This is a genomic window from Chryseobacterium arachidis, assembly GCF_900129245.1.
In the GTDB taxonomy this organism is placed as follows: domain Bacteria; phylum Bacteroidota; class Bacteroidia; order Flavobacteriales; family Weeksellaceae; genus Chryseobacterium; species Chryseobacterium arachidis.
The window spans coordinates 1-57,671 of sequence record NZ_FQUT01000004.1; the positions used below are offsets into that span (position 1 = coordinate 1).

52 protein-coding genes, 1 other RNA gene and 1 pseudogene (1 of these 54 running past the window's edge) are annotated in these 57,671 nt (G+C 34.4%); 17 read left to right on the top strand and 37 right to left on the bottom strand.

The window, feature by feature from the left end; translation table 11 throughout:
• A pseudogene (locus BUA89_RS22895) lies at nt 1-140 on the top strand (IS1 family transposase); the annotation flags it as partial.
• A 50-nt stretch (nt 141-190) separates the two neighbouring features.
• Here the strand turns inward: BUA89_RS22895 and BUA89_RS08590 are convergent.
• Nucleotides 191-1,222, bottom strand: a complete 1,032-nt coding sequence (locus tag BUA89_RS08590) for a threonine aldolase family protein (RefSeq protein ID WP_072955822.1) — start codon at nt 1,220-1,222, stop codon at nt 191-193.
• A gap of 85 nt (nt 1,223-1,307) precedes the next feature.
• On the opposite strand from BUA89_RS08590, the gene BUA89_RS08595 reads away from it, so the two are divergent.
• Nucleotides 1,308-1,961, top strand: a complete 654-nt coding sequence (locus tag BUA89_RS08595) for a metal-dependent transcriptional regulator (protein WP_072955825.1) — start codon at nt 1,308-1,310, stop codon at nt 1,959-1,961.
• 34 nt (nt 1,962-1,995) lie between these two features.
• Here the strand turns inward: BUA89_RS08595 and BUA89_RS08600 are convergent, their stop codons facing one another.
• The 4 genes from BUA89_RS08600 to BUA89_RS08615 form a co-directional block, all read right to left on the bottom strand.
• On the bottom strand, nt 1,996-3,171 hold the full coding sequence (locus BUA89_RS08600; RefSeq protein WP_072955828.1) for an aminotransferase class V-fold PLP-dependent enzyme: 1,176 nt from the start codon (nt 3,169-3,171) through the stop codon (nt 1,996-1,998).
• A gap of 207 nt (nt 3,172-3,378) precedes the next feature.
• Nucleotides 3,379-4,518: a hypothetical protein gene (locus BUA89_RS08605; RefSeq protein WP_072955830.1), complete on the bottom strand. Its 1,140-nt coding sequence runs from the start codon at nt 4,516-4,518 to the stop codon at nt 3,379-3,381.
• A gap of 12 nt (nt 4,519-4,530) precedes the next feature.
• A complete protein-coding gene (locus BUA89_RS08610) occupies nt 4,531-5,445 on the bottom strand; it encodes a TssN family type VI secretion system protein (protein ID WP_072955833.1) in 915 nt (304 codons plus the stop codon).
• Between the two features lie 55 nt (nt 5,446-5,500).
• Entirely contained in the window at nt 5,501-6,442 is a 942-nt protein-coding gene (locus tag BUA89_RS08615; RefSeq protein ID WP_072955836.1) for a type VI secretion system baseplate subunit TssG, read from the bottom strand.
• A gap of 290 nt (nt 6,443-6,732) precedes the next feature.
• On the opposite strand from BUA89_RS08615, the gene BUA89_RS08620 reads away from it, so the two are divergent.
• From BUA89_RS08620 to BUA89_RS08650, 8 genes are all read left to right on the top strand, one after another.
• Entirely contained in the window at nt 6,733-7,524 is a 792-nt protein-coding gene (locus BUA89_RS08620; RefSeq protein ID WP_072955839.1) for a S1/P1 nuclease, read from the top strand.
• A 420-nt stretch (nt 7,525-7,944) separates the two neighbouring features.
• Nucleotides 7,945-8,811 carry a sigma-70 family RNA polymerase sigma factor gene (locus BUA89_RS08625; RefSeq protein WP_027385416.1) on the top strand — a complete coding sequence of 289 codons (867 nt, stop codon included), beginning with the start codon at nt 7,945-7,947 and terminating at the stop codon, nt 8,809-8,811.
• A gap of 63 nt (nt 8,812-8,874) precedes the next feature.
• Nucleotides 8,875-9,309, top strand: coding sequence for a hypothetical protein (locus BUA89_RS08630; protein WP_072955841.1), 435 nt, complete (start codon nt 8,875-8,877; stop codon nt 9,307-9,309).
• A 37-nt stretch (nt 9,310-9,346) separates the two neighbouring features.
• Entirely contained in the window at nt 9,347-9,976 is a 630-nt protein-coding gene (locus BUA89_RS23290; protein WP_228420541.1) for a hypothetical protein, read from the top strand.
• 78 nt (nt 9,977-10,054) lie between these two features.
• Complete coding sequence (locus tag BUA89_RS23295; protein WP_228420542.1) at nt 10,055-10,567, top strand: hypothetical protein; 513 nt, start codon at nt 10,055-10,057, stop codon at nt 10,565-10,567.
• A gap of 3 nt (nt 10,568-10,570) precedes the next feature.
• Entirely contained in the window at nt 10,571-11,365 is a 795-nt protein-coding gene (locus BUA89_RS08640) for an alpha-ketoglutarate-dependent dioxygenase AlkB (protein ID WP_072955844.1), read from the top strand.
• Nucleotides 11,366-11,370: 5 nt separating this feature from the next.
• Entirely contained in the window at nt 11,371-11,973 is a 603-nt protein-coding gene (locus tag BUA89_RS08645) for a hypothetical protein (protein ID WP_072957063.1), read from the top strand.
• Nucleotides 11,974-12,054: 81 nt separating this feature from the next.
• On the top strand, nt 12,055-13,176 hold the full coding sequence (locus BUA89_RS08650; RefSeq protein ID WP_072955847.1) for an FAD-dependent monooxygenase: 1,122 nt from the start codon (nt 12,055-12,057) through the stop codon (nt 13,174-13,176).
• A gap of 111 nt (nt 13,177-13,287) precedes the next feature.
• Here BUA89_RS08650 and BUA89_RS08655 read toward each other — a convergent pair whose 3' ends face one another.
• The 8 genes from BUA89_RS08655 to BUA89_RS08690 form a co-directional block, all read right to left on the bottom strand.
• Entirely contained in the window at nt 13,288-16,104 is a 2,817-nt protein-coding gene (locus BUA89_RS08655) for a multicopper oxidase domain-containing protein (protein ID WP_228420543.1), read from the bottom strand.
• A 278-nt stretch (nt 16,105-16,382) separates the two neighbouring features.
• Nucleotides 16,383-16,856 carry a DUF3347 domain-containing protein gene (locus BUA89_RS08660; protein WP_072955851.1) on the bottom strand — a complete coding sequence of 158 codons (474 nt, stop codon included), beginning with the start codon at nt 16,854-16,856 and terminating at the stop codon, nt 16,383-16,385.
• Nucleotides 16,857-17,099: 243 nt separating this feature from the next.
• Entirely contained in the window at nt 17,100-17,477 is a 378-nt protein-coding gene (locus BUA89_RS08665) for an HYC_CC_PP family protein (protein ID WP_072955854.1), read from the bottom strand.
• Nucleotides 17,478-17,654: 177 nt separating this feature from the next.
• Nucleotides 17,655-19,901, bottom strand: a complete 2,247-nt coding sequence (locus tag BUA89_RS08670; RefSeq protein WP_072955856.1) for a TonB-dependent receptor plug domain-containing protein — start codon at nt 19,899-19,901, stop codon at nt 17,655-17,657.
• Between the two features lie 274 nt (nt 19,902-20,175).
• Complete coding sequence (gene kdsA / locus BUA89_RS08675) at nt 20,176-20,985, bottom strand: 3-deoxy-8-phosphooctulonate synthase (protein WP_072955859.1); 810 nt, start codon at nt 20,983-20,985, stop codon at nt 20,176-20,178.
• A 225-nt stretch (nt 20,986-21,210) separates the two neighbouring features.
• On the bottom strand, nt 21,211-21,735 hold the full coding sequence (locus BUA89_RS08680; protein WP_072955866.1) for a DUF1697 domain-containing protein: 525 nt from the start codon (nt 21,733-21,735) through the stop codon (nt 21,211-21,213).
• 81 nt (nt 21,736-21,816) lie between these two features.
• Entirely contained in the window at nt 21,817-23,304 is a 1,488-nt protein-coding gene (locus tag BUA89_RS08685; RefSeq protein ID WP_072955869.1) for a hypothetical protein, read from the bottom strand.
• 93 nt (nt 23,305-23,397) lie between these two features.
• Nucleotides 23,398-26,883 (bottom strand): glycosyltransferase family 117 protein, encoded by a 3,486-nt coding sequence (locus BUA89_RS08690; RefSeq protein ID WP_072955872.1) that lies wholly within the window; start codon nt 26,881-26,883, stop codon nt 23,398-23,400.
• A gap of 223 nt (nt 26,884-27,106) precedes the next feature.
• On the opposite strand from BUA89_RS08690, the gene BUA89_RS08695 reads away from it, so the two are divergent.
• The 4 genes from BUA89_RS08695 to BUA89_RS08710 all read left to right on the top strand — a co-directional run bounded on the left by BUA89_RS08695 (nt 27,107) and on the right by BUA89_RS08710 (nt 32,689).
• The gene (locus BUA89_RS08695; protein WP_072955875.1) at nt 27,107-28,144 is read left to right on the top strand and encodes a PLP-dependent cysteine synthase family protein; all 1,038 of its coding nucleotides are present in this window, start codon (nt 27,107-27,109) and stop codon (nt 28,142-28,144) included.
• A 75-nt stretch (nt 28,145-28,219) separates the two neighbouring features.
• Complete coding sequence (locus BUA89_RS08700) at nt 28,220-29,491, top strand: aminotransferase class I/II-fold pyridoxal phosphate-dependent enzyme (protein WP_178362454.1); 1,272 nt, start codon at nt 28,220-28,222, stop codon at nt 29,489-29,491.
• Between the two features lie 84 nt (nt 29,492-29,575).
• Nucleotides 29,576-30,454, top strand: a complete 879-nt coding sequence (locus BUA89_RS08705) for a DMT family transporter (protein ID WP_072955881.1) — start codon at nt 29,576-29,578, stop codon at nt 30,452-30,454.
• Nucleotides 30,455-30,493: 39 nt separating this feature from the next.
• Nucleotides 30,494-32,689: a B12-binding domain-containing radical SAM protein gene (locus tag BUA89_RS08710; RefSeq protein ID WP_072955885.1), complete on the top strand. Its 2,196-nt coding sequence runs from the start codon at nt 30,494-30,496 to the stop codon at nt 32,687-32,689.
• Nucleotides 32,690-32,782: 93 nt separating this feature from the next.
• Here the strand turns inward: BUA89_RS08710 and BUA89_RS08715 are convergent, their stop codons facing one another.
• The 3 genes from BUA89_RS08715 to atpD all read right to left on the bottom strand — a co-directional run bounded on the left by BUA89_RS08715 (nt 32,783) and on the right by atpD (nt 35,557).
• Nucleotides 32,783-33,604 (bottom strand): hypothetical protein, encoded by an 822-nt coding sequence (locus BUA89_RS08715; protein WP_072955888.1) that lies wholly within the window; start codon nt 33,602-33,604, stop codon nt 32,783-32,785.
• 78 nt (nt 33,605-33,682) lie between these two features.
• Complete coding sequence (locus BUA89_RS08720) at nt 33,683-33,964, bottom strand: FoF1 ATP synthase subunit delta/epsilon (RefSeq protein WP_072955890.1); 282 nt, start codon at nt 33,962-33,964, stop codon at nt 33,683-33,685.
• An 84-nt stretch (nt 33,965-34,048) separates the two neighbouring features.
• On the bottom strand, nt 34,049-35,557 hold the full coding sequence (gene atpD, locus BUA89_RS08725) for a F0F1 ATP synthase subunit beta (protein WP_072957070.1): 1,509 nt from the start codon (nt 35,555-35,557) through the stop codon (nt 34,049-34,051).
• A gap of 269 nt (nt 35,558-35,826) precedes the next feature.
• On the opposite strand from atpD, the gene BUA89_RS08730 reads away from it, so the two are divergent.
• Nucleotides 35,827-36,747, top strand: a complete 921-nt coding sequence (locus BUA89_RS08730; RefSeq protein ID WP_072955893.1) for a bifunctional riboflavin kinase/FAD synthetase — start codon at nt 35,827-35,829, stop codon at nt 36,745-36,747.
• On the opposite strand, the gene BUA89_RS08735 is transcribed toward BUA89_RS08730, so the two are convergent.
• Entirely contained in the window at nt 36,744-37,097 is a 354-nt protein-coding gene (locus BUA89_RS08735) for an MmcQ/YjbR family DNA-binding protein (RefSeq protein WP_072955896.1), read from the bottom strand. The genes BUA89_RS08730 and BUA89_RS08735 overlap by 4 nt on opposite strands.
• A gap of 96 nt (nt 37,098-37,193) precedes the next feature.
• Here BUA89_RS08735 and BUA89_RS08740 point away from each other — a divergent pair, with 96 nt between their 5' ends.
• On the top strand, nt 37,194-37,850 hold the full coding sequence (locus BUA89_RS08740) for an NAD(P)H-binding protein (protein WP_072955901.1): 657 nt from the start codon (nt 37,194-37,196) through the stop codon (nt 37,848-37,850).
• A gap of 536 nt (nt 37,851-38,386) precedes the next feature.
• Here BUA89_RS08740 and BUA89_RS08750 read toward each other — a convergent pair.
• The 13 genes from BUA89_RS08750 to BUA89_RS08810 all read right to left on the bottom strand — a co-directional run bounded on the left by BUA89_RS08750 (nt 38,387) and on the right by BUA89_RS08810 (nt 49,112).
• The gene (locus tag BUA89_RS08750) at nt 38,387-38,965 is read right to left on the bottom strand and encodes a glutathione peroxidase (RefSeq protein WP_072955908.1); all 579 of its coding nucleotides are present in this window, start codon (nt 38,963-38,965) and stop codon (nt 38,387-38,389) included.
• A 21-nt stretch (nt 38,966-38,986) separates the two neighbouring features.
• A complete protein-coding gene (locus BUA89_RS08755) occupies nt 38,987-39,649 on the bottom strand; it encodes a histidine kinase (protein ID WP_072955911.1) in 663 nt (220 codons plus the stop codon).
• A 115-nt stretch (nt 39,650-39,764) separates the two neighbouring features.
• Nucleotides 39,765-40,487, bottom strand: a complete 723-nt coding sequence (gene kdsB / locus BUA89_RS08760; protein WP_072955915.1) for a 3-deoxy-manno-octulosonate cytidylyltransferase — start codon at nt 40,485-40,487, stop codon at nt 39,765-39,767.
• Between the two features lies 1 nt (nt 40,488).
• A complete protein-coding gene (locus BUA89_RS08765; RefSeq protein ID WP_072955918.1) occupies nt 40,489-41,109 on the bottom strand; it encodes a hypothetical protein in 621 nt (206 codons plus the stop codon).
• A 137-nt stretch (nt 41,110-41,246) separates the two neighbouring features.
• Complete coding sequence (locus BUA89_RS08770; protein ID WP_072955921.1) at nt 41,247-42,500, bottom strand: pyridoxal phosphate-dependent aminotransferase; 1,254 nt, start codon at nt 42,498-42,500, stop codon at nt 41,247-41,249.
• A 22-nt stretch (nt 42,501-42,522) separates the two neighbouring features.
• A complete protein-coding gene (locus tag BUA89_RS08775; RefSeq protein WP_072955924.1) occupies nt 42,523-43,431 on the bottom strand; it encodes a hypothetical protein in 909 nt (302 codons plus the stop codon).
• A 17-nt stretch (nt 43,432-43,448) separates the two neighbouring features.
• Complete coding sequence (locus BUA89_RS08780; protein WP_072955928.1) at nt 43,449-45,164, bottom strand: phospho-sugar mutase; 1,716 nt, start codon at nt 45,162-45,164, stop codon at nt 43,449-43,451.
• A gap of 92 nt (nt 45,165-45,256) precedes the next feature.
• Nucleotides 45,257-45,613, bottom strand: a complete 357-nt coding sequence (locus tag BUA89_RS08785) for a four helix bundle protein (RefSeq protein ID WP_072955931.1) — start codon at nt 45,611-45,613, stop codon at nt 45,257-45,259.
• Nucleotides 45,614-45,705: 92 nt separating this feature from the next.
• On the bottom strand, nt 45,706-46,407 hold the full coding sequence (locus tag BUA89_RS08790) for a GIN domain-containing protein (protein WP_072957074.1): 702 nt from the start codon (nt 46,405-46,407) through the stop codon (nt 45,706-45,708).
• Between the two features lie 7 nt (nt 46,408-46,414).
• On the bottom strand, nt 46,415-47,146 hold the full coding sequence (locus BUA89_RS08795) for a DUF3667 domain-containing protein (RefSeq protein WP_072955933.1): 732 nt from the start codon (nt 47,144-47,146) through the stop codon (nt 46,415-46,417).
• 17 nt (nt 47,147-47,163) lie between these two features.
• The gene (locus BUA89_RS08800) at nt 47,164-47,541 is read right to left on the bottom strand and encodes a hypothetical protein (RefSeq protein ID WP_072955935.1); all 378 of its coding nucleotides are present in this window, start codon (nt 47,539-47,541) and stop codon (nt 47,164-47,166) included.
• 4 nt (nt 47,542-47,545) lie between these two features.
• Entirely contained in the window at nt 47,546-48,496 is a 951-nt protein-coding gene (locus BUA89_RS08805) for a glycosyltransferase family 2 protein (protein ID WP_072955937.1), read from the bottom strand.
• Between the two features lie 16 nt (nt 48,497-48,512).
• A complete protein-coding gene (locus BUA89_RS08810; RefSeq protein WP_072955939.1) occupies nt 48,513-49,112 on the bottom strand; it encodes a DUF4199 domain-containing protein in 600 nt (199 codons plus the stop codon).
• Nucleotides 49,113-49,242: 130 nt separating this feature from the next.
• Here BUA89_RS08810 and ffs point away from each other — a divergent pair.
• An RNA gene (gene ffs, locus BUA89_RS08815) (signal recognition particle sRNA small type) lies at nt 49,243-49,340 on the top strand.
• Nucleotides 49,341-49,445: 105 nt separating this feature from the next.
• Here ffs and BUA89_RS08820 read toward each other — a convergent pair.
• The 7 genes from BUA89_RS08820 to gyrA form a co-directional block, all read right to left on the bottom strand.
• Entirely contained in the window at nt 49,446-50,132 is a 687-nt protein-coding gene (locus BUA89_RS08820; RefSeq protein WP_072955941.1) for a metal-dependent hydrolase, read from the bottom strand.
• 418 nt (nt 50,133-50,550) lie between these two features.
• On the bottom strand, nt 50,551-51,480 hold the full coding sequence (gene menA / locus BUA89_RS08825) for a 1,4-dihydroxy-2-naphthoate octaprenyltransferase (RefSeq protein ID WP_072955943.1): 930 nt from the start codon (nt 51,478-51,480) through the stop codon (nt 50,551-50,553).
• Between the two features lie 11 nt (nt 51,481-51,491).
• Entirely contained in the window at nt 51,492-52,991 is a 1,500-nt protein-coding gene (locus BUA89_RS08830) for a PH domain-containing protein (protein ID WP_072955945.1), read from the bottom strand.
• Nucleotides 52,975-53,520 (bottom strand): PH domain-containing protein, encoded by a 546-nt coding sequence (locus BUA89_RS08835; RefSeq protein WP_072955947.1) that lies wholly within the window; start codon nt 53,518-53,520, stop codon nt 52,975-52,977. Before BUA89_RS08835 ends, BUA89_RS08830 begins: the two co-directional genes overlap by 17 nt.
• Nucleotides 53,521-53,645: 125 nt before the next feature.
• Nucleotides 53,646-54,482: a 1,4-dihydroxy-2-naphthoyl-CoA synthase gene (locus BUA89_RS08840; RefSeq protein ID WP_072957077.1), complete on the bottom strand. Its 837-nt coding sequence runs from the start codon at nt 54,480-54,482 to the stop codon at nt 53,646-53,648.
• A gap of 500 nt (nt 54,483-54,982) precedes the next feature.
• Nucleotides 54,983-56,014, bottom strand: a complete 1,032-nt coding sequence (locus tag BUA89_RS08845; protein WP_072955950.1) for a tetratricopeptide repeat protein — start codon at nt 56,012-56,014, stop codon at nt 54,983-54,985.
• Between the two features lie 29 nt (nt 56,015-56,043).
• On the bottom strand, nt 56,044-57,671 hold the 3' portion of the coding sequence (gene gyrA, locus BUA89_RS08850) for a DNA gyrase subunit A (protein ID WP_072955953.1). The gene runs 973 nt beyond the window's last position; the window shows 1,628 of its 2,601 coding nt (coding positions 974-2,601); its start codon lies off the right edge, out of view; the stop codon is at nt 56,044-56,046.

Here is a 57,671-nt window from a genome sequence, read left to right on the forward strand (position 1 = left end):
GTTACAATTCCAGAATCAGACATTATTTGGCAAGATTTAAAAGAAAGACAAAGTGTTATTCTAAAAAACAATATATGTTAGAGAACTCATTAAAGCTATTATTTTTAAAACTTAATAACCAATTAGATATTTTAATTTAACAATACCAATTAATTAAAAATAAAATGCAACCGGAGATAGGTTGCATTTTTCATAATTCGTTATTTATTATTTCAATAAAATGATTTACAGGTTCATCCGGTGTATTCCATGAAGTAATGAGGCGAATTGCTGAAGAATTTTCATCAATTTTTTTCCAGACATAGAATTCAAAATTTTCTGATAATTTCTGAATTAATCCATTATCTAAAATGGGAAAAATCTGATTTGTATAGGTATCCGACAAGAACTGGACTCCTTTTCTCTGCATCGCATTTTTGATTTTCATAGCCTGCTGATTGGCATGTTTTGCCAAATCAAAATACAGATCCTCCCTCATCAATTCTAAAAACTGAATTCCCAACAGCCTTCCCTTGGCCAGTAAAGCTCCTTTTTGTTTGATGTTGAATGCGAAATCCTGCTGAAGATCACGATTATTAATTACAATTGCTTCTCCGATCAATGCACCGTTTTTAGTTCCGCCCAGATAGAAAATGTCGGTCAGTTCCGCCACTTTTTCTAAGGTTAAATCACTTATTTCTGAAGTCAGACCATGCCCCATTCTGGCTCCATCCATAAAAAGATAAAGATGATTCTCGCGACAGAATTTCGAAAGTTTGGTAAGCTCATCCAACGTGTAAACCGTTCCTAATTCCGTAGAATTAGAGATGTAAACCAACTTAGGCATCACCTGGTGTGGTATATTTCTATGACTTTCCAATATCGGAATAATATCCTCGGGATTTAATTTTCCATCTTCTTTTTCAATACTTAAAATTTTGTGTCCGGTTGCTTCAATAGCGCCTGTTTCATTATTTAGAATATGTCCTGAAGCTGCAGAAATTGCGCATTGGTAAGGTCTTAGAACCGAAGAAATGACAATTAAATTAGCCTGAGTTCCTCCGGAAACAAAATAAATTTCAGAATTGGGATTTTTAATTTTCTCTTTTATCAGTTTTTTTGCCTGTTTAGAGTATTCATCTTCTCCGTAACCTGCCTGCTGATCTGTATTATACTGTAAAAGTGCCTGTAAAATATTGGGATGACAACCTTCCGAATAGTCGTTTTTAAATGAAAATTTCATAGAGTAAAATTAAAAAAACTTAAAATAACACACAGTATTAATTGATAATATTTTGTTAGATTTGTAATGAAAATCATCTAACATTTTGAAAACAACATTAACAGAAGAGAATTATCTGAAAGCCTTGTTTCACTTAGTTGACCATGAAGGAAAGGTGACGATTAATGAACTGAGCAAATTTTTAAATGTAAAAATGCCCAGCGTTAATAACATGATGAAGAAATTTGCAGAAAAAAATTGGGTGATCTATGAGACTTACAAGCCTTTGAAAGTTACAGAAAAGGGGCGTCGTGAGGCATCTTTAGTCGTAAGGAAGCACCGTCTTACTGAAATGTTTTTAGTCAAAAAAATGAACTTTGGCTGGGAAAATGTTCATGAGATTGCCGAGCAACTCGAGCACGTCCACTCTACTATTTTCTTTGATAAAATGGATGAAATTCTGGATTATCCGAAATTCGATCCTCATGGAGAGCCTATTCCCGATAAAGACGGAAATATTATTGCCCAGGATTTACAGAAATTAAGCAATTGCAAGATTGGAGAAACTGTCGTTTTCACTTCCGTGACCCTTTCTGATGATGCTTTTCTTAATTATTTAACAGAAAGAAATTTGCTTTTAGATAAGAAAATCAAAGTCGTCAAAATTGAAAATTTCGACAAATCCATCACTGTGGAAGTTGATGGGAAACAGGAGATTCTCAGCCGGAAAGCAACAGATAAAATATTGGTAAAAAAATAGCCTTCATTTAAAGCTAAGGCTATTTATATTGTTGTTATAAAATGATTCTCAAAATATTAGAAACTTTCTCAACTTCTTCTAGGGTATTAAAGTAATGTGGCGATAATCGTACAATTCCATTGATGTTTTTATTGGTAAAATCAATTAAAGCGGAATTTTTATAAGTTACTGAGAAAAATACATTACTTTCTTTCAGCACTTTTTGAATGTTTTCAAGATCTCCATCCGGACTACAAAAGGTAATGATACTGCTTAGGTTATTTCCTTGGTCCCAAATCTGGAAACCACTGTTTTTAAGATTTTCTCTTAATCTTTCGGATAAACCTTTATTATAATGTTCAATCGCATGCATACCGATATTATTAGCATACTTTAAAGCTTCAGTAAAACCTAGTAAAGATGCGTAAGAAAGTTCCCAGTGCTCAAATCTTTTGGCTGTTTTAAATAATTCATAATCATCAAATGCTGACCAATGAGCTCCTCTCATATCCAATAATAAAGGGGCATAATTTTGTTCTAAAACTTTATCTGATACATATAAAAATCCTGTTCCTCTCGGTCCCCGCATGAATTTTCTTCCGGTTGCCGTCAGGAAATCACAACTAATTTTTTCTACATCTACTACCATCTGGCCGACGGATTGGCAGGCATCAACCAGATATAAAATATCATATTTTTTGCAGATTTTCCCGACTGCCTCCACATTTTGGATCAATCCTGAATTTGTGGGAATGTGTGTAACAGCAATTAATTTGGGATGATATTGTTTTATTAGATTTTCAAGATCCTCCAGATCTAATTCGTTATCCGGAAGGTTTTTCATTCTGATAATTTTTACATTTAATTTTTTCTTAAGTGAAATAAATGTAATTTGGTTAGAAATATAATCGTCTACCGTGGTAATGATCACATCTCCTTCTTTGAAAGTAATACTCGACAAGGCCATTGCATAAGCTTCTGTAGCACTTGTTGCAAAAGCAATATTGGAAGATTTACAGTTGATTAATTTAGCAGTTTCTTCGTAAAACTGTTCCAGTAATTCTGCATTTCTGTTCGCTATTTCATATCCTCCAAACTGTTCCTCCTGCTGTAAATAATCAATCATAGAATCAACAACAGGGATTGGCATTAATGAAGATCCTGCATTGTTTAAAAATATTTTTCCGTCTGATAGTCCTCTGATATCTTGTCTTATTTTATCTATGTTCATTTTTTATTTTTATTTAATTCATAATCTGTAAACTATGATTATTGATCTTTCTCAGATATAGCAGGTTACGACAATTTTTTAAATATTGAATATGAAAACTATAATATCATCATCTGCCCCATCTTCGAAATTATTTAAGGACCAACAATTTTACACAAAAAATCCCGAAATTTTGATAACGGGATTTATATTTTGAAATTGATTTTTTTAGTCTAAAACACTCCAACCTCTTTTCGGATTGTTGTTGTTGGAAACTTCCTGTTCGTTGACGATGATATTTTCTTTTCTCTGGCCGATATAATCCAGTTCGCTAAGTTTGGCGAAAATAGTTTCCAAGCTTCTCAGCATTTGTTGGATGTATAAGAACGGTTCTCCACAATTGTGATGATCATAATTCGTTTCTGCCACGATAGATAATTGATTTAATAAAGTGTGGGGCGCAATTTCACTCCATTCTAAACTGTAGTTCAACATTTCTTCCAGCTCTGCAGGAACCAGTACCTGAGTGGCATTATACATGCGGAGTGCCAGTTTTGCAAAAGACTCGATTAAAAACACAGGTGGCTGATATGGTGTAATATTTCTGAATTGGAAATACATATCTCCAAAGGTATTCACCATTGTATTACACAGAAATTTAACATTCTGAGCCAATGCAGTATTCTGATTTTTGTGTGAAGCTTTCTGAATGATTTTAAAAGCATACTGCTGCAAGTTCCCTATTGATTTTGCAAAAGTATTGTAATAATCCAGCAGCGCCGGATGGCTTTGAATTGATGTACAAGGCGGAATAAAATTAGAATCTACCTGCGCAATATTTCCTTTTAGATCTACTTTTCCGATAATCAGGTAATTTCCTCCTGAGTAGCTGCTGTTAAGCGAAGATACAGGCAATAATTCGATATGATGATTGGATTGTGTATTGGGATGACGTGGCGGGATTTCTTCCGGATCAATATCTCCGAAAGGCACTTTATCGAAAGGATTTACAGAAATCAGGATATAGTATTCTCCGTCAGCCTGCTCTTCGTGCATGGATTTTGCCAACGATTTTACACTCACTCTCCTGTCGTTCAGTTCTATTCTGTAGCCTGCCATGGTAATGGCGCTGCATCTTTTGATAACCAACTGAACATCATTGGTTGCTGTGTTGTGAACATCAAAAATAGTTCTGTCGGTGAACTCATTTGAAATAGGTAGAAGTCCGTAGTTATATGTATTGATCATCAGTGAATTGGAATCTCTGATGGTATCAATTAAAAAATTATCCTGATCATTAAGATGTCTCTGGGAAACTTTCATCCCGTCAACCCAATTGATGGCAAAATGCTTAATAGGCTGTATCATAGTCAATATGTTTTAAACTGTGTGTGATTGTGGTTTTCTTACTCCTTCTTCTTCGTGTTGGATTACCCTTTTACAGATAACAACATCGTTTTCAGAAATACTGTTCTCGGTAATATCCTGATCAAAATCTATATATTTTCTGAAGCTGAAAAATGATTTTTTAGTATAAAAAATCCAGTAATAAGGCTCTCTTACTTCATCCGAAAGATGAATGATGGAATTGGGATTTTTATGGTTGTAATCGTCTACAACTCTGTAGAACCAATCACCAAAGCTCACTCCCGTGGGTAAAGTCTTCGCTTTAATTCTGAATCTGTTTGAGTCTTCCAGGTTTTTACTTAATTCAACATTTAAAACCATTAATCTGTCGAAATCAACCCCGTCGAAATCAGGAAGTTTCTGATCCGGAGAATATTTCCATGTCTTATAAATATCAACAGGAATGCTGATTAACTGTACATAGCAATAATGGAATACCAGCGGAACCAAAAAGATAATGATGCTTGTTGCCGCCATGATTGGATACCCTGTTCCTTTACTTATCCAGTTAAAGATCAGATAAAAAAGATAGCCTCCCGCTCCAATACACGCTATTGAAAGTATAGATTCAAATAAAATACTTTTGGTAAGCGAATTAAAATGTTTCTTAAAATATCTGTCTGATAAATTAACATGAATGATTCCCAAAATAAGATAAATAATCTGTGCGATAAGATACCAATAAGGGTTAAAAAGGTTTCCTGCAAACCCGAAAATTCCCGGAATTGCAAGACACAAACTGCATAAAAGAACGTATATAATAATGGTTTTGATCTTAATAGCAGGCGTATTTCGTCTGATGGCTCCAAGAATTACCATCATAATTACTGCAAATAAAGGCATTAAAATATACCTTAAAAAGATCCCTTTAACTGAAGAAATTTCCATTTGTCTTTTTAGAATTAATATTTTTATTGGTGAATGTAAATATACTTAAAATATTTTACAGGAATGTAGAATAGCCAAGGCGGTTTGCATTTCTTTCATCATCTTCCAGCGCAAAAGAATATTCCTGCTTTTCAGTGATAAAATTCTCTTCCACATCGACGCTTACCGGTAAAAAATAATCATACAATGCTTTCAGCACTTTACGGAACGGACTACCATGAATATATTTTTTCATATCAGTATAAGGAATCGGTCCTATATTCACGACCCAGTTCCTCTGCCCGTCCATGTGCCTTCCACTTGGAATGTAGGTTACCCCCAATCTTGAATTTCCCAATAACATCGAATCATCCTCTTCTTCAATGCCGTCAATCACATTCGGAGAAAAAGTAACCTCTACCGGAACCTGCAGAAATGCACTCATACATTTTTCGAACCATTTTTTGTCTCCACGTATCTGATGAAAAAAGGGTAAAATATAAATGAAAATGTAGGCACTTTTTTTATCAAGCATATTGAGCAGAGGCCAAAGCTCAGTCATCGTATGAAGAAGCGAATCTGTTTCGCTCGAAATTTCAAAATCCGATTCTTTAAGCAGGGCACTGATCTCTGTAAAAAAGATTTCCAGTTCAAAAGGCTGAAAAAACTTCCTCGCATCCTCCTCTACTTTTTTCTGTTTGCGGATCTCCCTTACTACACTGTCGACATTTTTTCTGGTAGCGCCCAACGATGGCGGATGAAACAATCCTTCAGGAAGATAATCATAAATACCTTCTCTATAGGTTTCTATGGTGAAAACTTCTTCATCAAACCCCAGATAATTGCTCGAAATACTTTTAATATCTTTCAGGTAAGCACGGTCATTAATACCGATTCGGTTAATAAAAATATTGCTTACCGTTCTTTGATATTTTAAAAGGTTTACGGCAACAGCTTCCGCCTTGAAATCTGTCTGCAGTTTATTGTAATTCATGTCTACAATATTATTCTCATACATAGTGTTTCATGTGATTTTAGCTTGTAAAAATAATATATCTCAAATTATTGAAAAAATATTTTTTGAATTAATTTTAGTCTAAAAATAGTAATTTATTGACATTAAAAAGAATAATATTCATTAATATCCGTAAAAATACGGAAAGTTGACTTGAAAATTTAAGCTAAAATTCATAAAATGTTTGGTTTAAAACTAATTTTAATAATAAGTTAAATTTATAAATGCCTCTCATAACTTTTAGTTGAACCTTAAATTAACCGTATCTTTGCACCCTGAAAATGTTATTTACAATGAAAAGTATTTATTCTAAAATTCTGGTTTTAGTATTCATGGCATCTTCGCTTTATTCTTATGCATGGGGATTAACGGGGCACAGAATTATCGCAGAAATTGCAGAAAATCATCTTTCCGGGAAGGCAAGAAGAGAGATCAAGAAAATTATGGGGAGAGAGCGCCTTGCATATTGGGCAAACTGGCCGGACTTTATTAAATCCGATACAACAGGTGTCTGGAAACAGGCTTCGGCATGGCATTATGTAAATATTGACCCACAAACAGACTTTAAAGTTTTTGAAGAAAAATTAAAAGCGCAGGCGGGTCCGAGTTTGTATACTCAGGTGAAAACGTTATCCAGCCAGATTAAAGATGAAAAAACTTCTGAAAAAGACAGAAAGATCGCTTTAATTTTCCTTATTCATATCATGGGAGATTTGGCACAGCCTTTACATGTTGGGAGAGCGGAAGATTTAGGCGGAAACAAAATTAACGTTACTTATTTTGGAGATAAAACCAATCTGCACTCAGTTTGGGATGGGAAATTAGTAGATTCTCAGAAATACAGCTATACGGAGTATGCAACTCTTCTTGATATTAAATCGAATGATGAAGTAAAGAAAATCCAGACAGGAACTTTGGAAGATTGGTTGTACGACTCTCATCAAATTGCCAATAAAATCTATGCACAGACTCCAAACGATTCTAAATTGTCTTACGATTATCAATATAAATTCAATGATACAATGGAGAGACAGCTTCTTTATGGAGGTTTAAGGCTGGCAAAATGGTTGAATGATTTGTTTTAATTGGGTTAATGGTTGACTGTTTTAAATTAATTTTTAATCATTCATTTTAATTATATGAGCGGAACTTTGGTTTCGCTTTTTTGCTTTCTTAAGCACAAATTAGACTAATTTTTTCACTTAATGATTTACCACAACGTCTGTTATTCCGAAACCTTAAGGTTCAACGAAGTCAAAGCATTTAAGCATAGTATTAGAAAAAAGAATGGAAAGATTTGAGCTTAGATCCTTTCAGTATGGCAATTAGATGGATATTTTTAAAATAATAAAATGGAGAAATCACGGTTGTATGCCGTAAGAGCTATAATTTACAACTAATTTTTCAATTTTAATTTAATTAAGTAAAAATTATTGAAACCTGTGTAACCTTTTTACTCTTTCAAACGTATAATATATACAAACTCTTTTTTGAGGATAAAATAGATGAGACAATTAAAAATCACTAAGCAGGTTACCAACAGGGAAACTGCTTCATTAGACAAGTATTTGCAGGAAATTGGTAAGGTAGAACTAATTACTGCGGACGAAGAGGTAGATTTGGCACAGAGAATCCGTGCGGGCGACAGAGCAGCACTGGAAAAATTAATTAAAGCCAACCTTCGTTTCGTAGTATCAGTATCTAAACAATACCAAAATCAAGGTCTTTCTTTACCCGATTTGATCAATGAAGGTAACTTAGGACTTATGAAAGCGGCAAAAAGGTATGATGAAACAAGAGGTTTCAAATTCATCTCTTACGCGGTTTGGTGGATTCGTCAGTCAATTTTACAGGCTTTGGCAGAACAGTCGAGAATTGTAAGATTGCCGTTGAACAAGATCGGTTCCATCAATAAAATCAATAAAGCTTACGCTCACCTTGAGCAGGAAAACGAAAGACCACCTTCTCCGGAAGAATTGGCTGAAGTTCTTGACATGAGCGAGGAAGATATTAAAGAATCGATGAAAAACTCCGGAAGACATTTGTCTATGGATGCGCCTTTGGTAGAAGGTGAAGATTCTAATCTTTATGATGTATTGCGTTCAGGAGAATCTCCAAGTCCGGATAAAGATCTAATGCTTGAATCTCTACAAATCGAGATCGAAAGAGCTTTAAATACTTTAACGCCGAGAGAGGCCGATTTGGTAAGATTATACTTCGGACTGAACGGAAAACACCCGATGACTTTAGAAGAAATCGGTGAAACTTTCGATCTTACAAGAGAGAGAGTTCGTCAGATCAAAGAAAAAGCGATCAAGAGATTGAAACACAATACCAGAAGTAAGATTTTAAAATCTTACTTGGGTAAATAATTTTAACGAAACAATGTATAGGCGGAGCTTGATTTTCAGGCTCCGCTTTTTTATTTTTATCCAATGAATAATTTATATTTTTTCATTGGAGGATTTGTCCTCTTGTGGATTGCGATTAATACTGTAATTTATTTTTTCTTGAAATATAAACGAAGGCTTTTCTTTGAATATATAAAGGATAGAAAATATATCTTACTTCCTAATATAGAAACTGAAATTGAAGGATATTCTAAATTTGGATCAAAAATAAGCTATAGAAAAGCTGATATTATATTTTTGGAGGATAATGTTTTTCTCTGTACATTTAATAAACCCATTATTCAACTTACAAAAAATCAGGATTTTTTTCCAAGCATCTATTGCAGATATACCTATGATTCAAAAATAAAAATAAAAAACAGACTCCAAATAAAAAACTCAGATGGAAGCTTGAAAATATATCTAAATTTTAAAAATAAAAATTTTGATCTGGAACGCTATTTAAATGAATCAGAATAATTTTTTTTAAACTATCTTCAAATCCTTAATTAAAAAAATGAATACCCTACACGAAAACAAAATTTCTAAAGATAAAAATGTTCTTATCATTTTAAACAAGAGTCTGGAAATCAATTCGGAATTACAATATTTAATTGACAATTTCTGTGGATCTATTCTTTATGATTTCAGTGATAATTTAAAAAATAAGAAAATTTACATTTGCGGAGATATTAGCTTATTAAATGAAACGCCTCATTTCATTAATATTATAAAAGAATTTTCAGTTAATCATGAGAAATTTAATTCAGAAAATTCTAAGATTGTAGGTTTAGGTGAGGTTCCAATTATAGTCAGTAATGCAGGAGTTTATTATAGAAAACTGTTTTTTGGCGGAAATAATTTTGATAAGATTAAATCCGAACATGACTTTCAAGAGCTTACAGAATCCAACAAAGAAAGTAAAGCTTTAAGAAAAGGAATTTATCTAAGCAAAGTGACGAAAGAAACAACTGAAAATGGCAATGAAGCTTTTCATTATAATCTTTTGAGATGTTCAAGCAATTTGACTGGTCCAACGGATAATTTTCGTGAAACGGATATTCAAATCATTAATCTTTTGAATGAATGTGTACAAGATACTTTCGAATACCTAGCGGATTTGAATCATGCATTGGTACAGATATAAGAAAATAAGAGGAAAAATTCTGATTCTGAAAGGGAAGCAAAAGCTAAAATCAAAGCACACTCCGACAAGACGAAAGATATGCCAAAAGAAGGTCTGATCGCGTTTTGTACATTCTATGATAATTCGAATTCTGAGCAGTTAAAACCTTCACAAATAGATAGGTTTGATGTCTGTTATAAGCAGACAAGTGCATTGACAAGACTTCATTTTAAATTAAAGAAAAACGCTGAAGATAATTCTTTGGAAAAAGCATTCAGTATAACTTTATATCCAAATTCTGCATTTATTATCCCTTTGTCTACCAATAGATTATATACTCATGAAATCAGGCCATCCGCTTTGGGCGTTGAGCAAATTCCGATAAGAATGGGTTATGTTGTACGTTGTTCAAATCTTGAAGCCATGCACATTGATAATCAAACGTATATCAAAGAAAATGACAATTATATCAAGCTGGAGAAAATGACTCCAGAATTGCAGGAAGAACTGCGAAATTCTTACTATGAAGAAAATATGTCTGAAAAAGTAGTTGAATACGGAAAAATCCATTTCAGTATGAATTCAGGAGATTATGAAAAACCCATTTTTTAAGTGATGAATAATTCAGGATTTTATCAGCTTCAACTTTCTTTTAAAGAAAATTTGTTCAAGGATTTGTTCAATTCCACAGAATTTGAAATCAGCGGAAAAGGCAGATTGGGAAATCATCTCGTAAAAATGGATGATGGAAATATTGCAGTGGTGAGAACGACAACAAGATATACAATTCCGGCAACTGTTTTTTCTCCTATCCATGATTCTTTGATTAATAGCATAAACGAAAAAATATCGACTGAAAATATTACTTTACCTGAACAGAATTTTAATAATGCTTTGATTGAAGTTTACGATTCTTCGTATTCAAAAATGAATTTTCATTCCGACCAAGCACTGGATTTGGATGAAAAATCCTGTATTGCTCTTTTCTCGTGTTATGAAAATCCCGATGAATTGGAAGAATTTCATTTGAGAAAATTGGTTGTGAAAGATAAAACAAATGAAGAGGAATTTGAAATTGTGTTAAATCACAATTCTGTCGTTTTATTTTCGGTAGAAACCAATAGAAAATTTCAGCATAAAATTATTCTTGATTCCAAACAAAATCCGAAGCCGTTAACGGATAATAAATGGTTGGGAATAACATTCAGAACTTCAAAAACATGTATCCAGTTTAAAAATGACATACCCTATTTTTCAACAGGAGAATTGTTTACATTAGCTGATAAAGAGCAGGAATCGGATTTTTTTAAACTGAGAGGTCAGGAAAACAGATCGTTGGATTTTGCGTACCCAGATTTATCATATACCATAAGTCCGGCTGATCTTATGATACCAAAAAGCAAAAAATGATAGCCATGAAAAAAATATTTCTCACTTCCACTCTATTTCTACTGATTATTTCTTGTGGAGAAAACAAATCGGAAAACAGACCTATTGTGGAAAATGCAGTTGATAATTCAGAATCTTCCATAAGTTCAATTAAAAACAGAAAATTATATGCTCGTGAAAGCAATATGGTTGAACAGATCTACGCTGAAATAATGAAAAATAATAAAAATCTCCAGAACTTGGATCGTAAATTTATTCAAACTACCGAAGAATCTGAAAAAGTAACTTCTCAATACGATCATATCATCTATAAAAATGAAAATTATTATAACGATGCTCAACAATTGACAAGAACAATTACTGATTCCATTTTGAAAAAAGAAATTGAGAATGAAATTAAAGTAAGTTCTGAAAAATATAATCTAAAAATAAAACGTATCAAAGATTTAATTGTTCAGGTTGATAAAAATAGGATGAAGCTGAACGATCAATATACATTTTTCAAAGTCAGAAAAACTCTTCCTGAAATCGAAAAATACCAAAAAGCCCATCCTTTAAAAACAGATAGTTTAGAGAATTTTATCAGAAAGCAAAATCAATTACTAATCGAATTGAAAAATCTGAAATAAATTTCTGCCACGAATGCACGAATATTTTTCAGTTGTTTGTTAAAAAACATTCGGATATTCTTGGCATTTAAAAATTAATAAATGAATAAAATCTCAATCATCGGAGGCGGAATTGGAGGTTTAACTTTAGGAAATATTCTGAAGCAACATCATTTGGATTTTACCATTTACGAATCAGCGCCCGAAATAAAACCTGTAGGATCCGGAATTATGATGGCAATCAATGCGATGCAGATTTTTGATCAATTAGATTTAAAAGAGAAAATCGAACTGGCGGGAAATAAAATTCACGGAATTTCAATAACAGATGAAAAGCTGAAACTTATTTCCAAAACCAATGTTCTCGCACTTGAAAAGAAATACAATTCCTGCAATGTAGCCATTCACAGAGCGGAACTGCAAAGGATTCTGGCAGAAAATATAGGCTTTGAAAATATTAAGCTCAACCATTCTCTGACTACCATTAAAAAAGAAGAAGAAAACTACACTCTGAACTTTGAAAACGGAGACGAAGTTAAAAGTGAAATTGTTTTCGGAGCAGACGGAATTCATTCAAAAATAAGAAATCAGATTTTCGGAGCCGGTATGATACGCAATACGCAGCAACTTTGCTGGCGGGGATTAACTGAGTTTGATTTACCGGAAAATTTTCATCATGAAGCTATTGAAACCTGGGGAAAAGGAAAACGTTTTGGTTTCGTAAGAATGACTGCTAGAAAAATATATTGGTATGCAGTCATTAATAAAGGAAAATACAAACGTTATCATAGTTTAGCTGAAAATTTTTATGGTTTTCATCCATTAATTCTTGAAATTATTGATTCAACTCTACAAGAAAATATTTTTCTAAATGACATCATTGATTTGTCTCCTATCCCAAAATGGCATACTAAAAATCTTTGTTTAATCGGTGACGCAGCGCACGCCACAACTCCTAATCTGGGACAAGGTGCCTGTCAGGCGATTGAAGACGCTTATATTATTGGTAAGTTGCTGGAAAACGACAGAAACTTTAATCATATTTTTGAAAAATTTCAACAGATAAGAAGAAAGAAGGTTGATCATGTTGTGAAGACGAGTTGGAAGATCGGTCAGATTTCTCAATGGGGAAAAGGAAATTCTTTGCGAAATTTCATGTTCAGATTAATTCCTGAAAAAGTAAATCAGAAAATGGTTGAAAAAGTTATTCGTTTGGAAATATAAATACTTCCCACGGATTTCACAGATCTTCATAGATATTTACTTCAAATCTGCGTAATTTGCAAAATCATCAAGATAAAAATAAAAAAGGAACTCAAATTGAGTTCCTAAGTTTTAATAAGTCAAAGTAATTCCTGCCCCCCAGCCCATTTCATTATCATAATTTCCGGAAACTGACAAATATTTATGTAAAATATAACGCAATCCCGTATTGAATTCTCCATCAGAATTCACCGTAAAATTGCCTCTCAGTCTACGGGAAAGAGGAATATCTTCTCTGCTGAATTCCAATAAAACTTTTCCGTTTTGATCAATACTTGCATCGGCAGTAATCAACATGGGCAGAACATACTGTGCCCCGACAATGAAAGCAGCTTTAGTTTTTGAGGCTTTTTGCTGTCCGAACCAGGTTTTCTTTCCATGAAAATCCATTCCCATATCTTCCGCCATTTGTCGTTCCATCATTTCATGGTTTTTCTGAATTCTGAAACCTGCATAAGGCAATGCCCACTGGAATTTTCCTAAGAATCTTCCAACTTTAAAATTTCCATCAAAATGATTGACATCCCAATTCGAATGAAACTCATTCAGGTTTGCCCATCTCGGCCCGAACATCGTCATCGTCTCAGCATGCAGCTTATTACTATTGATATCAAGCATTGCCATCGAGCTGATCATTCTGTTGTCTTTCAAAAAGTTTTTCCAGGCTAACTTTCTGTTCGGCAGCTGAGGATTCGGTCTTGAGTTTTCATAGCTGAAAATTCTTCCCATTCCTGCCATCATGTGATACAGAATATGGCAGTGGAAAAACCAGTCGCCATCCTGATTAGCAGCAAATTCAATAGTATTCGTTTCCATCGGCATAATATCAACCACATTTTTCAGCGGTGAATATTCTCCTTTAGAATTAATCAATCTAAAATCATGACCATGAAGGTGCATCGGATGGCGCATCATCGAATTATTATACATCGTAATCCGCAGAATCTCCCCTTTTTTAACCAAAATTTTATCCGTTTCTGTAACCGTTTTATTATCCAGCGTCCACAGATAATGGTTCATGTTACCTTCTAATCTGAAGTTTAATTCACGAACATTTTCCGTTGGAAGAATCGTTTTTTCAGGAGATTTTAAAATATTGTAAGACAATCTTTTAATCGATTTTTCCTCACCCATATTCATTTCGGAATGATTGGAATGGTCTTCTTCTTTTTCTTTTTCTTTCGTCTTAATTCCCATCATTTCGTTCATGTGTTTCATTGTCATTTTTCTTTGGCTTTCAGGAAGTTCAGGGTACATGACTTCATTCATATCCATCATCTGATTACTCATCGTCATGTTCATCGGCTTCATATTTCCGCTCATTTCCATCATTCCGTTCATCATTTTCATGCCTTCAAAAAGCTTTAATCTGGGTAAATTTGGAGCTTCAACTTTTTCACCTGAGCCTAACCAAAGCGAAGCGTGACCAATCCTGTCTTCCGAAGTAGCTCGGAATTCAAAACTTTTATTTTCAGGAATTGTGACTTCAATATCGTAGGTTTCAGAAACCCCGACAATAAGACGGTCAACTTCCACAGGGACAACATCATTCCCGTCATTACCGACAACTCTTATTTTTCCGCCTCCGAAATTCAGCCAGAAATAAGTTGATGAGCCTCCATTTGCGACTCGTAGCCGAACTTTATCTCCCGCTTTTAATTGAGAATATTCGGAACTTGGCTGACCGTTGATGAGAAATTTATCGTAATAAACGTCGCTCACGTCCATGGCTTCCATTCTTTTCCATTCATTAAGAGCTTTTGTACCGAAATTTCCGGACTTTATCGCTTCCCAATAACTTTGTACTGCATTTTTTTTGATGGCATACCAATCTGTATTGGCCATGTGAAGCCTTCTTGCAATCTGCATTGGATTTTCATCGCTCCAGTCACCTAACAAAACGGGAATTTCTTTGGTGTAATTCACTTTTGGCTCGCCATCTCTTTTATTAAAAACCAAAATTCCGTTCATTCCGATCTGTTCCTGCAAACTTTCATGAGAGTGATACCAATATGTTCCGTTTTGAGAAATTTTGAATTTATATAAATGTGTTTCTCCGGGTTTTACAGGTTTTGTCGTTAAATACGGAACTCCATCATGTTCGTTTGGTAAAATCACACCATGCCAATGAAAACCTGTATTTTCTTTCAGCATATTGTGAAGATAAATTTCTGCGGTATCTCCTTCTGTAAAATATAAAGTCGGAGCCTGTAATTTTCCGTTAACAGCAATTGCACGACGGTTTTTACCTGTAAAATTGACGATCGTATCTTTTACATATAAATCATAACGAACCGCTTTTCCGCCGAAACTTACTTTTCCATTTTCTGAATTTCTCTTTAAAACAGAACTTTTTGATTCTGGTTCAGATTGATTCTGGATTTTAGAATTATTCTCAACTTCCACCAAATCCATTCCACATTTCGGGCATTTTCCGGGTTGATCGGAAGTCACTTCCGGATGCATGGGACAAGTATATTTTCGTGGTTGAAACTGACTTTGAGGTTTAGGATGAGATTTTGATACCGTTACATCTTTATTTTTAGAATTTGAAGCAGACGTAGCAATAATCGCTTTTTCATCTTTTTTCACCTTTTTGACATCATTCTTTTTCTCAATCTCAATCTTAACCTTAGCCTTATTAACCTTATTTTTTATTTCTTTCGATCTTATCTCCGCTTTCTGTATAGATTTCACATCCGGTTTCGCTACAACATTTGATTTTATGATAACCGTTTTTTTCCTCAAGGTCATCCCACATTTCGGGCAATCGCCCGGTTTTGAGGAAACCACTTCAGGATCCATCGGACACGTAAAATAGGTTTTTGTAGTTTGTGAAAAACTTAAAACAGAGAATAGAAGCATCAGAAATATTATTAGCTTTTTCATAATATTTCGAAGTTTTTTAAAGTTGTATAACCAGAATTTTAATGCTTTACATATTGAATTTGTCTAAACTCTTTTGAAGCTGTTTCCCGCTTTCCACTATATCTTTTGTTCCGCTTTGCTACACAAAAGGATGCCGTTGCAATCGGGGCTAGGGTTTTTGTCATTCATTAAAACATTTGGAAACTTCTATAACGCTTGTCATTATAGAAATCTAAATCTTTCCATAATGTTTCTAATCCAAGCTATACAACTTAATATTTTAAAATAAGATATAATTATTATTTGATTGTAGATTTCACGTTTCCACAAGAAAGCATAGATTTTCCGTAGTAAGGATTCACGATTTTAGATTCGTCGCTCAGCCAGCTTCCGTCTGCCATCGGGCAATACTGAACGTAAATCGGGTTTTCGGATAGCTTAAATTGTTTCGTTAGAGCAATCATATTATCAGAAAGGTTGAAAAAAGTTTCTCTTTGTGCATTAATCGTTCTCGCTTCGGAAATAGCTGTCGCATCTTTTCTGAGAATATTTAAATTTCCTTCTGAAACCTGCTTATAATCAATTGCAGATGCCGTTTTGATGAATTCCGCAGCCGCTTTTGAAGTCTTATCTGCATCATCCGAGGTCAACGCTGATTTTATTGCAATATAGTTTTGATACAGTTTGGTAACCTGAGCATCTTTTTTAGACTGCGCTGAAATTGAAATAATTGAAAATAAAGAGAATACTGCTGTGATGATATATTTTTTCATTGTTTTAAATTTTAGAATTAATTTTATTGATTATCGACAGTCCTAATTTTAACGCAAAGAACTCAAAGATTTTCTTGAAATGATTGAAAATATTTTTCGTTCGCAAAGGCGTTTTACTCAGCAAAGAATATTACATTTCTTCTTATGGCTGGTTTTTAGGTTAGTCAAATTTTTAATTGTATCGCATAAAGCGACGAGGCGTGTCGTTTGTAATAATTTTAAAATCAAAACGACTGACAAATTTTAAATTCTAAAAGTACAATGATAAATAAAGATCGGAACCGACTGACTGTCCGGCGGCGCATTGATCTGAATCTGAATAAATTTTGCAGCTGAAAAAGATTGATCTGTAAAGAAAAATTCGTGTTTTGGAAGCTCGGAAATTTGTTGTAAGAAATCAATTTTAAGAAAATCTGATTTTTGAGAATCATCAACTTTTATCAGTTTAATTTCTGTTTTGCAACAGTCTTTTTTGGTTTTCACACCGCATTTGCTGCAAATATCATCCATCTTCTGACTGACAGAAGCGAATTCATCCATACAATAATGAACGCTGAATACTGCTCCGGAAGAAAAGCCGAAGTAGAAAACAGAGAACAGTATGGCAAGAATCTTTTTCATTGAGGCAAAGTTAAAAATATCTTTGATATGGATGTTATAGAATTTTGTGTTGTTGTTATAAAATTTGGGAAAAGAAAAGCCTTCTGAAATTTTCAGAAGGCCTTGTAATCTTTTATCTCGCAGATAATTGAGAGTATTTTCAACTATAATCTTTCATCTGCTACCTGCAACCTACTTTTATTTAATTTTAAATTCAAGCTTTACATTAAAGAAACGCCCTGTTAAACGTACAGGAACCGGATACATCAAATTGGTATTCGCATCTGTAATCCACTGATTAGCAACCGTATTTCTGATATTAAAAGCATTGAAAACCTGAACACCTAATGTTAATTCATCAAAATTTTCCCAGAAACCGTACGCTTTGCTTTTTTCTTTAGGATCTATAAAGGCATAAGAAAGCCCTAAGTCCACTCTTTTATAAGAAGGTAAAGTTTTTTGATAGGAATAGCCTGCTAAATAATCAATATTTCTGTTTTCGTCCAATACAATAGGTGATCCTGTTGGTAATCCCATAGCATATACCAGAGTAAGGTTTACACGCATTTTAGGGAATCTCGGCATATAATCCTGATAGAACATCGCAAATCTTAACCTTTGATCTGTCGGTCTTGGAATATCTCCTCTTCCATCGATGTTTTCATAAGCTCTTGCATAACTCGCAGACAACCAGGAATCAATACCCGGCACGAATTCTCCGAATAATCGTGTATCAATTCCGTAAGCATACCCTGAAGCATTATTTTTACCGGAATAGCGAATCCTTACGTTATCCATAAAATAAGGAATCAGATCATCCATTTTTTTGTAATACAATTCCGTAGTTAATTTGAAAGGTCTGTCATACATCTGGAATTCATAATCATTCGCTAAAATAGCCTGAATTGATCGCTGAGACTTGATATTCGAATTAAAATTACCATCTAAATCTTTGATTTCTTTATAGAAAGGCGCCTGATAATAAATACCTCCCGAAAGCCTGAACAACATATCAGTATCCCAATCCGGTTTTATCGCAAACTGGGCTCTTGGAGAAAAAATAGTTTCATTGTTAAAGCTCCAGTGTGCCACTCTTGCTCCGGCATTGACAAATACTTTATTGCTTCCCCACAAAAACTTTTGGGAATATTGTGCATACGCCGAAAATCTTGTCGGCTGAATATGGTTTTTACCTGCAATATTATAATACAAGTCCAGATCAGGTGGATTTCTGGGATCCAAAAGTGTAGGAATAGGTGTGCTGTAGCCTGCAGAATCTACCAATTTCCATTCATTTGTAAGGTCTTTCAGATTTTCTTTTTCGTATTTAAAACCTACTTCGATATCCGTATTTACATTAGGTGAAAAACGTGTTCTGAACTGAGTTCCATAGGTTCTGACAAACAGATCGTTACGGGCGTGTTCGATTTGCCCACCAGTATCGTATGAAGTAACAGGTTCTCCGGTAATCGGATCAAAAGTCTGTAAAATATACGCAGAAGCAATGGAATAATATTCTCTTTCACGGTTCTGATAAGCAAAAGCATCCAAAGTGAATCTCCACTTGTCCGACGGCTTATAGTTGATGGAATAGGTTCCCATCATATTCTTATACTTATCATCTTCACGGCCGCCATAATATACATTGAGTTTAAGCGGCTGATTAAGAGTTCCGAAATCAATTTCTCTCGTTCTTGGAATCATCTCATAATCATTCTTTGAGTAATATCCGATGAATGACATCGAGAATTTGGAACTAAAATGATAATTAAGATACGTCTGGAAATCCATGTATTTCGGATTAAAATCTGTATCTTCCTTTAGAGTATTAAGAACAAGGTTGGTATTTCTGTATCTTCCGGAAAATAAAGCGGTGAATTTTTTGTTTCCATCGCTGTCTTTTCCTGCTCCAAAACCAGTGGTTAATCTTCCTCCGATTAAACTTGCTTCTCCTGAAACTTCAAATTTCTGAGGTTCGCGGTAATAGATATTTAAAGCAGATGACATTTTGTCGCCGTATCTTGGCTCAAATCCTCCTGCAGAGAAATTCACGGTTGAAACCATATCCGGATTAATGATACTTAGGCCTTCCTGTTGAGAATTCCTGATCAGGAAAGGCCTGTAGATTTCAATATCGTTGATGTAGATAAGGTTTTCGTCATAGTTTCCACCACGAACCATATATTGTGAAGAAAGCTCTGTATTTGAGTTTACGGAAGGCAGGGTTTTAAGAATTCCTTCAATACCTCCGGAAATGCTCGCTACATTCTGAGCATCTTTTGCAGAAATTTTTACAGCGGTAATATCATTGGTTTTCCCTGTTACTTTTTTCTGGAAAACGACTTCTTCAATCGTAGAGGTTTTCACCGTATCCTTCTTCTTTTTTACCTGAGAGAATACTAATGCAGGAACCATAAGGCTCAATGGTAAAACTAGTTTTTTCAAAAGAAATGTTTTAAAATTTCAAACGTGAATATATACATTTTATTTTAACTTATTTAAACTTTATTTAACATTTGTTGCTATTCGTATTTTTTGAAGATTTTATGAATCCTGCTCCTGAAATACCGACTATCACCCTAGCCCCGGTTGCAATGAAAATCCTTTTTTGCAAAAAAGATTGTAATGGAAAGCGGGAAAAAGCTACATAGAAAATTAAAACTGCTTTTCGATGTAATCAAATTGCTCCGAATGAAAATAAAAATTAAAAAAGATCAAATTATAAGATTGCTTCTCTCACTCTGGTTAATTTCTGTAAAAGATCTTCCAACAGATCCAGTCTCAACATATTAGCACCATCGGATAAAGCTGTTTCCGGAGTCGGATGGGTTTCGATGAAAATTCCGTCTGCACCGACAGCAATTCCTGCTTTGGCAACCGTTTCGATCAGATCCGGTCTTCCGCCGGTAACTCCCGAGCTTTGGTTGGGCTGCTGTAGAGAATGCGTAACATCCAGAATAACAGGCGCGTAGTTTCTCATGGTAGGAATTCCTCTGTAGTCAACAATTAAATCTGTATATCCGAAAGAATTTCCTCTTTCTATAATCGCAACTTTTTGATTTTCAGAATCTGTAATCTTTTGCACTGCAAACTTCATCGATTCCGGAGAAAGGAACTGTCCTTTTTTCAATGTTACACATTTGCCTGTTTTTGCGGCAGCCACCAAAAGATCTGTCTGACGTACCAAAAATGCAGGAATCTGCAAAACATCTACATATTGAGCCGCCAACGCAGCATGTTCGTTCTCATGAATATCGGTTGTTGTAGGGATATTGAAAGTTTCTCCTACTTTTTTAAGGATTTCCAAAGATTTTTCTTCACCGATCGTCGTAAACGAATCTACCCTGCTTCTGTTGGCTTTTTTGAAGCTGCCTTTGAAAATGTAAGGAATATTATATTTATTGGTTAATTCCATAACTTTTTCAGCAATTTTCAACGCCATATCTTCGCCTTCAATAATACAAGGGCCAGCAATAAGGAAAAAGTTTTTGGAATCTTTGTGATGAATATTATCTAAATACTGAATCATTTTTATTTTAATTAAAAAGTTCAGTAAAAATAATGATAAAGTTCGGGAATCGGAAATTATTTGAGGGCTTTAACAGACTATGATTGCAATAGTTTTGGTCTTTTGGAGTTTTTACGATGATTCTTTTTTATTCTCGCAGATTTGGCAGATTGCGCAGAAGTTTGCGTAAAAATTAATTACAAATGATTTCAAAAAAATATGCGCAATCTGCGAGAGAATTTTAAATTAAAACTTCTTTAAAATCTTCTCAAAAGTATTAATATTTCTACTCGTAAACTGATCTTTTAGACTTTTCTTGCCTAAAATCTTACCGAATGTAGAATCTAAAGTATTGCCTTTCGGGACTTGCCAATAAAAAATGCCATTAATAATTTTAGCATCTTCATTTTCTGCTTTTGAAGCATTTTCAAATTCCTGCATCAAAACTTTTTCAATACCATCATTTCCAACGAAAGTATATGAATGAAGTTCATCATTTTTTTTAAAAGGATTTCCGTTCCAGAAATTTTCTATTTCTTCCTGAGATTTGATGAACAAAAATGCTTCGTAAGAAAAATACTTGGACATTGCTTTTTCAAGGATTTGCTTTAAATCATCGGCTTTTTTATCGGATGAAAAAACAATATTTCCTGAAGCCAAAATTGAAACCACCTCGCTCATTCCCGCATCTTTGAAAACCTGACAGACTTCCGCCATTTTCATGTTGGTTCCTTTTACGTTGACGCCGCGGAGAAATGCACAGTATTTCATTTTTTTAGTGTGTTAGAGTTTTAGGGTTTTAGTGTGTATTGAGTCTAAACTTCAAGCATCCTGCTTCCATCTTCCTGTCAATTAATCAATTTTTTCGTACAAGTTATAATCCGTTCCCGAAGGTTTTAAAATGTAGATTTTCTCTAAAATTTTATTATCACTTTTCAAGTGGTCTTTCACTCGGAATTCTTTGATTAATTTGTAATGAGCTTTCAGATATTCTGCATCTTTGGAGATAAACAAATCGTCGTAAGAAAGAAGGTATTTCGGTTTTCTGTTCTTTATGGTATTAATCCAGAAATTCGGCTTATCTTTTTTGATTTCTTCCTGAACTTTTTTATCAACCAAACCTACTTCATCAATCGTTTTTAAACCAGAAAAATAAGGAACGTAGCCGGCCGGTTCAAGGAAAATCCATTGATTTTTATCCTTTTCATATTGATTTAAAAATGTTCCGATTGTTCTTCTATAATTCCATTCTCCGTTTCCTGTTGCGATGGAATGAATCGTTTGGAAAGCCAGCATTGGAATAATATAAACTACAATTAATAAAGCCAACCAAAGGTTTCTTTTTACTTTCTGTTCCAAAACAAAAATCAGAACAGGAACAAAAAGTAAGATCTGCGGAACCCAGTAATACCAATCGAAAAGGCTCTTCTGTGACAAAAAAATCAATTGCTTTACCCATCCGAAAATGAAGATCATCCAAAGGAAATAATTTCTTTTTTCTCTTTGTCTTACTAAATAAATGAAGCATAATAATTCGAAAATCAGCAATAGAATCGTCAATGGATTGAAATCTCCGGGAAGCTTCAGCATTCCCCAGAAGTTCCCGAAATTCAGTCTGAAATAGTCTAAATTCTGCTCAAAAGTAAAATGCCTGTCATAGGCTAATTTCTTTGCGACAATTGTATTGTTAACAATTTCCCCAAAGTAAAACCAATTGAAAGTTAAAGCTGTTGAAACTCCCAAAATTCCTCCAAGAATATAAGTCCATCTGATTTTTTTAATCCAAAAAATGTCTACTAAAAATACGATTCCTAAGAAAATAACGGTATCAATTCTCGTAAATAAGATTAAAATCGGAAGAACGATAAAAGCCCATTTTTTACCTTTATGAAAACCATAATACAGCAACGCCATTTCTAAACAGAAAAGAATTCCATATTCCATTCCGAGGATGGAAATTTTTATTGCGGGAGGTAAAATTCCGATTAAAAAGATGAAAATAGCTTTATGCCAGACATTTTTCAACACCAAATGTGAAAGCAATAAGCTTCCCATTGTAAAAAGGATGGAATTAAAAATAAGAAGCGGCTCGATAAAATTTTCTTTTCCGAAAACTGCATTAAACAGATAAGATACAAGAACGTACAAATGGGTGGTAGATGCAGAAATCTTCGTATTTCCGTTGAACCCGATTACTCCATAATCCAAAAGATTCTGGGCGACCCTCCAGGTGATAAATGCATCTTCCTGAATGTAATGTGTCAATAAAAATAAAAGTTTAAAAACGACTGTAAAGATTACAGCATAAATCGGGATTTTTTTATTTTTCGTTTCTGCCATTGTGCTTCAATAATAAGGCAAATATAATCTTAAAATTTTTGAATCCCAATACATAAAAAAAACGGAACCGAAGTCCCGTTTTAAATTTTGTTATTATTGCGTTGCTTTAATAATCGAATTGGTGATCTGATTTTCTTTTTCTTTCGAATAAGTAGAATCAAAAGGTTCCATCACATCGAATAAATACTGGTAGAATGGTGTTATTTTCTGCACTTCTTCCGATTCATTCATTGCTTTTTCTTTGCCCATTTCTTTAAGGTTTTCAACGAAAGTATTGAATTTCTTGTCGATCGGCTCTATTGATTTTACCAGATAATCGTAAGCTTTATCTTTCTTTCCGATTTTTGTGTAAGCATCTGTAACTGCTGAAACTACTAAAGAATATTCCATCGGCTTGGTTCTGATCTGTCTTCTTAAGTATCCCTGATCTGTTTTGCTCAGACTCATATAATAATCATACTCATCGAAGATTCCTTTTTTAAGAACTTCTGCCAATTTTAATCCTTTTCCTTCTTGCCCTGAAACAATGTACCCGTATACCATTGAACTTAATGAACGAGGATCATTATATTTCTCTGCAGGAATTTCTTTTGAAGCTAAATCTAATAATTCCAATGCTTTTCCTTTCTGTCCCATTGTTGCCAAGGCTGCTGCTGCTCTGCTCGCTGCTGCTCTGTAGCTCATAATGTTTGAAGTTGCCGTTTCATCGAAGTGAGTATTTAAATCTTTGAAATTACCCCATCTGTAGTTTTTAACAATATTATATAAAGAATTGGCATCCACTCTTCCCATATCACCATTCGTAGTCTGTGGTGTGTGAATCGGGATCAGTCTGTAGCTGAATCCGTCAAACTGAAGGTATTCATCAAGATAGAAAATGTTTTCACTGTCATAAATTCCACCTGAAGAGAAGTTAATAGGTCTTTTCCAGTCGAAGTTGGCTAAAACATCCAATAAAATCAGGTTGTTTTTATACAATGTATTTCCTTTGTACGTTACCATGATCTGATTAACAGTATTCGGAAGATCTCCCTGGCTGATAATTCCAGCCTTCACGGCATTGGCTTTATTGACAGGTAAAATGAACTTGTTTACTGGCAAAATATTGTATTTTTCATACTTTTCTTCACCAAAATACATTTTAAGAAGTTCATTTTTCGCAGGAGAAGTATACTTCAGGAAGCTGATTGCTTCTTTCATCGTCATCGAATCCTGAGTAAGATATTTTCTGAATTCTGCAAACTCCGTTGGTGGCGCTCCCTGTTCTTTCAACATAGAGAAAAGCCCTTGCCAGTCGTCTTTTTTCATCATATAGATTTGGTCATTTACCCCATCTCTGTAATCGTCGTGCGTTAAAACTCCCGGAATCGGTGCTGCGTTGTAAGTTCTTCTTTTGATCTGATCGATATTCCAAGGTGTTGAAGCCAAGGTAAAGTTAACCACTTTTACATCATCTCTGAAGTTTTCAGTTTCCTGAATCGCCCAAACAGGATAGGTGTCATTGTCACCATAAACGAACATAATATCATTTTTAGGTAACGATTTTAGTACAGAATAACCATAATCATAAGAAGTATATCTATCGTGTCTGTTGTGTACGTTATAATTCTGGAAGCCCATCATGAAAGGAACACCCAATAAAACAACACCTGCAACAATATTCGCTGCATTCGATTTTATTTTAGACTGTAAGAACCAGAGAATTGCTCCTGCTCCCAATCCGATCCAGATAGCAAAAACATAGAAGGATCCAACCATTGCATAATCCCTTTCTCTTGGTTCAAAAGGTTTTACTCCTGTGTAAAAAATAATCCCAACGCTTGTTAATACAAAGATTGAAAGCATTGCATAGAACCTTCCGAAATCTTTGTTCAGCTGAAAAAAGAATCCGATCAATCCTAAAATTAAAGGTAAAAAGAAGAATTTTACAGTACTTTCATTCTTAAATTTCGAAGGCATTTTATCCTGATTTCCCCATAATGCATTATCAATAAAAGAAATTCCGGAGATCCAGTTACCTCTTGTGCTTTCCATGTTTCCTTCAAGGTCATTCTGGCGACCTACAAAGTTCCACATTAAATATCTCACAAAATAATATCCGTTCTGAAACGTAATGAAATAATCAAGATTCTGAGCCAGAGATGGCTTCTGAACATTAATTAAATTATAAGGCTTAACCTTTAAATAATCTGCCGCTGTAATCGACTTGTTTTCGTATTTCTGTCTTAATTCATCAAAGATCTGCTTTGCTTCGGGGCTGTCTGCAACGTCTTCATTTCCATAATTAAATGTAAAATCCGGTGCTCCGTACATTGAAATGTAATTCGCCATTACATCCTTATCCTCATTAAACATTCTAGGCATAAAACCTACATGTGCTTTATTGAAAACATAATTAAAACGGTCTCCTGTTTTTCTGTATGTTCCTGTTTTCTCATCCTTTTCGTAGATTTCTCCCGTTTTCTGAGTTTTGAAACTTCCGTCTTCATTTTTCTCAATTCCGTTAGCATCTAAGAAAGCAGTATAATTCTGACCGTAAATGGTAGGCCAATCACCGTATTGTTCTCTGTTATAATAATCCAGCATCCCGATAGCATTGTCCGGATCATTAAGGTTCATTGGAGGATTAGCATTCGCTCTGATAGGAATTACCATCCAGCAAGAAAATCCGATCATCATGAAAACAACTGAAAGAGCAATTGTCTGATACACATTTTTCTTCATCTTTCTTGCGTAAGAAATCAGGAAATAACAGATTGCAACCATTAAAATGAACGCTACAATTGTTCCCGAATGGAAAGGCAACCCTAATCCGTTTACAAAGAAAATTTCCAGTTTGCCAAACATCGTCATAATTAAAGGGAAAATTCCTTTAAATACGATCGCTAAAATAACCAAAGTAATGATATTTGCCCAAATGAAATTTTTCCAGGTAAATGTGTAGTTTCTTGCATAATATACAAAACAAACCGCAGGAATAGCCAGCATACACATCATGTGCACCCCTACAGAAAGTCCTAAAATAAAGAAAATAAGAATAATCCATCTCTCACTGTCTGCTGCCTTATATTCGTTTTCCCATTTGGTGATCAACCAGACTAAAAGAGCGATGAACATAGATGCCATCGAATATACTTCCCCTTCAACTGCCGAAAACCAAAACGTATCCGAAAATGTAAAACACAATGCTCCTACAATTCCTGCAAAAAGGATAGAAATTTCCTGGTGCTTTGTAACTTCATCAAAATCTTTGTTCAGAAGTCTTCTTACAAAATGAGTGATCGTCCAGAACAAAAACAGAATTGTAAATGCACTGAACAATGCCGACATCGCATTGATCACAATAGAATAGTTTTCTCCGTTTCCTAAAGCAAAAATGGCTGCCACAGCACCCACAATCTGAAATAAGGCTGCTCCGGGAGCATGCGTTACTTCAAGTTTTACCGCAGAAGAAATGTACTCTCCACAATCCCAAAAACTGAAATTGGGTTCTATGGTGGACAAGTACGTGAAAAATGCAATGACGAAAACCACCCATCCGAGAAGGGTGTTCCATTGCCTAAAAGTCCAATTTTTCATAGTATTAAATCAATTATGCGAAAATAAGGTTTTTCGCTCACTATCTATTGTTTTTAACAAAATTTAAAGAATTTGGCTCACTTTTTGAAAACTTTCGAGATTGGATAGTAATGATAAATAAAATTTTATCTATTTTAGAGGTTAGAAATCAAACAAAAGTTTAGAAAATAAATTTATTTTTTTGTATTTTTGCCGACAGATTTTTATTGAAAAATAACAACTAATGAGTAATGTTTACGATAATATACTTGGCCTAATAGGAAATACTCCTATGGTGAAGCTTAACACTGTGACGAAAGATATTCCTGCAACCGTTTATGCCAAGTTAGAATCATATAATCCTGGACATTCCACTAAAGACAGAATCGCACTTCATATTATAGAAAACGCTGAGAAAAAAGGTTTATTAAAAGAAGATTCGGTAGTTGTAGAAACTACATCGGGAAATACAGGATTTTCAATTGCAATGGTTTGCATTATTAAAGGGTATAAATGTATCCTTGCCGTAAGCGATAAAACCAAGCCTGAAAAAATAGCCTACCTTAAAGCTTTGGGTGCTACTGTATATATTTGCCCTGCGAATGTGCCTGCTGACGATCCAAGATCATATTATGAAGTAGCAAAAAGAATTGCTTCTGAAACTCCAAATTCAGTTTATATCAATCAGTATTTCAATGAATTGAATATTGATGCGCACTACCAGACTACAGGACCTGAAATCTGGGAGCAGACACAAGGGAAAGTAACCCACCTTTTTGCATGCACAGGAACCGGCGGAACTTTATCAGGTTCAGCAAAATTTTTAAAGGAAAAAAATCCGAATATCAAGATTATCGGTGTTGATGCGGATGGATCTATTTTAAAAAGCTATCATGAAACCGGAGAAATTCATAAGGAAGATGTTCACCCTTATCAGATTGAAGGAATGGGAAAAAATCTGATCCCATCTGCCCTGCTTTTTGATAAAGTAGATGAATTTGTAAGAGTGAATGATGAAATGTCTGCCTACAGAACCCGTGAAATTGCTTTAAAAGAAGCAATTATGGGAGGTTACACAACCGGAGCTGTTACACAGGCACTGATTCAGTATGCTCAGACTAACGAGTTTTCTGAAAATGATATGGTGGTTTTAATCTATCCAGACCACGGATCAAGATATATTACCAAAGTGTACAGTGACAAATGGATGGCTGAACAAGGCTTTGTAAACAATTGTGTACACAACTATGATGAAGTTTTCAAGACAGAATTCATCAAATAAAAAGAAATAAATTTATACAAATCAAGCCTTTTTGTAACCACAAAAGGCTTTTTTACTTAAAATATTAATAAAATGTTGGATATTTTTGACAGAATAAAAGAAAATCCAGGACCTCTTGGACAATTTGCAGATTATGGTGAAGGGTATTTCATTTTCCCTAGATTAGAAGGACCTATCGGACCGAGAATGAAGTTTCAGGGAAGAGAAGTAATTTTCTGGAGTGCTAATGATTATTTAGGAATGTGTAATCATCCGGAAGTGTTAGAGGCTGATGCAAAGGCTGCTGCAGAATTCGGAATGTTTTATCCGATGGGTGCAAGAGCGATGTCAGGAGAAACAGAGCAGCACTTACAATTAGAAAGAGAGCTCGCCGATTTTGTGCAAAAAGAATCCGCATATTTATTAAATTTCGGTTATCAGGGAATGGTTTCTACCATTGATGCTTTAGTGGGAAGAAATGATGTAATCGTTTATGATGTTGATTCTCACGCTTGTATCGTTGACGGAGTAAGACTTCACGCTGGTAAAAGATTTACGTACAAGCACAACAATATTGAAAGCTTAGAAAAGAATCTTCAGAGAGCAACAAAAGTAGCTCAGGAAACTGGCGGAGGAATTTTGGTCATTACTGAAGGGGTTTTTGGAATGAGAGGGCAGCAAGGTAAGATCAAAGAAATCTGCGAATTAAAATCAAAATATAAATTCAGACTTTTGGTAGATGATGCTCACGGATTCGGAACTCTTGGAGCAACAGGAGCAGGAGCGGGTGAAGAGCAGGGCTGCCAGGATCAGATTGATGTTTATTTCTCAACTTTTGCTAAATCTATGGCAGGTTTCGGAGCATTTATCGCTGGTGATAAAGAAGTAATCAGATATCTGAAGTTCAACCTAAGATCTCAGATTTTTGCTAAATCTCTGACAATGCCAATGGTAATCGGAGGTTTAAAAAGATTGGAATTGTTGAGAACAAGACCTGAAATCAAAGCAAAACTTTGGGAAAATACTCATAAATTACAGAACGGTCTTAGAGAAAGAGGCTTTAATATTGGTGATACAAACACTTGCGTAACTCCGGTTATGATGCAGGGAACCCCTGTAGAAGCAACACTTTTGGTAAAAGATTTAAGAGAAATTTACGGAATTTTCACATCAGTAGTAGTGTATCCAGTGATTCCAAAAGGAATGATCTTATTAAGATTAATTCCTACAGCGTCTCACACGGATTCGGAAATTAACGAAACTCTTGCGGCATTTGAAGCGATTCATGATAAATTAGTAAGTGGTTACTATAAAGAGCAGGAACAAAAATTGTTGGCAGAGCAAGGTTTAAGTTTCAAAGAAATTTAATCTCCACATAAAAATTTTTAAAACCACTGACTCTATCAGTGGTTTTTTATTATACATTTTTTCAAATTTTATAGAATAATAGTAATGAAGTTAAAGGGTTATGCGTTAGGAATAGTTTCGTCGGTGTCTTATGGTTTGATTCCGATTTTTATATTGCCGGTAAAGCATGCGCATTTTTCGCTAGACATTACATTATTCTATAGATTTTTATTTTCCGCTTTAATGATTGGAGGTTATTTGCTTTATTCCAAGGAAAATATTTCTATCAATAAAAAAGAAGGATTAATTCTGGCTGCACTCGGATTATGCTATGCTTTTTCCTCAGAATTTTTATTTTTAGGATACGATTATCTTACGGCAGGAATTGCTTCCACCGTGCTTTTCATTTATCCGGTCATTGTCGCACTCATCATGTTTTTCTTTTATAAAGAGAAATTGAATAAAATTTCGGTTACCTCTCTGCTTCTTGCTTTTACAGGAGTAATTGTTCTTTGTTTGAAAGGAAAAAGTCTGGAAATTAATTATGTAGGATTAGGAATTGTCATGCTAAGTTCCTTATTTTATGCGCTTTATATTGTTATTGTCAACAAATCCGATATTAAAGTTTCCGGTTTTAAGCTGTCTTTTTATTCTATGCTTTTTACGTCCGGATATTTTATGGTAAAAGCACTTTTAGCTAAAGAGTCATTTGCTATTCCTTCATTGACTGTTTTTTTCAATTTTACAGTTTTTGCATTCTTAACGACTGTAATTTCAACATTATGTCTCGTTTTTGCCATTAAAAATATCGGTTCAACGCCGGCAGCAATTCTGGGAGCTTTAGAACCTGTAGTTGCTGTCATCATCAGTGTGTTTATCTTTCAAGAAAAATTTACTTTCAATCTATTAATGGGAATTATATTGATTCTTTTCGGAGTCATTTTAAACGTGCTGGCAGGAAGCAAAAAAATCGCTCATTCTTAAAATTGAAATATTTAAAATAACTTTGCAAAAAATTTACCGTTGAAAGATCTGCTTCTTATCACTCCGCCCTTTACCCAGCTGAATACCCCCTATCCCGCTACAGCTTATATCAAAGGATTTTTGAATACCAAAAATATCTCAAGCTTTCAAATGGATTTGGGAATTGAAGTAATTCTCGAACTGTTTTCAAAGGAAGGGATTCAGAAAATCTTCAGTAAAAACATTGACATTCAGAATATTTCAGAAAATTCACAGAGAATTTTTACTCTCCGGAACGAATATATCAAAACGATCGATCAGGTTATTTCTTTTCTTCAGGGAAAAACTCCGACTTTAGCAAGACAGATCTGTTCAATGAACTTTTTACCGGAAGCTTCCCGATTTAATCAGCTTGATGATATGGAATTTGCTTTCGGAAATATGGGTTTACAAGATAAGGCGAAGCATTTAGCAACCTTATATCTGGAAGATTTATCCGATTATATTGTCGAAAATGTCGATTCCGATTTTGGATTCAGCCGCTATGCGGAACGGTTAGGGAAAAGTGCCAATTCTTTCGACGAATTATATTCAAAAATATCAGGGAGCCACACTTTTATTGATGAATTTACATTAAAAATTTTAAAAGAAAAATTAAATGTTGTTCAGCCAAAACTAGTTTGTTTTTCCATTCCTTTTCCCGGAAATTTATATTCTGCTTTCCGATCTGCAAAATTTATTAAAGAAAATTACCCTCACATTAAAACTGCGATGGGCGGTGGTTTTCCAAATACAGAATTAAGAGAAGTTAAAGACAAACGCGTTTTTGAATTCTTTGATTTCATTACTTTAGATGATGGTGAAGTACCTCTTGAATTGCTCTATGAAAATGTTTGTCGTTCTGAGCGAAGCGAAGAATCTCAGTTTAAAAGGACTTTTTTAATTGAAAATGAGGAAGTTACATATAAAAACAATTCTAAAAAACATGATTATAAACAATCGGAAATTGGGACACCCGATTATACTGATTTACAATTAGATAAATATATTTCGGTAATAGAAATTGCCAATCCGATGCACAGTTTATGGAGCGACGGAAGATGGAATAAACTCACTATGGCGCACGGCTGTTATTGGGGAAAATGTACTTTTTGTGATATTTCTTTAGATTATATTAAAATCTACGAACCCATTTCAGCCAAAATTCTGGTGGATAGAATGGAAGAATTGATCCGTACGACCGGAGAAACAGGTTTTCATTTTGTGGATGAAGCTGCTCCACCTGCTTTGATGAGAGAAGTTGCTTTGGAAATTCTACGAAGAAACCTTGTCGTAACCTGGTGGACAAATATTCGTTTTGAAAAAAGCTTTACCAAAGATTTATGTTTTTTATTAAAGCTTTCGGGCTGTGTTGCTGTTTCCGGAGGATTGGAAGTAGCGAGTGATCGTTTGTTAAAATTAATTGATAAAGGGATTTCTGTAGAACAGGTTGCTAAAGTGACAAGGAATTTTACAGAAGCCGGAATCATGATCCATGCTTATCTGATGTATGGCTATCCCACTCAAACGATTCAGGAAACTGTTGATTCTTTGGAGATGGTTCGTCAGTTATTCGAAATGGGAATTCTGCAAAGCGCATTCTGGCATCAGTTTGCCATGACTGCCCACTCGCCTGTTGGAATCAATCCGGAAGAATTTGGGGTAACTCCGATTAAACAGGAAATATTGTTTGCCAATAACGATATTGATTTTATAGACAAAACCGGAATCGATCATGGGAAATTTAGTTTTGGTTTAAAGAAATCTTTGTTCAATTATATGCACGGAATTAATTTTGAACTTCGACTTCAGGAATGGTTTGATTTTAAAATTCCGAGAACAACCATTCATCCGGATTATATCCATGACTGTTTGCTAGAGGATGAAGATTTTAAATTTAAAGGTAATTCTAAGGTCATTTTTTTAACGAAAAACGTAATCGCTGAGAATCGCATAAAAACAAAAAAGAAATATATTTACCCGTACACGAAAATTACAGTACATTTAAAAACGAACATTCTAAGCATTGATTTGGAACAGGAACACGCAGAATGGCTGATGAAAACGTTTAAGGAAAATGCTTTGGATCAATCTAAAAAAATAACACTCCAACAATTGAAGGATAATTTTGAAGAAAGTCTTGAAGATTTCGAATTATTCTGGTTTTCGAAACCGATACAACAGTTGAAAGAAAATGGTGTAATTTTAAGTTTGTAGATTTCTACAAAATGACAAAATTTAAAACCAAGCTATAAACAAAAACTCTTGAATTTGCATTCGAGAGTTTTTTGTTTATAATTGAATTTGACTTTATTTTTCAATTCCATCCTTTATAACGGCACCGGCTTCCAATTTTCCCTGAATTTTAATAAAATTCGGATCCAGAATAGCCATCCTTTCTGCTATTGCTTTATAGGTTGGAAATTTCAGAATTGAAGCTCTGCCGGACATTTCTCTGTACAGTGTAAAAGTCTTTCCGCCGGCTGTTTTAATTTGTTTAGTTGTGGTAATATATTTTCCTATATATTTACTTTTGGCATCATAGATTTCAATATCAACAAAAGTTTTATCCATAATTGTCTCTTCTGATCCGAAACTTGGCGGTAAATTCGTGAAATAGCCAACGGGTTTTCCATTGCTCAGAATTTCCCCTACATTGTTAACCGTGATATTCAGCTTATCAATCTTACTTCTTATTGAATAGGCATCTTTTGTCTTTGTGTCCAGCTTTCTTTTAGGATTATTTTTAAAAAGTTCATCAAGATTTTTGATGTTGACCCCTCTTTCATCAATAATTTTTAAGCTTTTAACCGATGTATAAGCCGCAGATTTTTCTTCACCGGAGAAAGCCGAAGGAGAAATATAATCCAGCTCTAACGTTTTATCCTGATTGTAAATTCTATTTAGCTTAATATAACTGTCCCGAACGGAATCCACCACACTTTTATCAACGAATTCAATCGTATAAATAGGAGTTTCCTTTAAATCCATAATGGTATAAATACCCGATTTATCAGAAATTTTTGCCACATGAATACCATCCAGACTTACAACTCCCCTTTTGATTTTAACGGTCTGAGCATTTATTAAAGTTCCTAAAATTGTAAATAAAATGATTAAACTTTTCTTCATAAAATCAGATTCTTACATAAATAAAAAAGTGTAACCAAAGTTACACTTTCTTGAAAATATATTTAGCTTTTCATTTAATTATTCACAAAGGATAATTCCTTTATTATGATTAAATTCTACAACACCGCTTTTGATAGGATAAGAAAAAACTGAGTCTTTCTCGTTTTCCTTGGTAAGGTTTTTAGCATAAGCTTCGTCCACGGACTTTGCAAATAACTTCACTTTACCACCTATTAAAGAAGAAACAATTCCTGCGTGATTATTCATGATGTGGAATTCACCATTTTTTCCAGGCAATAATACTGATTCTACTTCTCCTTCAAAAACTACGTATTCTGGTGTTAAAATTTTTATATTCATTTTAATTTAGATTTGAAGATTTCAGATTTCAGATTTCAGACAACTTTAAAGTCTCATGTCTATTATCTAATATCTTATGTCTAATTAAGCGTTATCAGCTAACATTTTTTGTCCGGCAGCGATCGCTTCCTCGATAGTTCCTTTCAGGTTGAAAGCAGCTTCTGGTAAGTGATCCAATTCACCGTCCATAATCATGTTAAATCCTTTGATGGTATCTTTGATGTCTACCAAAGATCCTGGGATACCTGTAAACTGTTCTGCTACGTGGAAAGGCTGAGAAAGGAATCTCTGAACTTTTCTAGCACGGTAAACCACTGATTTATCTTCTTCAGAAAGTTCTTCCATACCTAAGATTGCGATGATATCCTGAAGAGCTTTATATCTCTGTAGAATCTCTTTTACTCTCTGAGCACAGTTGTAGTGATCGTCACCGATAATTTCCGGAGCCAAGATTCTTGACGTAGAAGCCAATGGATCTACTGCTGGATAAATACCCAATGAAGCGATCTTTCTATCTAGTACCGTAGTTGCATCCAAGTGAGCAAACGTAGTTGCAGGAGCCGGGTCAGTTAAGTCATCCGCAGGTACGTAAACCGCCTGTACTGAAGTAATTGAACCATTTTTAGTTGAAGTAATTCTTTCCTGCATTGCACCCATTTCAGAAGCAAGTGTCGGTTGGTAACCTACAGCAGATGGCATACGACCCAAAAGTGCAGATACCTCAGAACCAGCCTGTGTAAAACGGAAAATGTTGTCTACGAAGAAAAGTACGTCTCTACCTTGTCCGCTTTCTCCACCGTCTCTGTAGTACTCAGCTAAAGTAAGACCTGAAAGTGCTACTCTCGCTCTTGCTCCAGGTGGCTCGTTCATCTGTCCGAAAACGAATGCAGCTTTAGAATCTTTCATCGCTTCTAAATCTACTTTAGAAAGATCCCAACCTCCGTTTTCCATAGAGTGCATGAAATCATCACCATATTTAATAATACCTGATTCCAACATCTCTCTCAAAAGGTCATTTCCTTCTCTCGTTCTTTCACCCACTCCGGCAAAAACTGAAAGACCTCCGTGTCCTTTTGCAATATTGTTAATCAACTCCTGGATCAATACCGTTTTACCTACACCTGCACCACCGAACAATCCAATTTTACCTCCTTTTGCATAAGGCTCAACTAAGTCGATTACTTTAATACCTGTAAATAAAACTTCTGCAGAAGTTGAAAGTTGATCAAATTTTGGAGCTGGTCTGTGAATTGGTAGACCACCCTCCTTAGAAATATCTTGAAGTCCGTCGATAGCATCACCAACAACGTTGAATAGTCTTCCGTTTACCGCCTCTCCGATTGGCATCATAATAGGATTTCCGAATCCGATTACATCCTGCCCTCTTTTAAGACCGTCAGTAGCGTCCATTGCAATACATCTTACTGTATCTTCGCCAATATGTTGTTCTACCTCTAAAACTACTTTTTCACCGTTTTCTTTTGTAATTTCTAACGCATCATAGATCGCTGGAACTGCTTCCACGTCTGTAAAGACAACGTCGATTACCGGACCAATAATTTGAGAAATTTTACCTTTAATTTGGTTTGCCATTGCTAAATTTTTTCTTGGTGCAAATATAATGATTCTTCGTAAACCTGCAATTGGTAAAAAACAGATTTTTATCATGCTTTTTGCTGGTGCAGCAATATGAGAATTTAACCATTTACCAATCAATTCACTGATAACAGAATTAGGTAATATATTATAATAGGATAAATATTATTAAATTCAAACCAACTTATTAATCAGTTGCTATATTATTATATTCTTACGTAAATTTGCTACATTATTTCTATATTTGCAGTCAAAATTTTTCCGTTTTGAAAGTTTTCAAAAATTTTAAAGATTATACTTCTCAAAAGCCTTTAGCATTGTCTTTGGGAATGTTCGACGGGGTTCATCTTGGTCATAAAAGTATTATAGATGAGTTGATTGAAATTGGTTCTGACAACAATTTAGAAACCGCTGTCCTTACTTTTTGGCCTCATCCGAGATTTGTTTTTAACCCAAATGAAAACCTTAAACTTCTGAATACTTTAGAAGAAAAGAAATTTTTAATGGAAAAATACGACATTGAGAATTTGTTCTTAAAAGAATTTGATGAAGAATTCAGAAACTTGACAGGGGAAGAATTTGTCCGTCAGATTTTAATTGATAAACTGAATGTCAAATATTTAATTATCGGTTACGACCATTCTTTCGGAAAAAATAAAAGCGGAAACTTCGAATTGCTTCAAAAACTATCAAAAGAACTGGATTTTGAAGTTGAACAAATGGAAGCTATCAATATTCACGAGAATAACATCAGCTCAACCAAAGTCCGAAATGCACTGTTAGAAGGTAATATTAAGGAAGCCAATGAAATGCTGGGCTACTCCTACTCTGTTTCCGGAACAGTCGTTCATGGGAAAAAGATCGGAAGAACGATTGGTTATCCTACGGCAAACATTGACACTGAACCGATCAAACTTTTACCTAAAAAAGGAGCTTACATTGTTGAAGTTTTTGTGAAAGGCCAGCAATATAAAGGAATGCTGAGCATAGGAACAAATCCTACAGTAAACGGAGAAAAATTAACAGTAGAAGTTTATATCCTTGATTTTGAAGGAGATATCTACGATGAAAAAATTACTGTAAAATTCAGAGATTTTCTTCATGACGAAATAAAATTCGAAGGCCTTGAAAAACTAATTGAAAGACTCGACGAGGATAAAAGATTAACCGAAGAATTTGATTTTTAATTGCTTAAAATATCTTCCTTTGCTTTTTTCGTTAATGAATTAAATACCAATTCATACGACTGATCGATTAATTTAAAAACAAGATCCCTTTTTAAACCGTCTACCATAACCGAATTCCAGTGTGTTTTATTCATGTGAAAAGCACCTGTAATCTGTGGGTGTTGCTCACGGAGCTCCGCACTCCACTCGGGATCTGTTTTAACATTGATGTCCAAAGGTTGTTTTTCCAACGCCATCAATAAAAACATTTTTGTTCCTACTTTCATCACAAGCGTTTCATTATCAAAAGGAAAACTTTCTGTCACCCCTTTTTTTGCAAGGCAATACTCTAAAATTTCGTTGGCATCCATACTTTAAGATAGGTAATGAGTAATTAATAATATTTTTTACTTTAATTCAAATTTAGTAAATTTAATAAACAAACATCAACCAACAACGATATTATTATGAAAGCTCTCGTCATCGGTGCTACAGGCGCTACAGGAAAAGATTTGGTTAATCAGTTACTCAATGATAAAGATTTTGATGAAGTGGATGTTTTTGTAAGAAAACCTCTTGATATTCAAAATGATAAATTAAAAACGCATATTGTAGATTTCGAAAAACCTGAAGAATGGAAAAATGAAGTGAAAGGCGATGTTGCGTTTTCCTGTCTTGGAACAACATTGAAAACTGCAGGAAGTAAGGAAGCTCAAAGAAAGGTGGATTACGACTATCAATACGAATTTGCAAAAGCCGCCAAAGAAAATAATGTTGATGACTATATTTTGGTTTCGGCATACGGTGCAGATCCAAAGTCAAGAATTTTCTATTCTAAAATGAAAGGTGAACTGGAAGAAGCTGTAAAACAGCTGCATTTTAATAAGATCACCATTTTCAAACCGGGAATGTTGGAAAGAAAGGATTCCGACAGAGCCGGAGAAGTTCTGGGAAGCCGGATCATCAAATTTGCCAACAAAATTGGATTACTTGAAAGCCAAAAACCATTACCAACCGACGTTTTAGCCAAAGCAATGATCAATTCTTCAAAAATTAAAAGTAACGGATATTCCAGTATAAAATTGGGAAATATTTTTTGCTTTGCGGAGAAAAGTAATGATTGATGGGTGAATAATTAACGGTGAATTCTGAATTTTTATTGCGGTTTAATAGTCAAAAATAGTTGGTGAAATTCTTTGTATTGCCGATTGTTACTGATGATACAGAAAGTTTGTTGAACTTTGTTTCAATAAACTTTTTTTATGGCTGAAAAATTCAAAAAAAAATCGTTGTTGGAGTTACAATTTTTTTTATAAAAATCTAAAGTCGTAAAAGGTTTTTTTAAGCCATAGAGCTGTTCCAATAATTTGCAAAAAGGATAGCAAAAGCCATCCTCTAAACTATTGTTTACAACGTTGATTGTATTGCTGATGAGTTTCTCCTCAGCATTGCTCATTTCCTTTACCAATAAACAGCCAAATATTACGAATTATTTTTGTGAAAAACACCAACTATTTTTGACCACATTACCTTTATTGCTAATATTATAAACGCTTCGACTCCGCTCAGCGTGACATTCTCTAATACTAACTGTTTATTTATCAGAATAGTTATAACATGTCACGCTGAGCGGAGTCGAAGCGTTATTATTATTTAATTTTTATTTCAAATACTTTGTAATCGCTTCATCCGTAGGTTTTGTAGTACTTACAAAAGAATCGATCAGTTTTCCATTTTCGTCGATTAAAAACTTGGTAAAGTTCCATTTAATATCGGAATTTTTTACACCATTAAGTTCTTTTTCAGTTAAATATTTAAAGATTGGAGCAGTATCTTCACCTTTCACAGAAACTTTTGCAGCCATTGGGAAAGTTACCCCGTAATTTTTCTGACAAAAAGCTCCGATTTCTTTATTGGTTCCCGGCTCCTGTCCTCCGAAATTGTTGGCAGGAAAGCCTACTACCACCAATTTATCTTTATACTCTTCTGAAACTTTTTCAAGATCAGCATATTGCGGAGTAAATCCACATTCTGAAGCAGTGTTTACAATAAGGATCTTTTTCCCTTTGAAATCTGCAAAATTGATCTGTTTTCCTTCTTCCAAGGCATCCACTTTGAAATCGTATATTGATTTTCCCATAAGTTCTTTGGTTTTAGCTTTAGATTCTTCGCTTTTTTTCTGAGCGCAACTGTTGAAGAAAGCAACTACAGACAAAAACATGATAAATAACTTTTTCATAACTAAATTTTATTATTTGATTTAAAATTTAAACGTATTCGCTGGAAATACCTTATTAATATCAACTCTGTTGATCAGCATTACATAATCTCCGTCCTTTTTTGCACTTGAGGACTCAATTCTGAAAGGCATAGACAAATTTCCTACTTTCTTATAATCTGAATACAGTAAAGTTTCATCTTTTTTCATTTCTTTCAGCAACATATAGTTTTTTGTATCGAAATAATAGATGTTCTTATTAACATTTTTCGTTAATTCTACTTTATGACAGTAAATATCACCGACTTTTTCTTTACCTAAATATTTTGCTTCAAAGCCCTTATTTTCCCAATCAATAAAGTCATTATCAAAACTTTCCGGAACATATTCCGCATATTCCTGAACTTTGTTGGTAGCGTAGTTCATTGCATAACCTTTCGCGCCGTCGTAACCTTCAATCGCAGTGTCTTTTCCACCGATTGTAATGACTGTTTTTGTAAGATTAGGACGTTGCTGATAAATTTTGATGGGGTATTCGTCTTTTATTCCCAAGATTACTCTTCCCTGCAGCAATACTGAATTTAATAACTTCCAATTCGTTAATCCTCCCGATAATTCAATGTTCTTATCAATGATTTCCTTTGCAGTCTGTGCAAAAATCGATTGCGAAAATATCAGGACGAAAACTAAAAGTAACTTCTTCATTAATTTTATTTATAAATTCAAATATAAGGCTTTTTTAATTTGAAAATTTGAAAATGGGGCAATTTGAAAATCCAATTATAACATCATATTTTCCAATGATCTAATTAAAAAATTTTCAAATTAACTTTCTTGCTTTTTCCAGATCTTCTGGCGTATCAATCCCGACTCCGATGAAATTCGTTTCTATCAGCTTGATTTTCATGCCATATTCGAGATAACGAATGCATTCGATCTTTTCTGAAATTTCCAAAGGCTTCATTTCTAATTTTGAAAACTGAATCAAAGCATGTTTTCTGAAGGCGTAAACTCCGATATGTTTAAAATAATTTACATCATAAGAAATCTCTCTGTGAAAAGGAATTACAGAACGGCTGAAATATAAGGCAAAACCATTATTATCCGTAATCACTTTTACGTTATTAGGGTTTTCGATCTCTTCTTTTTCAGTCAGCTTAATTTTTAATGAAGCTAAAGAAATCTCCTGATTTTCATCGTTATAAAAAACTTCGATTAATTGTTTTAATGGTTCTAGCTTTAAAAACGGCTCATCACCCTGAACATTGATCACGATATCACAATCAATATTCTGTACAGCTTCGGCAATACGATCGCTTCCTGTTTCGTGCTGTCCCGTCATTACCGCTTTTCCTCCGTTTTTCACGATTTCATCAAAAATAATTTCAGAATCTGTTGCTACAAAAACTTCATCAAACAAACCTGTTTCCAAAACATTCTGATATGTCGTTGTAATGACGGTTTTCTGTCCCAATATCTGCATTAATTTAGCCGGAAAACGGCTTGCTTCATAACGAGCCGGAATAACTGCGATGATTTTCATTTTATAAAAATATTAATGATGATTCTAATTTAAATAATTTGCTAAAAAGATAATTGCTTAGATCCATGAAATGTAAAGAAAGGAATAAAAAAAATCCGAAACCGAAGCTTTTCAAAAGATTCCCTTTGCAGTATTTTGAATTTTTAAATACAAGACGTAAGGCACGGAAAAAGATCCAGTACAGCATGGCTGCAAATAGTAAAATCATTATCCAGAAAAAAACTCCCAGAAAATATAAAATAAAGATGAAAACGACGGAAAATAAAACCCATAAAATTACAGAAAGTATAATATCATCGTAACCTCCTTCGCCTCCCAGACTTACATCCGGTAAATCCAATCCGTCTATTTTTGGCCTATTTGTCCTGTATTTTTTTATTTTTTCTTTATTTACAATATGGCCTACGTTATCTTTTAACTTTAACCCATAATATAAACCTAAACTAATAAAAAGGAAAAAAGCAATGCCTAAAATTGATGTTGATATAATAGAATTCTGAAATAAAGATCTGTGAGATCCAGTTCCTGAAAACCAAACACTTAAAACAACCAAAGTAATAATTCCTATTGTTGAATAACTCAACAATTTAGTTTCTATAAAGAATCTTCTTGGAAGTTTCATATTTCTGAGTAGAAAATTTTACATTTCAAAAAAATGCTTCGACTACTCTCAGCATGACTTCTCTCAAAATAAACTGCTGATAACAGTTTGTAGAGGATTGTCATGCTGAGCTTGTCGAAGCATCTATATTTTAAAAATTACTTTAAAGCATTTAATGCATTCTCCAATTTAGGCATCATGGTAAAAATTTCTTCAGTTGCCAAACCTCCTACAGAAGCTCTGAACCAAGGCTCAGATTTTTCTTCCCCGAATGCAGAGAAAGGAACCAAAGCAACTCCTGCTTCGTTGATTAAGTAGAATACCAAATCAGAAGAATTTTCAATAACTGTTCCGTCAGGTTTTGTTTTTCCGATATAATCTAATTTAATGGTAAGATAAAGCGCTCCCATCGGTTCAATACTATCAACCGCAAGACCTTTTCCTTTTAAATCCTGAATTCCGCTGTGAAGAACTTTTAAGCTGGCTTCTAACTTACCTTTAAAATCTTCCACGAAAGCGTTTACTTCCTCCGGATTTTCGTAATATTTTGCTGTAGCTTCCTGCTCCGGTTTTGGTGCCCAAGCTCCAACGTGCGTTAAAAGAGCCTTCATTTTATCCAAAATATGAGACGGACCGAATCCCCAACCTACACGAACTCCCGTCGCAGCAAGGCATTTTGAGATACCATCGATATAAACTGTATATTCTTTCATTTCAGGGAAAAGGGATACAGGATCTACGTGCTCTGCTCCGAAAGTAAGATTAGAGTAGATTTGGTCATACATTAAATACAATGGCTTTTCATTTTCTCCTCTCTTTTTGTTTTCTTCTAAAATCAGTTCGCAGATCTCGGAAAGTTGTTCTTTTGTAAACATTGTTCCTGTTGGGTTCAATGGCGAACAAAGTGCTACCAAAACTGCTCCGGATAAGTGTGGTCTCAAATCATCTGCAGTCGGAAGGAAATTGTTTTCAGGAGTTGTCTTCACTTCTACAGCATCTGCAGAAGTAAGATAAGCGTAATGATTGTTGTTCCAAGACGGTATAGGATAAACCACTTTGTCACCTTCATCCACGATGGTTTTGTAAACCGCATAGATCAAAGGTCTTGAACCGGCAGTAATTAAAATATCGTTTGGAGAATAATCAAGGTTCCATCTTGTTTTTAAATCTTTAGAAACTTCTTTTCTTAAAGATAAAAGTCCATTTGCAGGCGGATAATTTGTCAGATTATTCTGATAAGCTTTCTGAATTTCTTCCTTCAATTTTGCCGGGATCGGATAAATATTAGAATTCAGGTCACCAATCGTAAGATTCGCGATCTCCGCTCCTTTTGCTTTTAAATCATTTACTTCATTACCAATTTTTACAATTTCAGAACCGATCAGGTTCGCCGCTAATTTTGAAACTTTCACTTTTATTTTAATTTAAATTTATTTAATACTCTCTTTCAATATTTATTCTTTTATGAATCTCTTCGTCAGGAACTTTTGCATCAAAAAGACTCATTAATTCTTTCGATTTTTTAGCTACATTAGAATTCGGATATTTTTTTATAATCCTGTTGAATTCTTCCCTGTTTTCATCATATATAGTTCCGTCCGAGTGCTCATGAGTTGGTGTATTATCCATCCCGAATAAATAATCATATAAATAATTATTGTATATTTCTTTTACCTTGGAAAGTAATAGACTTTTAGGATATTTTTTAATAAAATTCTCCCAAAAAACTGTTCTTTCTCCTAACTCCTTCCACGAAATTACCAATCCTGCGTCAGCTGAATAAAGACCTTCACTTTCTTTCGCTAACTGCTCGATATATACATTATAATCCGGAGTTACTTTATTCTTAAATACAGAAAAATAATGATCAGGAACCGACCAGATTTCGGTATATCCTTCTCCTACTTCTGTAAATTCAAGACCTCCTTTCTTCAGTTCAGCACTCAGTTTCTTGATGTTTTCAGGAAACTTATAGCTGTTACTTTCGGAATCATAATAATTCACATATTCTTCCAGGACTTTACTCTGACTTTCACTTAAACAGGCTGTATACTTTTCACGAATTTTGATATAATCTTCGTACAATTTATCATTCTGTTCAGGCGAATTCTGAGCAATTTCTTTCTCTGTTTTCTGTTGATACCATTGAAGTGCCGTAATATAATCTTCCGTTTTATTTTTAGAAGAACATGCAGTATCAATAGGTTTAAACAAATCTTCTTTCGATTCTGCTTTCGAAATTGTATCATTTTTAATCTTTCCTTCAGAAGTTTTTGATACTTCTTTTTTACAGGAAAAAATAGAAATCAACAGAATAAAAGCCGCTACACTCTTTTTTATCATCAAGATAATCTTTGAAATTAATCTAACTTCAAATCCTTTCTTACTTCTTCAATTTTTGCCTCTAAAGACTTCAATTTATCTCTGAAATCCGCTTCAGAAGTAATTGAATCTTTTACAGAGATATAAAATTTAATCTTTGGTTCTGTTCCTGAAGGTCTTACACAAACTTTCGTTCCGTCCTGCGTGTAATAGATCAATACATTCGATTTTGGAATGTCATTCATTACCTGCTTCTCGCCTTTAGAAACAATAAAATTAGTTTGTTCCTTGAAGTCTTTCACTTCTTCAACCAATGAACCTGCCAGTTCTTTCGGAGGATTTTCACGGAAATTCTTCATCATATTCTGAATTTCTTCTGCTCCGTCTCTGCCTTTTCTAACCAAATTCACCAAACCTTCGTAATACATTCCGGTTTCCTGATAAATTTCGATCAGATATTGGTACATTGTTCTTCCGTTTGCTTTACACCAAGCTGCGATTTCACAAGCTAGGACGATACTTCCACAAGAATCTTTATCACGAACGAAATCTCCTGTCATGAATCCGAAACTTTCTTCACCACCACAAACGAATTTTTCTTTTCCTTCGAAATCACGGATCATTTTACCAATCCATTTGAATCCTGTTAATCCAACTTTACAGTCAACACCGAATTTCTGAGCGATATCAAAGAAAATATCTGAAGTTACAATCGTAGAACCGATGAATTCTTTTCCGGTGATTCTATCCTGCTTTCTCCATTCGTTTAAAATATAATAAGTAAGAATTGTATTCGTCTGATTTCCATTTAATAACTCAATTTCACCATCCAGATTTCTTACTGCAATTCCTAATCTGTCACCATCCGGATCGGTTCCGATAACAATGTCCGCATTGGTAATTTTTGCTAAATCCATTGCCATTTCCAGTGCTGCAGGTTCTTCCGGGTTTGGAGAATCTACAGTCGTGAAATTTCCGCTAGGAATCATTTGTTCTTTAACTAAATCAATTTTTTTAAAACCCGCTTTCTCCAAAGCTTTTGGAACTGTCGTATAAGTCGTTCCATGGATTGATGTGAAAACAATATTTAAATTTTCTTTTCCAACATCTTGGTATGTAGAGTTTTCAATACACGCATCAATGTAAACATCGTCCTGCTCTTCTCCGATCCATTCGATTAAATCATCGTTTCCGTCGAATTTAATATCTTCAAATTTTGTAGAATACACTTCATTAATGATCGCTTCATCATGTGGCGGAACGATTTGTGCGCCGTCATTCCAATATACTTTGTAACCGTTGTATTCAGGCGGATTGTGAGAAGCTGTCAATACAATTCCTCCGCTACATTTTTTGTCACGAACCGTGAAAGATAATTCAGGAGTCGGTCTGTGATCCTTGAAAAGCAATACTTTAATTCCATTTGCCGTCAAAACATCGGCTACCAATTTCCCGAATTCTTTTGAATTATTTCTAACGTCATAAGCAATTGCAACTTTAATTTCTTCTCCTTGAAACTGCTTTAACATATAATTTGCAAGTCCCTGTGTTGCTTGACCTAACGTGTATTTATTTAAACGATTGGTTCCGACACCCATAATTCCTCTCATCCCTCCTGTTCCGAATTCCAGCTCTCTGTAAAAAGAGTCTTCTAAATCCGGAGAATTGCTGTCAATTAATACTTGAACTGCATCTCTTATTTCCTTATCGAATGTGTCGCTTAACCAAAGTTTTGCTTTTTCTAATGTTGACATATTTGTATTTCTATTTTGTAATTTTAATTGGTTGGAAGCTGGAGGCACGGAGCTCGAAGTTTTCCATCATCCCGCTTCAGGCTTTCAGCCTATTATTCTTTTATTTGGTTTCTAAATGCTATAATCTGATTCATAAGACTATAACTTTCATTGTATAATTTATTAAAATCTTCTTCTGAAATATATTTTCTGTTTTTTGATTTATACAAACAGGTTACAATTTCAGCTAAAGACCTAATTGAGTATCCCAAAAACTTTCTAAATTCTAACTTTGACTGCAAAATACTTCCTTCAGAAATATTAAGTACAATAGAATCAGAAGCTCTTCTAATTTGTGAAGTTAGGTTAAAGGATTCGTCTTTTGGAAAATTTTGAGTCAATTTAAAAATATGCTCCCCAAAATCCATAGACTTTCTCCAAATAATCAATTTCTCAAATTTGAAACTCATGATTTAATATTTGTGTGTTTTAATCTTCTAACTTATATTCAAAAGTGCGTTTCAAACTTCCATCCTCCATCTTCCCGCTTCCAGTCCTTTGTCTAATCTAATTTTTTATTCTCAACCCTCGTATCTTTATCAATTTTAAAAGCACGAATCGGGTCATTATAATAAATGAATTTCGCGGTGTTCTGAATATGTCCTTTTAATGAATCTTTTACATTGACTTCTGCGTAATTTCCATTTTTAGAATCAATATTCAGGTTTTCGATTTTCCAATACGGGGAGATCAAACTTGCTGTATCAGATATCTTTATCAGTGCATCTTTGGTTTGTCCTAAGAAATTCGCCCTGCTTCGGTTCAGCATTTCAACTTCTGCCCTTCTCGTATTTACCGAACCCATAAAAGTAGCGTTATTTTTTAAATTAAGCTTAAAATTATCGGTCTTAATTTCGCTTGAAATATTCATTTCCACCGAATCGGAAATCGATACTTTTTCCAGACTGTATTTGGAATAAATCGTTACATTGTAGAAATCAACACCTTTTGTACCGCGCTTTTCTTTGATGCTTAATGTTTTATCATTGACATCGACATCAAGATTATTAGCAATATTCGGGTAGGTTTCAATTTCAACAAAATTTTTGGTTCCTCTTGCATAAAATACGCGAAATTTTCCGCTGAGATCAAGATTCACAAATTCTGCAACATCTACATCTTTCCTTTCAATTGTTCCTTTCGGAGAAACTTTTCCACAGGAAACTACCACCATCAAAATGAATGTGTAAAATATTTTTTTCATATTTAATTTAAAATATTGCATATAAAATTAAACTTATCGCCGTACTTTCAACTCCCATCAAAACATAAAGAACCAATACCCGCCACAGTAAACCTGATTTTGAGTACGATTTTTTAAAAGCATTCCAATATGTAATTGCCGGGAAAAGAACAGAAAGACCGAATATAATTTTGTCGATGAAATCGAAAATCTTTGAGACAGGTTTCCATAAACCAATCAGACTCACGATATCGTCGAACAAAAATAAGATTAAAATTCCTAAAAGACTTACTGTTCCGATGATAAAATGCTCGGCAATATTCAAATTTATTCTTTTGAATAAAAAATACGCATTGATGGCGAGCATCGGAATGATTACAAACAAAATCGTTTTGGAATATTTTGAGAAAAAATTTTTTATATCCAGAATATCTTCTGAAAGAACTTCTGTAGGCGAAAATTTCTCATAAAAATGATAACCCAGTACATTAAAACCAAAAAGAATCAGTAACAACGATATAAAATTGCTGTATCTGATTCTTTTTCCTGCAATATAATCCATCGCCGTTTGTCCGGGTCTGAACGAAATATGTTTTAATGTATGGAAAAATTTGGCTTCAACATGCCAAATTGATCCCAGAATATCATTTTTGATTAATGAATGTGGAGTTATTCTTGATGTGTCAGATTTTTGTCCGCAATGAGAGCAATACTCACCGGAAATTGAATGACCACAGTTTAAACAACTTTTTTTGTTCATTCTTTAATGCATCACATTTAATTTTTTATTTTCCTGTAGAACCACGTCGCCGGAACCTCTTTTTCTGAGGACAACAACAGGAAATCCTTATCAACATAGGAAATTTTCAATGATGCAGGTTTTTCTGCTCCATTATATTTAATCATTAACTGATCGCCTTTTTGTTCATAACTTCCAGGAGAGTTCATAGAAATTAAAGAATGATCTTTATTAAAAATTAATTTTCCGGTACCATACTTAGAGTTATTTTGTTTCAGCTTTAAAGTATCAACATTATTGATGACAACTCCATCATATACCTCAATAAACTCCCATGAACCTACAATACCTGCTGATTTACAAGAGTGCAAAAATAATACGATGACTCCGAAAAATAATAATTTAAAAATTTTCATTCAATTAAATTACTTCGTCAATATTGTAATTCTTATGTTCTCTGTTCGTTCTGATGATCATTTCTCCTAAAAATCCAGCTACAAAAAGCAAAGTTCCCATGATCATCATTGTTAAAGCAATATAAAACCACGGATTGTTAGTAATTAAATGTCCGTAAATTCCTTTGGCAACATCAATTAATTTTGAAACTCCCAACCAAAGTGCAGAAAGAAAACCAACGATAAACATCAACGTTCCAACTGCTCCAAAGAAATGCATCGGTCTTCCTCCAAAACGACTTACAAACCAAAGGGTTACCAGATCCAGGAAACCTCTGATAAATCTTTCTGTTCCGAATTTTGAAGTTCCGTATGGTCTTGCCTGATGCTGAACCTCTTTTTCTGTAATTCTCCTGAAACCTGCATTGGCAGCCAAAACCGGAATATAGCGGTGCATATCTCCATATACATCGATCGTTTTTACCACCTGTTTTTTATAAGCTTTCAATCCGCAATTGAAATCGTGAAGCTCAACTCCTGAAACTTTTCTTGCTGCTGCATTGAATAATTTTGACGGAACATTTTTCGTCATAACATTATCAAAACGCTTCTTTTTCCAGCCGGAAACAATATCGTAATTATTTTCAATCACCATATTGTAAAGCTCCGGAATTTCTTCAGGAAAATCCTGTAAATCAGCATCCATTGTGATGATTACATCTCCATTTGTTCTTTCAAAAGCAGCATGAAGTGCCTGTGATTTTCCGTAATTTTTGGAAAACTTAATTCCGTGGATCTGAGGATGCTGTACTTTAAGATTCTCAATAATACTCCACGACAAATCTGTACTTCCGTCGTCTACAAACCAGATTTCATATGATAAACTGTTTGATCTGCAAACATTGTCAATCCTTGAAAAAAGCTCTTCCAGAGAGGCTTCTTCATTCAGTAACGGAATAACTATAGATAAATTCATTTAATTTTAATAAAAATTATTCTTGATTTTGTTGTTCCTGATAAATCGTTCTTGTTCTAAAAAACGCTCCGAAAAACACCGACAAAACTACGTAAAATATAAGAATTGCCGCAAAATATCCTGAAAAATGACTTGCCGTAAGCATATCTTTCCCTTTTACAGCCTCCGGAGCAAAGCTTGGAAGCCTTTCTTTATACTTCTTATCCAGCTCATCAATGTCTTTCTGATGCTTCAAAACCTTTCTGGCAGACTCATATTCTTTATCCATTTCTGCTTTTTGTCTGGTCACATACTGGTAATTCAGGAGTTTTTTTGCATCAGGATCAACAAAATTTAAAAAAGCATAAATGCTGAAAATGGAAAGAATTCCCCCAATGAACATCGGAACGAAGGCTCTTTTAAAAGCTTCTTTAAAAGTGACCACTCTATTGTTGTTCCAATAAGATTTCACGGACCAAAACGCTACACCAGCATAAATAAGCGGTAGCACGAAAGCATTGGCTTTCAGTGAAATATCAAAATAATTAACTCCTGAAAAGAAGTAGTACACCACGAAAAAAACAATCATCGTAGCTCCAAACAGTAAAATTCCTAATGTGGAAGGGCTTTTTGTCATATCTAAATTTTTTGAAAATATTGAAAAATTATTAAGCTGAATTTCAGCAATCTACCTTTATCAGCGCATTTTTTCAATTAATTTTCTGTAATAATGTTTTGAAGTTTATAAAATATTCCTACCTTTGCAACGGCAAGTCCTAAACAACCAGCTCCTGAGAATCCTCCAGGGTGGGAACGCAGCAAAGGTAATCGGTCGTAGCGGTGTGATTTAGGTAGCTTGCCATTTTTTTTTGGTTTAAGTTGAAGAGAGGTAATTTGAGAATTATCTTTTTTTATGTCTAAACTTTCCAACATTTCTATTTTAATTTTCAAATTACCTGTCAAGATTTATTTAAAATTCGAACGTCTCTCCCAATTTTGGTAAAACAAGTTCTACATTTTTATCTGCAAAATGCTTCTGTGCACTTTCATGATTAATTTCAATAGCAGGGAACGTATCAAAATGACACCCGATCACTTTAGGCGTTTTTAATAGTTCTGCTGCTGCGAAAGCTGCCTTTCTCGGACACATCGTGTAGTGACTGCCAATCGGAAGGATTGAAAGGTCTAAATTCCCATATAATCTTGGAAATAACTCCATATCTGCCATTACACCTGTATCACCAGCCAAATAAAGATTCTTCCCTTCAGGAAGTCTAAAGATATATCCTACCGGAACGCCTCCATAGCTTCCGTCAGGGAACGAACTTGTGTGGTGAGCCGGAACCATGGAAATTTTAAGATCGTCGATTTTTGCTGATCCTCCTAAGTTCACATCATCTGTATTTTTTGCAGATTTGAAATATCCACAAATTTCAGGAACTGCAATAAGCGTAGCTTCCGGATGATATTGAAGCACTTCTTCCAAGTCTGCGATGTGATCTCCATGTGCGTGGGTCAATAAAATATAATCGATTTTCTGAGCTGTGATGTCAAACCCTGATTCTGCTTTTTTATAGTTATAGAAAGGGTCGCATAAAATCGTTTTGTCTTTGTAAGTGAACAAAAAACAGTTTTGTCCTAGATATTGTATTTTCATAATTTTTATATTAGTAAAGTTAAAAGTAAGATGGTGCAAATAGAACCAATATTATTCATTACAAAATAAAGCTTGTTGGTTAAATCCTTTTTAAATAAAGAAATTATTGCCGGAATAATGAAATAAACTACCAATAATAAAGAAAGGTAATATTAAATATCCAAGCCCCATTGCGCCTCCATCATCCATAAAGATTATTGAGGATGAATAAATAAAAAAAGGACTAAAAATCAATATAAAAATTGATAATATTCGATTCACATTTTTTATTTTTCTATTATCCATTTGTTTTACGTTAAGAGCTTGACAGTTGCAAGAACCGTTGAATAACTTATATCATTTAATTACTTCTAAAACATTTTTAATCCTTTTCTAATAAGGATTGAGCTTAAAAGCAGATTGAATTCAAAAGTTCTATTTAATGAAAAAAGTTAAGTCCGAACGCTGTAAGAACAGCCATTACGAAAGTCATGATTCCTACTTGCTTCAAGAAAGGATCAAGTTCTCTTGGATTTTTTACGGCCATAATTTTTCGTCTCAGTTTCATTAACGGCAGCAATAAAATCATTACGATGAAAACATAATAATTCTGAGTCTGGAAAAATCCGTTTACTCCTAAAAACATCAAAATCAGGATTAATGGCAGCTGTAGCAGAATCATTTCATAAATCATCGCATTTTTGAAGCCGATTCTTAATGCGAAACTATTTTTGCCTGACAGTTTATCGCTTTCAATGTCTCTCATGTTATTTAAGTTCAAAACGGCCATACTCATCATTCCTATAGCTGTTCCCGGTAATAGCATATCCCAGCTGAACGATTTTGTAAACAGAAAATAACTCCCGCAAACTGAAACCAATCCGAAGAAAATAAACACGAAAATATCTCCCAATCCCATGTATCCATAAGGCTTTTTACCTACTGTATACCCAATTGCTGCCAAAATGCTTGCTACTCCCAAACCAATGAAAATGTAAAACTCATTCATATATTTCGGAATGAAAGCCACATATAAAAGTGCAATTGTCGCTACAAAAGATAAGATTGAAAAAAGAATTACCGCATTTCTCATTTGTTTTGCCGTAATTTTTCCGGATGCTACTGCTCTAGCTTCCGCTTCTGAAGCTCTCTTTGCATCTGTACCTTTTACGCCGTCTCCATAATCATTTGCATAGTTGGAAAGCACTTGGTATAACAAAGTCACGACCAGTGCCAATGCAAAAATTTTCCAGTCCCAGGTTTCTCCTTCACCATAAAGCCTCCATTTTGCGATGAAAGCTCCCATTATAATTCCGCTAAGTGACAGCGGCAATGTTCTCAGCCTTGCGGCTTTTATCCAATCTGACATGAATATTTGATTTAAATATTTTTAGAAGTTTCAATTTTATACACGCAGTAATTCATTAATTTTCTGAGTTTTCCAAAATGCAAAGCCTCTATTTTAAAGCATCCTGCGGAAGTATAAAATGTGATGCTTCCCAAGTTTGTTTTTCTTTGCCAAAAATACTGAGAAATTTTCACAGTCTGAAGCTTTTCCACTTCAAAAGTTCTGCAATCAATATCCCAGATTCCGGATTTTACACTGACAAATCTTTCATTGTAAAACAATTTTAAATTTTTAAATGAAATAAGAATAAGTAATTCCGATAAAATGACGTAGCTGACTGCTAAAAACCAATAGTTTATCAATAGATCTTTTTCAATAAAGAAGACCAAAAGCAAAGGAAGTACAACCCATTTAAAAGTATTCACGATAATCAGCCTGAAATTAGGCTTCAGACAATCAGTAAATACCGGTTTTTCTTTCCATATTGCGGAAATCAATTTTTCTTTTTCAAGGTCGTTAATCCCGGGAACGGCAGAAATATTCTTTTCTTCCTCTTCGTCTTTTCCGATTTGGAGAAATTTCACAAAAGAAATTCCCATTTTTTTCTGAATCCAATTCTGAGTTTCGGTAATAACCTGTACTTTTGATTTGTTAACAATAGAATTCCGTGTATTAAACAAGCCATATTCCAGAGAAAAACTCTGATTATTTTCGGTGATTTTAAAATCAAAATATTTGATGATCGTTCGTATCGAGTTGATTAATATCCCTAAAATAATAGCAATCAGTACAATTCCTAAAATAACAGGAACAGAGAATGCAAGGAATTGAGATTCTAGAGTGTCGTAATCTAATTTTGGATCAAAATTTACTTTTTTAAGCAAATTATTAAGTTCAGAGAAACCATAAATCACCAAACTGACTAATGCGAGAAAACTGCGAATATAATTGGCTGTAATCCCGTATTTCAATAAGCTGAAGGTCGAAATTTTAAATGAGCGGACTTCATTTTTTTCAGGCTTAAAAACTTCATCAGGATCATCAGTATTTTTTAGAACAACACTTTCTTCTAATAAATATTTTTTCAGATCTACAGCGTTTTGTTTTGTAAGCGCAGAAATTTTGACTTCTTTCTCGGAACTTCCGGGAGTGTCGATTTCCAGTTTGTAAATATTAAAAAAACGATGAACAAAAGGCTGTGAAATATTTACCTCCTGAATATTCTCTTTTTTGATTTTGGTAACTGAAGTATTGATGATTCCTTCATGAATTACAAATTCACTGTTTTCTTCGTCGATATAATATTTGAAATGATAATACTGTAAAACCGCGGCAATAATAAGCATTAATACAATAACAGAAACCGCGAGAATAATCATCCAAGGTTCCACTCTGTCTTTCTTTACAAAAAAAAGGATGATAAAAACCCAAAGATTTTTAACCACCATTCCTATATTATACAGAAAAAGAAGAACGATGCCTGTTTTAGACTGTCTCTGAGGCTGAAAAAAAGAATTATGCTTCTCCTCCATCTTCTGTTTTTTCTTTCGAAATGCTTTTGCGGATCAAAAGGTTTATGCCTTCTGCAATATCTTCCGGTAAACCGTTAATGGAAACATCTCCTCCATTCACTCCGGCTGTAAATACCGAAACCGATTTTAAATTCAACAGTTTTGAAAACCAGCCTTGCTCAACTTTGATATGCTGAATTCTGTTAAACGGAACAATAATTAACGTTCTTTTTAGCCAACCATGCTGGTAAACCAAATCTTTTTCCCGGACTGCATATTTCCTAAATTTGAAGCCTACTAAAGAATTCAGAAAAAGAAAAATTATCAACAGAAAAATTCCAATGATGATTGCCCAAAACTGTAGCTTACTAAGATTAAAATAGAAGAAATAAAAAACCACAGAAACCGCCCCAATTAAGAAAAGCGAAAACAGACTGATATTCAATAAAATAATCTGAAGATATTTTGGCGACACTGCGGTAAGCTTCAAATCATTAAAATCGGGAATTTCGAGATCGAAAATCTGAGGATTTTGAAAGTTTTGTTCCATATTATAAATCTCCCGCAGATTTTACAGAGAAGGCAGACTATTATTATCTGCAAAAATTCTATGAAATCCGCGAGAGTGTGTTTAAGAAATTTGAGAACCAAATTTATATTGCTGAAGCCCGGTTTCTAAGAAATCCATTTATCTTTTCCGAAATCCGGCTTTCTTTTTTCCAGGAATGCGTTTCTTCCTTCTTTTGCTTCCTCGGTCATATAAGCCAAACGGGTTGCTTCACCCGCAAAAACCTGCTGACCAACCATTCCGTCGTCTGTTAGGTTCATTGCAAATTTCAGCATTCTAATAGAAGTCGGCGACTTCGCTAAAATTTCCTGCGCCCATTCGTAAGCTGTATCTTCTAATTCATCATGAGGAATTACGGCATTTACCATACCCATCTCAAATGCTTCCTGAGCGGAATAATTTCTTCCTAAGAAGAAAATTTCACGGGCTTTTTTCTGTCCTACCATTTTTGCTAAATAGGCTGAACCGTAACCACCGTCAAAACTTGTAACATCTGCATCGGTTTGTTTGAAAATAGCATGTTCTTTACTGGCCAATGTAAGATCACAAATCACATGAAGAGAATGACCTCCGCCAACAGCCCATCCCGGAACAACTGCAATAACCGCTTTTGGCATGAAACGAATCAATCGCTGAACTTCTAAAATATTCAACCGGTGTCTTCCGTCTTCTCCCACATATCCCTGATGTCCTCTTGCTTTTTGATCTCCGCCGCTGCAGAAAGCCCAACCTCCATCTTTTGGGCTCGGTCCTTCTCCTGAAAGCAACACAACACCTATTGAAGGATCTTCTGAAGCATCATAAAAAGCATCGTATAATTCTGAAGTTGTTTTGGGTCTGAACGCGTTGCGAACTTCCGGTCTGTTGAAAGCAATTCTCGCTACACCATTACATTTTTTGTACGTAATATCTTCGTATTCTTTGACGGTTTTCCACTCGATCATTTCTGTAAAATTTTCCCAAAGATACGGAATTAGAGAGAATTTTAACATTGATTTTTAATGATAAATCTTGGAAATTTATAAAGGTATTTGGTATGAAATTTAATTTTTTTGATTGTTTTTCATGCTTGAAATTATTTTTTAGCGCAAGGTTCACTAAGATTTTTTTTGACTACTGTTTGTTTTTAAGTTACACAAAGGCATTTCACTTATAAAAAGAACCCCAAGTATAATAAAAAATGAGTGTTATTTGGAAAGAAGAATCTATAATGCGATTGGAGATTCTTAACTATGCTTCTGAACTTTGTTCGTAGACCTTCAGTCTATGTTCTGAATGACAAAACGCTAGTACTAACCTCTAAAAAAATTGGCTAAAGCCGAATTGAATGTTGGTTATTTAAAAACGAGCTAAAGCCCATTCCTATTGAACAAAAATATACTTTTTTAAATAAAAAAAACCGAAACAGATGTTCCGGTTTTATATTCATTTGAAGTAATGAAAATTATTTAGCTGGTTGTTTTGCCAATTCAGCTTCTTTAGCTTTCATTTCGTTCACTTTTGCTGTATTTTTTGTAATACTGTAGATTTCTTTCAACATTTGAACCGCATTGATATCATTTGGCGTTGCCTGATACCATTTTTCAGCGAAAGGTAAAGCTTTGTTAAATCTTTCTTTTCTTGCATCGATAAGCTTTGTAGCATCATCAGGCTTTGTTTTTCTAAGCTCGTTGATTTCTTTTACAGCTACTTCGTCGTCTCCGATCGCAGTGTATACTAAATTCTGATATGCATTAGAAAAATCAGGCTTCAATTCAATAGCTTTCTGGAAAGAAGTAATTGCATCGTTTGCTGTTGCAGGATTTTTTGACTGAAGAACTCCCAAATTGTACCAATTGGTAGCATCACTAGGGTTTTTAGCCAGTTGCTCCTTAAGGTTCTGCATGAATTTATCTGTATTACCAGATGCATACAATGCACTTCCCTGATATTCTTTTAGCTTTGTGCTATTTGGGAATTTTGCCAATCCTTTTTCAATAAGTGCTAAAGCTTCTTCATTCTTTTTATCGTTGATTAACAAAGTAGCCAAAGTTTCATACAAATCCTGCTCTACACTTGGAGACTGCTCAGTTTTGAAATCTGAATAGTCTTTTGAAGACGTTTTCTTCAATAATTCCCAGGTATTTTTGTCATAACTTGCTACCTGACCACTTTTGTTATCTTTTGCAGTATACGTAGTTTCAACACCTGTGTACCCTGAATTGATTAGATCTGTATAAATTTTTGTAGCCTGAGGAATATCGTTTGCCAAAGCATAGTTAAGACCAGCGTAATACATATATACTTTATTATCCTGTCCGCTTGTCTTCAGCAAGTTGTAAACTTCCATAAACTTAGGAGCTGCTACGACATAGTTTTTTGCATTATATGCATCCATTGCCGCTTTGTTGGCTTCCTGCAGCTGAGCATTCACATCTTTTTGACCAAAAGCAAAAGATGACGCTACAATAGCCATACCCAAAATTAGCTTTCTCATAATCACTATTTTATATTAATTGTACAATATTATTCTTCCGAATCGGAATTCTCAGTTTCCTCAGAAGAGTTTTCATTTTCTTCCTGAGGTGCTTCTGTATTGTTTTCCTGGTCATCAAATAGAGATCCTATTACCCCTTCTTCATTTCCTTCCAAATCCTCTTCCTCTTCTTCTACATCTTTATCCATTTCTACTTTCGCGATGGCAGCAATTTCGTCATTCTTTTTAAGGTTGATCAGTCTTACGCCTTGTGTATTTCTACCCATTACTCTCATCTCATCCATATTCATTCTGATCGCAACACCAGATTTGTTGATAATCATTAATCCATCTTCGTCTGTTACATTCTGAATGGCAATAAGATTTCCAGTTTTTTCGGTAATATTCAGGGTAATAACTCCTTTTCCGCCTCTGTTGGTAATTCTGTAGTCTTCTACTGCAGTTCTCTTACCGTATCCTTTTTCAGATACCACAAGAACCGTTTCGTTCTCCACATCGTTCACAACAATCATACCAATTACTTCATCATTGTCTTCCATAGCAATACCACGAACTCCAATAGAACCTCTACCTACTTCTCTTACTTTTTCTTCAGGGAAACGGATACATTTACCATTTTTCGTAGCAATCATGATTTGAGAAGTTCCGTTTGTTAAATAGGCACCTAACAATTGGTCATTATCTCTGATTTCGATAGCATTTACCCCATTTACTCTCGGTCTTGAATACGCTTCCAATGACGTTTTCTTAATCGTTCCGTTTTTCGTTACCATCACCACACTCATCTGATTCACATATTCAGAATCTTTTAAGTTGTTGGTTCTGATGTATGCTTTGATCTTGTCGTCCGGCTCGATATTGATTAAGTTTTGTACAGCTCTTCCTTTAGCCGTTTTAGATCCTTCAGGAATTTCAAATACTCTTAACCAATAACATCTTCCTTTTTCCGTAAAGAACAACATATACTGGTGATTGGTCGCAGAAACGATATACTCCAAGAAATCGGCATCTCTTGTTGTTGCCGCTTTATTCCCTACACCACCTCTGCTTTGGATTTTGTATTCTGAAAGAGAGGTTCTCTTAATATATCCTGCGTGGGAAATGGTAAGAACTACAGATTCATTCGGGATAATATCTTCGATAGACATTTCACCACCTGAATAATCGATTTCCGTTCTTCTTTCGTCGCCGTATTTTTCTTTAATTTCAATTAATTCATCCTTAATGATCTGGAATCTTCTTGGTTCATTTGCCAAAATATCTTCCAAATCAGCAATTTCTTTCATGATTGCATCGTACTCATCACGGATCTTATCAAGCTCCATTCCTGTTAAACGGGCAAGACGTAGATCTAGAATCGCCTGAGCCTGAATTTCAGAAAGTTCGAAAGCTTCAATTAATCCTTCCTTCGCAGCCTGTGGATTGGCAGAGTGACGGATAATTGAAATCGCTCTGTCTAAAGAATCCTGCGTCCCGATCACTTTCATGAAACCTTCCAAGATATGAGCTCTTTCCTTCGCTTTTCTAAGCTCATACTGAGTTCTTCTTACGATAACTTCATGTCTGTGATCCACAAAATGGTGAATGATATCTTTTAGGTTCAACTGCTCCGGTCTGCCATGAACCAACGCAATATTATTAACACTGAAAGACGTCT

What these genes read in the sequence shown, in the direction of transcription:
- BUA89_RS08590 (WP_072955822.1), bottom strand. Translation starts at nt 1,222, where the DNA reads ATGAAATTTTCATTTAAAAACGACTATTCGGAAGGTTGTCATCCCAAT.
- BUA89_RS08600 (WP_072955828.1), bottom strand. Translation starts at nt 3,171, where the DNA reads ATGAACATAGATAAAATAAGACAAGATATCAGAGGACTATCAGACGGA.
- BUA89_RS08605 (WP_072955830.1), bottom strand. Translation starts at nt 4,518, where the DNA reads ATGATACAGCCTATTAAGCATTTTGCCATCAATTGGGTTGACGGGATG.
- BUA89_RS08610 (WP_072955833.1), bottom strand. Translation starts at nt 5,445, where the DNA reads ATGGAAATTTCTTCAGTTAAAGGGATCTTTTTAAGGTATATTTTAATG.
- BUA89_RS08615 (WP_072955836.1), bottom strand. Translation starts at nt 6,442, where the DNA reads ATGTATGAGAATAATATTGTAGACATGAATTACAATAAACTGCAGACA.
- BUA89_RS08620 (WP_072955839.1), top strand. Translation starts at nt 6,733, where the DNA reads ATGAAAAGTATTTATTCTAAAATTCTGGTTTTAGTATTCATGGCATCT.
- BUA89_RS08625 (WP_027385416.1), top strand. Translation starts at nt 7,945, where the DNA reads ATGAGACAATTAAAAATCACTAAGCAGGTTACCAACAGGGAAACTGCT.
- BUA89_RS08630 (WP_072955841.1), top strand. Translation starts at nt 8,875, where the DNA reads ATGAATAATTTATATTTTTTCATTGGAGGATTTGTCCTCTTGTGGATT.
- BUA89_RS23290 (WP_228420541.1), top strand. Translation starts at nt 9,347, where the DNA reads ATGAATACCCTACACGAAAACAAAATTTCTAAAGATAAAAATGTTCTT.
- BUA89_RS23295 (WP_228420542.1), top strand. Translation starts at nt 10,055, where the DNA reads ATGCCAAAAGAAGGTCTGATCGCGTTTTGTACATTCTATGATAATTCG.
- BUA89_RS08640 (WP_072955844.1), top strand. Translation starts at nt 10,571, where the DNA reads ATGAATAATTCAGGATTTTATCAGCTTCAACTTTCTTTTAAAGAAAAT.
- BUA89_RS08645 (WP_072957063.1), top strand. Translation starts at nt 11,371, where the DNA reads ATGAAAAAAATATTTCTCACTTCCACTCTATTTCTACTGATTATTTCT.
- BUA89_RS08650 (WP_072955847.1), top strand. Translation starts at nt 12,055, where the DNA reads ATGAATAAAATCTCAATCATCGGAGGCGGAATTGGAGGTTTAACTTTA.
- BUA89_RS08655 (WP_228420543.1), bottom strand. Translation starts at nt 16,104, where the DNA reads ATGAAAAAGCTAATAATATTTCTGATGCTTCTATTCTCTGTTTTAAGT.
- BUA89_RS08660 (WP_072955851.1), bottom strand. Translation starts at nt 16,856, where the DNA reads ATGAAAAAATATATCATCACAGCAGTATTCTCTTTATTTTCAATTATT.
- BUA89_RS08665 (WP_072955854.1), bottom strand. Translation starts at nt 17,477, where the DNA reads ATGAAAAAGATTCTTGCCATACTGTTCTCTGTTTTCTACTTCGGCTTT.
- kdsA (WP_072955859.1), bottom strand. Translation starts at nt 20,985, where the DNA reads ATGATTCAGTATTTAGATAATATTCATCACAAAGATTCCAAAAACTTT.
- BUA89_RS08680 (WP_072955866.1), bottom strand. Translation starts at nt 21,735, where the DNA reads ATGAAATACTGTGCATTTCTCCGCGGCGTCAACGTAAAAGGAACCAAC.
- BUA89_RS08685 (WP_072955869.1), bottom strand. Translation starts at nt 23,304, where the DNA reads ATGGCAGAAACGAAAAATAAAAAAATCCCGATTTATGCTGTAATCTTT.
- BUA89_RS08690 (WP_072955872.1), bottom strand. Translation starts at nt 26,883, where the DNA reads ATGAAAAATTGGACTTTTAGGCAATGGAACACCCTTCTCGGATGGGTG.
- BUA89_RS08695 (WP_072955875.1), top strand. Translation starts at nt 27,107, where the DNA reads ATGAGTAATGTTTACGATAATATACTTGGCCTAATAGGAAATACTCCT.
- BUA89_RS08705 (WP_072955881.1), top strand. Translation starts at nt 29,576, where the DNA reads ATGAAGTTAAAGGGTTATGCGTTAGGAATAGTTTCGTCGGTGTCTTAT.
- BUA89_RS08715 (WP_072955888.1), bottom strand. Translation starts at nt 33,604, where the DNA reads ATGAAGAAAAGTTTAATCATTTTATTTACAATTTTAGGAACTTTAATA.
- BUA89_RS08720 (WP_072955890.1), bottom strand. Translation starts at nt 33,964, where the DNA reads ATGAATATAAAAATTTTAACACCAGAATACGTAGTTTTTGAAGGAGAA.
- atpD (WP_072957070.1), bottom strand. Translation starts at nt 35,557, where the DNA reads ATGGCAAACCAAATTAAAGGTAAAATTTCTCAAATTATTGGTCCGGTA.
- BUA89_RS08735 (WP_072955896.1), bottom strand. Translation starts at nt 37,097, where the DNA reads ATGGATGCCAACGAAATTTTAGAGTATTGCCTTGCAAAAAAAGGGGTG.
- BUA89_RS08740 (WP_072955901.1), top strand. Translation starts at nt 37,194, where the DNA reads ATGAAAGCTCTCGTCATCGGTGCTACAGGCGCTACAGGAAAAGATTTG.
- BUA89_RS08750 (WP_072955908.1), bottom strand. Translation starts at nt 38,965, where the DNA reads ATGAAAAAGTTATTTATCATGTTTTTGTCTGTAGTTGCTTTCTTCAAC.
- BUA89_RS08755 (WP_072955911.1), bottom strand. Translation starts at nt 39,649, where the DNA reads ATGAAGAAGTTACTTTTAGTTTTCGTCCTGATATTTTCGCAATCGATT.
- kdsB (WP_072955915.1), bottom strand. Translation starts at nt 40,487, where the DNA reads ATGAAAATCATCGCAGTTATTCCGGCTCGTTATGAAGCAAGCCGTTTT.
- BUA89_RS08765 (WP_072955918.1), bottom strand. Translation starts at nt 41,109, where the DNA reads ATGAAACTTCCAAGAAGATTCTTTATAGAAACTAAATTGTTGAGTTAT.
- BUA89_RS08775 (WP_072955924.1), bottom strand. Translation starts at nt 43,431, where the DNA reads ATGATAAAAAAGAGTGTAGCGGCTTTTATTCTGTTGATTTCTATTTTT.
- BUA89_RS08780 (WP_072955928.1), bottom strand. Translation starts at nt 45,164, where the DNA reads ATGTCAACATTAGAAAAAGCAAAACTTTGGTTAAGCGACACATTCGAT.
- BUA89_RS08785 (WP_072955931.1), bottom strand. Translation starts at nt 45,613, where the DNA reads ATGAGTTTCAAATTTGAGAAATTGATTATTTGGAGAAAGTCTATGGAT.
- BUA89_RS08790 (WP_072957074.1), bottom strand. Translation starts at nt 46,407, where the DNA reads ATGAAAAAAATATTTTACACATTCATTTTGATGGTGGTAGTTTCCTGT.
- BUA89_RS08795 (WP_072955933.1), bottom strand. Translation starts at nt 47,146, where the DNA reads ATGAACAAAAAAAGTTGTTTAAACTGTGGTCATTCAATTTCCGGTGAG.
- BUA89_RS08800 (WP_072955935.1), bottom strand. Translation starts at nt 47,541, where the DNA reads ATGAAAATTTTTAAATTATTATTTTTCGGAGTCATCGTATTATTTTTG.
- BUA89_RS08805 (WP_072955937.1), bottom strand. Translation starts at nt 48,496, where the DNA reads ATGAATTTATCTATAGTTATTCCGTTACTGAATGAAGAAGCCTCTCTG.
- BUA89_RS08810 (WP_072955939.1), bottom strand. Translation starts at nt 49,112, where the DNA reads ATGACAAAAAGCCCTTCCACATTAGGAATTTTACTGTTTGGAGCTACG.
- BUA89_RS08820 (WP_072955941.1), bottom strand. Translation starts at nt 50,132, where the DNA reads ATGAAAATACAATATCTAGGACAAAACTGTTTTTTGTTCACTTACAAA.
- menA (WP_072955943.1), bottom strand. Translation starts at nt 51,480, where the DNA reads ATGTCAGATTGGATAAAAGCCGCAAGGCTGAGAACATTGCCGCTGTCA.
- BUA89_RS08830 (WP_072955945.1), bottom strand. Translation starts at nt 52,991, where the DNA reads ATGGAGGAGAAGCATAATTCTTTTTTTCAGCCTCAGAGACAGTCTAAA.
- BUA89_RS08835 (WP_072955947.1), bottom strand. Translation starts at nt 53,520, where the DNA reads ATGGAACAAAACTTTCAAAATCCTCAGATTTTCGATCTCGAAATTCCC.
- BUA89_RS08840 (WP_072957077.1), bottom strand. Translation starts at nt 54,482, where the DNA reads ATGATCGAGTGGAAAACCGTCAAAGAATACGAAGATATTACGTACAAA.
- BUA89_RS08845 (WP_072955950.1), bottom strand. Translation starts at nt 56,014, where the DNA reads ATGAGAAAGCTAATTTTGGGTATGGCTATTGTAGCGTCATCTTTTGCT.